General features: G+C 70.9%; 50 protein-coding genes (1 of these 50 only partly in view). 32 read left to right on the forward strand and 18 right to left on the reverse strand.

Annotated features, from left to right (window positions below):
* Positions 1 to 236 precede the first annotated feature (236 nt).
* From OKJ99_RS25465 to OKJ99_RS25490, 6 genes are read left to right on the forward strand one after another with little or no spacing between them, the layout of a single operon-like run.
* Positions 237 to 1,832, forward strand: a complete 1,596-nt coding sequence (locus OKJ99_RS25465; RefSeq protein WP_326019839.1) for a peptide ABC transporter substrate-binding protein — start codon at positions 237 to 239, stop codon at positions 1,830 to 1,832.
* A gap of 28 nt (positions 1,833 to 1,860) precedes the next feature.
* The gene (locus OKJ99_RS25470; RefSeq protein ID WP_326019840.1) at positions 1,861 to 2,787 is read left to right on the forward strand and encodes an ABC transporter permease; all 927 of its coding nucleotides are present in this window, start codon (positions 1,861 to 1,863) and stop codon (positions 2,785 to 2,787) included.
* Positions 2,780 to 3,673, forward strand: coding sequence for an ABC transporter permease (locus tag OKJ99_RS25475; protein WP_326019842.1), 894 nt, complete (start codon positions 2,780 to 2,782; stop codon positions 3,671 to 3,673). Before OKJ99_RS25470 ends, OKJ99_RS25475 begins: the two co-directional genes overlap by 8 nt.
* Positions 3,674 to 3,681: 8 nt before the next feature.
* Positions 3,682 to 4,725, forward strand: coding sequence for an ABC transporter ATP-binding protein (locus OKJ99_RS25480; protein WP_326019844.1), 1,044 nt, complete (start codon positions 3,682 to 3,684; stop codon positions 4,723 to 4,725).
* Positions 4,722 to 5,765, forward strand: a complete 1,044-nt coding sequence (locus tag OKJ99_RS25485; protein ID WP_326019846.1) for an ABC transporter ATP-binding protein — start codon at positions 4,722 to 4,724, stop codon at positions 5,763 to 5,765. Before OKJ99_RS25480 ends, OKJ99_RS25485 begins: the two co-directional genes overlap by 4 nt.
* The gene (locus OKJ99_RS25490) at positions 5,755 to 5,940 is read left to right on the forward strand and encodes a hypothetical protein (RefSeq protein WP_326019847.1); all 186 of its coding nucleotides are present in this window, start codon (positions 5,755 to 5,757) and stop codon (positions 5,938 to 5,940) included. The genes OKJ99_RS25485 and OKJ99_RS25490 overlap by 11 nt, the downstream gene beginning before the upstream one ends.
* Positions 5,941 to 5,946: 6 nt before the next feature.
* Here OKJ99_RS25490 and OKJ99_RS25495 read toward each other — a convergent pair whose 3' ends face one another.
* Positions 5,947 to 6,243: a ribosomal protein L7/L12 gene (locus OKJ99_RS25495; protein WP_326019848.1), complete on the reverse strand. Its 297-nt coding sequence runs from the start codon at positions 6,241 to 6,243 to the stop codon at positions 5,947 to 5,949.
* Positions 6,244 to 6,358: 115 nt separating this feature from the next.
* Here OKJ99_RS25495 and OKJ99_RS25500 point away from each other — a divergent pair, with 115 nt between their 5' ends.
* Complete coding sequence (locus OKJ99_RS25500; RefSeq protein WP_326019849.1) at positions 6,359 to 7,549, forward strand: cytochrome P450 family protein; 1,191 nt, start codon at positions 6,359 to 6,361, stop codon at positions 7,547 to 7,549.
* A 141-nt stretch (positions 7,550 to 7,690) separates the two neighbouring features.
* Positions 7,691 to 8,458, forward strand: coding sequence for a hypothetical protein (locus OKJ99_RS25505; RefSeq protein ID WP_326019851.1), 768 nt, complete (start codon positions 7,691 to 7,693; stop codon positions 8,456 to 8,458).
* Between the two features lie 119 nt (positions 8,459 to 8,577).
* Here OKJ99_RS25505 and OKJ99_RS25510 read toward each other — a convergent pair whose 3' ends face one another.
* A complete protein-coding gene (locus OKJ99_RS25510) occupies positions 8,578 to 9,534 on the reverse strand; it encodes a phosphotransferase family protein (RefSeq protein ID WP_326019917.1) in 957 nt (318 codons plus the stop codon).
* A 176-nt stretch (positions 9,535 to 9,710) separates the two neighbouring features.
* Between OKJ99_RS25510 and OKJ99_RS25515 the strand changes: the two genes are divergently transcribed.
* The 5 genes from OKJ99_RS25515 (at position 9,711) to OKJ99_RS25535 (ending at position 16,079) form a co-directional block, all read left to right on the forward strand.
* On the forward strand, positions 9,711 to 10,718 hold the full coding sequence (locus tag OKJ99_RS25515; RefSeq protein WP_326019854.1) for a LacI family DNA-binding transcriptional regulator: 1,008 nt from the start codon (positions 9,711 to 9,713) through the stop codon (positions 10,716 to 10,718).
* Positions 10,719 to 10,824: 106 nt separating this feature from the next.
* A complete protein-coding gene (locus tag OKJ99_RS25520) occupies positions 10,825 to 12,189 on the forward strand; it encodes an ABC transporter substrate-binding protein (protein WP_326019855.1) in 1,365 nt (454 codons plus the stop codon).
* Between the two features lie 2 nt (positions 12,190 to 12,191).
* Positions 12,192 to 13,139 carry a carbohydrate ABC transporter permease gene (locus tag OKJ99_RS25525; RefSeq protein WP_326019856.1) on the forward strand — a complete coding sequence of 316 codons (948 nt, stop codon included), beginning with the start codon at positions 12,192 to 12,194 and terminating at the stop codon, positions 13,137 to 13,139.
* Positions 13,136 to 13,963 carry a carbohydrate ABC transporter permease gene (locus tag OKJ99_RS25530; protein WP_326019858.1) on the forward strand — a complete coding sequence of 276 codons (828 nt, stop codon included), beginning with the start codon at positions 13,136 to 13,138 and terminating at the stop codon, positions 13,961 to 13,963. Before OKJ99_RS25525 ends, OKJ99_RS25530 begins: the two co-directional genes overlap by 4 nt.
* A gap of 43 nt (positions 13,964 to 14,006) precedes the next feature.
* Entirely contained in the window at positions 14,007 to 16,079 is a 2,073-nt protein-coding gene (locus OKJ99_RS25535) for a beta-galactosidase (RefSeq protein ID WP_326019859.1), read from the forward strand.
* 52 nt (positions 16,080 to 16,131) lie between these two features.
* Here OKJ99_RS25535 and OKJ99_RS25540 read toward each other — a convergent pair whose 3' ends face one another.
* Positions 16,132 to 16,407 carry an amidohydrolase family protein gene (locus OKJ99_RS25540; protein WP_326019861.1) on the reverse strand — a complete coding sequence of 92 codons (276 nt, stop codon included), beginning with the start codon at positions 16,405 to 16,407 and terminating at the stop codon, positions 16,132 to 16,134.
* A gap of 47 nt (positions 16,408 to 16,454) precedes the next feature.
* Here OKJ99_RS25540 and OKJ99_RS25545 point away from each other — a divergent pair, with 47 nt between their 5' ends.
* On the forward strand, positions 16,455 to 16,832 hold the full coding sequence (locus OKJ99_RS25545) for a LysR family transcriptional regulator substrate-binding protein (protein WP_326019862.1): 378 nt from the start codon (positions 16,455 to 16,457) through the stop codon (positions 16,830 to 16,832).
* A 61-nt stretch (positions 16,833 to 16,893) separates the two neighbouring features.
* Here OKJ99_RS25545 and OKJ99_RS25550 read toward each other — a convergent pair whose 3' ends face one another.
* Positions 16,894 to 19,209, reverse strand: a complete 2,316-nt coding sequence (locus tag OKJ99_RS25550; RefSeq protein WP_326019864.1) for a GH92 family glycosyl hydrolase — start codon at positions 19,207 to 19,209, stop codon at positions 16,894 to 16,896.
* 10 nt (positions 19,210 to 19,219) lie between these two features.
* Between OKJ99_RS25550 and OKJ99_RS25555 the strand changes: the two genes are divergently transcribed.
* Positions 19,220 to 19,441 (forward strand): hypothetical protein, encoded by a 222-nt coding sequence (locus tag OKJ99_RS25555; RefSeq protein ID WP_326019865.1) that lies wholly within the window; start codon positions 19,220 to 19,222, stop codon positions 19,439 to 19,441.
* Here OKJ99_RS25555 and OKJ99_RS25560 read toward each other — a convergent pair.
* Positions 19,438 to 20,016: a TetR/AcrR family transcriptional regulator gene (locus OKJ99_RS25560; protein ID WP_326019867.1), complete on the reverse strand. Its 579-nt coding sequence runs from the start codon at positions 20,014 to 20,016 to the stop codon at positions 19,438 to 19,440. The genes OKJ99_RS25555 and OKJ99_RS25560 overlap by 4 nt on opposite strands.
* Before the next feature lie 108 nt (positions 20,017 to 20,124).
* On the opposite strand from OKJ99_RS25560, the gene OKJ99_RS25565 reads away from it, so the two are divergent.
* Complete coding sequence (locus tag OKJ99_RS25565) at positions 20,125 to 21,024, forward strand: SCO6745 family protein (RefSeq protein ID WP_326019868.1); 900 nt, start codon at positions 20,125 to 20,127, stop codon at positions 21,022 to 21,024.
* A 96-nt stretch (positions 21,025 to 21,120) separates the two neighbouring features.
* Here OKJ99_RS25565 and OKJ99_RS25570 read toward each other — a convergent pair whose 3' ends face one another.
* The 3 genes from OKJ99_RS25570 to OKJ99_RS25580 all read right to left on the reverse strand — a co-directional run bounded on the left by OKJ99_RS25570 (position 21,121) and on the right by OKJ99_RS25580 (position 23,181).
* Entirely contained in the window at positions 21,121 to 21,789 is a 669-nt protein-coding gene (locus OKJ99_RS25570; protein ID WP_326019870.1) for a hydantoinase/oxoprolinase N-terminal domain-containing protein, read from the reverse strand.
* A 109-nt stretch (positions 21,790 to 21,898) separates the two neighbouring features.
* Entirely contained in the window at positions 21,899 to 22,381 is a 483-nt protein-coding gene (locus OKJ99_RS25575; protein ID WP_326019871.1) for a YybH family protein, read from the reverse strand.
* 83 nt (positions 22,382 to 22,464) lie between these two features.
* Positions 22,465 to 23,181, reverse strand: a complete 717-nt coding sequence (locus OKJ99_RS25580; protein ID WP_326019873.1) for a class I SAM-dependent methyltransferase — start codon at positions 23,179 to 23,181, stop codon at positions 22,465 to 22,467.
* 222 nt (positions 23,182 to 23,403) lie between these two features.
* Between OKJ99_RS25580 and OKJ99_RS25585 the strand changes: the two genes are divergently transcribed.
* From OKJ99_RS25585 to OKJ99_RS25595, 3 genes are all read left to right on the forward strand, one after another.
* On the forward strand, positions 23,404 to 24,909 hold the full coding sequence (locus OKJ99_RS25585) for a flavin-containing monooxygenase (protein ID WP_326019874.1): 1,506 nt from the start codon (positions 23,404 to 23,406) through the stop codon (positions 24,907 to 24,909).
* Between the two features lie 40 nt (positions 24,910 to 24,949).
* On the forward strand, positions 24,950 to 25,918 hold the full coding sequence (locus OKJ99_RS25590) for an AurF N-oxygenase family protein (protein WP_326019876.1): 969 nt from the start codon (positions 24,950 to 24,952) through the stop codon (positions 25,916 to 25,918).
* A 99-nt stretch (positions 25,919 to 26,017) separates the two neighbouring features.
* Complete coding sequence (locus tag OKJ99_RS25595) at positions 26,018 to 27,625, forward strand: FAD-dependent oxidoreductase (protein WP_326019877.1); 1,608 nt, start codon at positions 26,018 to 26,020, stop codon at positions 27,623 to 27,625.
* A 39-nt stretch (positions 27,626 to 27,664) separates the two neighbouring features.
* Here the strand turns inward: OKJ99_RS25595 and OKJ99_RS25600 are convergent, their stop codons facing one another.
* Positions 27,665 to 28,354 carry a TetR/AcrR family transcriptional regulator gene (locus OKJ99_RS25600; protein ID WP_326019878.1) on the reverse strand — a complete coding sequence of 230 codons (690 nt, stop codon included), beginning with the start codon at positions 28,352 to 28,354 and terminating at the stop codon, positions 27,665 to 27,667.
* 197 nt (positions 28,355 to 28,551) lie between these two features.
* Entirely contained in the window at positions 28,552 to 30,894 is a 2,343-nt protein-coding gene (locus OKJ99_RS25605) for an ATP-binding protein (protein ID WP_326019879.1), read from the reverse strand.
* 320 nt (positions 30,895 to 31,214) lie between these two features.
* Between OKJ99_RS25605 and OKJ99_RS25610 the strand changes: the two genes are divergently transcribed.
* The gene (locus tag OKJ99_RS25610; protein WP_326019880.1) at positions 31,215 to 31,652 is read left to right on the forward strand and encodes an SsgA family sporulation/cell division regulator; all 438 of its coding nucleotides are present in this window, start codon (positions 31,215 to 31,217) and stop codon (positions 31,650 to 31,652) included.
* Positions 31,653 to 31,726: 74 nt separating this feature from the next.
* Positions 31,727 to 32,407 (forward strand): AroM family protein, encoded by a 681-nt coding sequence (locus tag OKJ99_RS25615; protein WP_326019881.1) that lies wholly within the window; start codon positions 31,727 to 31,729, stop codon positions 32,405 to 32,407.
* A gap of 39 nt (positions 32,408 to 32,446) precedes the next feature.
* Here OKJ99_RS25615 and OKJ99_RS25620 read toward each other — a convergent pair whose 3' ends face one another.
* Positions 32,447 to 33,223, reverse strand: coding sequence for an IclR family transcriptional regulator (locus tag OKJ99_RS25620; RefSeq protein WP_326019882.1), 777 nt, complete (start codon positions 33,221 to 33,223; stop codon positions 32,447 to 32,449).
* A gap of 273 nt (positions 33,224 to 33,496) precedes the next feature.
* On the opposite strand from OKJ99_RS25620, the gene OKJ99_RS25625 reads away from it, so the two are divergent.
* The 4 genes from OKJ99_RS25625 (at position 33,497) to OKJ99_RS25640 (ending at position 38,211) form a co-directional block, all read left to right on the forward strand.
* Positions 33,497 to 35,164 carry an OPT/YSL family transporter gene (locus tag OKJ99_RS25625; protein ID WP_326019883.1) on the forward strand — a complete coding sequence of 556 codons (1,668 nt, stop codon included), beginning with the start codon at positions 33,497 to 33,499 and terminating at the stop codon, positions 35,162 to 35,164.
* A 95-nt stretch (positions 35,165 to 35,259) separates the two neighbouring features.
* On the forward strand, positions 35,260 to 36,324 hold the full coding sequence (locus OKJ99_RS25630; protein ID WP_326019884.1) for an S-methyl thiohydantoin desulfurase domain-containing protein: 1,065 nt from the start codon (positions 35,260 to 35,262) through the stop codon (positions 36,322 to 36,324).
* On the forward strand, positions 36,317 to 37,795 hold the full coding sequence (locus OKJ99_RS25635; RefSeq protein ID WP_326019885.1) for a M20/M25/M40 family metallo-hydrolase: 1,479 nt from the start codon (positions 36,317 to 36,319) through the stop codon (positions 37,793 to 37,795). Before OKJ99_RS25630 ends, OKJ99_RS25635 begins: the two co-directional genes overlap by 8 nt.
* A gap of 38 nt (positions 37,796 to 37,833) precedes the next feature.
* On the forward strand, positions 37,834 to 38,211 hold the full coding sequence (locus tag OKJ99_RS25640; protein ID WP_326019886.1) for a hypothetical protein: 378 nt from the start codon (positions 37,834 to 37,836) through the stop codon (positions 38,209 to 38,211).
* On the opposite strand, the gene OKJ99_RS25645 is transcribed toward OKJ99_RS25640, so the two are convergent.
* From OKJ99_RS25645 to OKJ99_RS25665, 5 genes are all read right to left on the reverse strand, one after another.
* On the reverse strand, positions 38,181 to 40,136 hold the full coding sequence (locus OKJ99_RS25645) for a DUF2264 domain-containing protein (RefSeq protein WP_326019887.1): 1,956 nt from the start codon (positions 40,134 to 40,136) through the stop codon (positions 38,181 to 38,183). The two genes, OKJ99_RS25640 and OKJ99_RS25645, sit on opposite strands and share 31 nt — an antisense overlap.
* 96 nt (positions 40,137 to 40,232) lie before the next feature.
* Positions 40,233 to 42,626, reverse strand: coding sequence for a polysaccharide lyase 8 family protein (locus OKJ99_RS25650; protein ID WP_326019888.1), 2,394 nt, complete (start codon positions 42,624 to 42,626; stop codon positions 40,233 to 40,235).
* Positions 42,627 to 42,647: 21 nt separating this feature from the next.
* Positions 42,648 to 44,024 carry a M60 family metallopeptidase gene (locus OKJ99_RS25655; protein WP_326019889.1) on the reverse strand — a complete coding sequence of 459 codons (1,377 nt, stop codon included), beginning with the start codon at positions 44,022 to 44,024 and terminating at the stop codon, positions 42,648 to 42,650.
* Between the two features lie 201 nt (positions 44,025 to 44,225).
* Complete coding sequence (locus OKJ99_RS25660; protein ID WP_326019890.1) at positions 44,226 to 45,356, reverse strand: LacI family DNA-binding transcriptional regulator; 1,131 nt, start codon at positions 45,354 to 45,356, stop codon at positions 44,226 to 44,228.
* Between the two features lie 80 nt (positions 45,357 to 45,436).
* A complete protein-coding gene (locus tag OKJ99_RS25665) occupies positions 45,437 to 46,513 on the reverse strand; it encodes a hydroxyacid dehydrogenase (protein ID WP_326019891.1) in 1,077 nt (358 codons plus the stop codon).
* 257 nt (positions 46,514 to 46,770) lie between these two features.
* On the opposite strand from OKJ99_RS25665, the gene OKJ99_RS25670 reads away from it, so the two are divergent.
* From OKJ99_RS25670 to OKJ99_RS25700, 7 genes are all read left to right on the forward strand, one after another.
* Positions 46,771 to 47,730: an ABC transporter permease gene (locus OKJ99_RS25670; RefSeq protein ID WP_326019892.1), complete on the forward strand. Its 960-nt coding sequence runs from the start codon at positions 46,771 to 46,773 to the stop codon at positions 47,728 to 47,730.
* A 94-nt stretch (positions 47,731 to 47,824) separates the two neighbouring features.
* Entirely contained in the window at positions 47,825 to 48,685 is an 861-nt protein-coding gene (locus OKJ99_RS25675) for a carbohydrate ABC transporter permease (protein WP_326019918.1), read from the forward strand.
* A 74-nt stretch (positions 48,686 to 48,759) separates the two neighbouring features.
* Entirely contained in the window at positions 48,760 to 50,445 is a 1,686-nt protein-coding gene (locus tag OKJ99_RS25680) for a type 2 periplasmic-binding domain-containing protein (RefSeq protein WP_326019893.1), read from the forward strand.
* Positions 50,442 to 51,881, forward strand: a complete 1,440-nt coding sequence (locus tag OKJ99_RS25685; protein WP_326019894.1) for a M1 family metallopeptidase — start codon at positions 50,442 to 50,444, stop codon at positions 51,879 to 51,881. The genes OKJ99_RS25680 and OKJ99_RS25685 overlap by 4 nt, the downstream gene beginning before the upstream one ends.
* 31 nt (positions 51,882 to 51,912) lie before the next feature.
* On the forward strand, positions 51,913 to 54,129 hold the full coding sequence (locus tag OKJ99_RS25690; protein WP_326019895.1) for a galactose-binding domain-containing protein: 2,217 nt from the start codon (positions 51,913 to 51,915) through the stop codon (positions 54,127 to 54,129).
* 36 nt (positions 54,130 to 54,165) lie between these two features.
* The gene (locus OKJ99_RS25695; protein ID WP_326019896.1) at positions 54,166 to 54,591 is read left to right on the forward strand and encodes a pyrophosphohydrolase domain-containing protein; all 426 of its coding nucleotides are present in this window, start codon (positions 54,166 to 54,168) and stop codon (positions 54,589 to 54,591) included.
* A complete protein-coding gene (locus OKJ99_RS25700) occupies positions 54,588 to 56,003 on the forward strand; it encodes a sulfatase-like hydrolase/transferase (RefSeq protein WP_326019897.1) in 1,416 nt (471 codons plus the stop codon). The genes OKJ99_RS25695 and OKJ99_RS25700 overlap by 4 nt, the downstream gene beginning before the upstream one ends.
* Before the next feature lie 42 nt (positions 56,004 to 56,045).
* Here OKJ99_RS25700 and thpR read toward each other — a convergent pair whose 3' ends face one another.
* The gene (thpR, locus tag OKJ99_RS25705) at positions 56,046 to 56,651 is read right to left on the reverse strand and encodes an RNA 2',3'-cyclic phosphodiesterase (protein ID WP_326019898.1); all 606 of its coding nucleotides are present in this window, start codon (positions 56,649 to 56,651) and stop codon (positions 56,046 to 56,048) included.
* Positions 56,652 to 56,726: 75 nt separating this feature from the next.
* Positions 56,727 to 57,201, reverse strand: the final stretch of a protein-coding gene (rph, locus tag OKJ99_RS25710) for a rifamycin-inactivating phosphotransferase (protein ID WP_326019899.1). 2,177 nt of this gene lie beyond the right edge of the window; 475 of the gene's 2,652 nt are visible here — the last part of the coding sequence; the start codon falls outside the window, past its right edge; its stop codon occupies positions 56,727 to 56,729.

A 57,201-nucleotide genomic window follows, 5' to 3' on the forward strand; every position in this document is an offset into this window, starting at 1 on the left:
GCCGCTGACGACCGCCGTCTTCTCGTCGATACGCACCGGCTCCCGGCCCTCGCGCACGTTCTGGATCGCCGCGTGCGCGGACGCGGCCGAACTGCCGTTACTCGCCGACCGGTTGGCTTCCCCCGGCTCGCGCGCCGGCTGATTCCCCACCGGTCCCCGCCGACGAGCACCACCCGCGGTCCACGCACCCCCGAGACACCCAAGTCCACACACCCCGAGACACCAAGGAGAAGCGCATGCGTCGATCTCGTCATGCGGCCCACGCCGTCACCGCCCTCGCGGTCGTGCTGGCGGCCAGTGCCTGCTCGTCCGGGAGCGGCTCCGACGACGGCGCCTCGGGCGGCAAGAAGTCCGTCGTCGTGGCGTCGAAGAACGAGATACCCGCCATCAACCCGGCCAAGGACAACAGCTCCACCAGCATCCAGCTCGCCTGGGCCATGTGGGCTCCGCTCACCGACCTCGACCAGAAGACCGGCAAGCTGAAGTACGTGGTCGCCGACTCGGTCACCTCCAAGGACGCCAGGACCTGGACCATCAAGCTCAAGCCGGGCTGGACGTTCACCAACGGCGAGAAGCTGACCGCCAAGGCGTTCGTGGACACCTGGAACTACACGGCCTACGCCCCCCACGGCTACAAGAACAACGGCTTCTTCAGCCGCATCAAGGGCTACGACAACCTCAACCCAGCGAGCGGCAAACCCAAGAAGACAACGATGTCGGGCCTGAAGGTGATCAACGACCTCACCTTCCGGGTCACGCTCGACAAGGCCTTCTCCCCGTACCCGACGACGCTGATGTACTACGGCTCCGTCGCACTCGCCCCCGAAGTGCTCAAGGACCCCGACAGCTACGACCACAAGCCGATCGGCTACGGGCCCTACAAGCTCAAGTCCCCGTGGAAGGCCGGGCAGCCGGTCGTCATGGTCCGCAACAAGAAGTACCCCCTCAAGGGCCCGGAAGCGGACCAGCTCACCTACCGGTTCTTCTCCAACCCGGAGACCGCCTACAACGAGTTCCTCGCGGGCAACGTGGACTACACCATCGTCCCCGACACCAAGGGCGACACCTACAAGAAGGACGCCCCCGGCAAGGGTGCCGTGTCCAAGGCCGCGGTCAACATGACCTACCTCGTCCCGCCGGTCAACTCCGCCCCGTACAAGGACCCGAAGGTGCGCCGCGCTCTGTCGCTCGCCCTGGACCGCAAGGCGCTCACCAAGCTGCGCGCGGGTTCCTTTCCCGCCACCTCGTTCACCGCGCCCTCGCTGCCCGGGTACCGCGAACACACCTGTGGCGCCTGCACGTTGGACATCGCCAAGGCCAAGCAGCTGCTGAAGCAGGCGGGCGGCTTCCCGGGCACGCTGAAGATGTACTACAACAGCGACGACCCCGGGCAGCGAGTCTTCGCCGAGGCGCTGGGCAACATGTGGCGGCAGAGCCTCGGCATCAAGGTCGCCTACGTCGGCAAGCCCGCCATCGACCTCAGCGCCCTGTTCAGCAAGGGCAAGGTCGACGGCATGTACCTGGGCGGCTGGGGCCACGACTACCCGTCCATCGAGGACTGGCTCACCCCCATCGTCGGCAGCCACGGCGACGTGAACGGAGCCCGCTACAGCAACCCCGCCCTCGACAAGCTGATCGACGAGGGCAACGCGCTCGCCGACCCGGCCGCCGCCATCAAGAAGTACCAGGCCGCCGAGGACCTCGAGGCCGAACAGATGCCCATGATCCCGCTGTACCACAAGCCGGACGCCTATCTGCACGCCCCCGGGGTCGAGCCGCTCGACTCCCCGTACGCCGGACTCAATCCGGTCTGGTCGACCGTCTCCCGCTGAACTCCCCGACACCACAAGGAGATACACGATGTTCAGGTACGCGCTCCGGCGCCTGATCATCATGGTGCCGATCGGGATCATCGTGACGTTCATCGTCTACGCGATGGTGTTCGCCCTGCCCGGCGACCCCATACAGGCACTGTCCGGCGGCAAGCCGCTCGCCCCCTCGGTGATCGCGGCCAAGCGCGCCTACTACCACCTCGACGATCCGCTGTTCTCCCAGTACCTGCACTTCATGGGGAACCTGCTGCAGGGCAACCTGGGCCAGACCTTCGACGGCCAGGACATCGGCGAACAGCTCGCCCTGCGCTGGCCGGTCACCCTCCAGCTCGGACTGACCGCCCTCGCCATCCAGACCGTCTTCGGCCTGCTGTTCGGCATCTACGCCGGCTGGCGGCGCGACGGCCTCGTCGACCGGGCACTGCTCGGCGCCACCCTCGCGGTGCTCGCCGTGCCCGGCCTCGTCGTTATGTTCTTCGCCCAGTCCGTGTTCAGCGTCCAGCTCGGCTGGTTCCCGGTCTCCGGCAGCGCCGACGGCTGGCCCACCAGCTATCTGCTGCCCGCCACCGTCCTCGGCGTCCTCGGCTTCGCCGGGCTCGCCCGCATCACCCGCACCAGCCTCGCGGAGGTGGCGGGCGCCGACTTCGTGCGCACCGGCCGCGCGAAGGGACTGTCCCCGCAGCGGATCCTGTGGCGGCACGTGCTGCGCAACGCCCTGCTCCCCGTGATCACGTACATCGGGCTCGACCTGGCCGGCACGCTCGGCGGCGCGATCATCACCGAAGGCATCTACAACCTCAACGGCATCGGCCAGTTCATGTTTCGCTCGATCGGAATGAAGGAGGGCGGAGTCGTCGTCACTCTCTCCACTGTCCTGCTCATCGGCTACATGGTCGTCAACCTCATCGTCGACCTGCTCTACGGCCTCCTCGACCCGCGGGTGCGTCATGTCTAGCCCCGCCCTGGTCGTGGCGACCGAGACCGAGCCGACCGCCGAGGACGCCCCCGCGGGCGCCGCGGCCCTGCGCGAACTGCTGCGCAAGCCGCGGTTCGTCCTGTCCGGTGTGGTGATCCTCGTCATCGTCGCGATGGCGGCCTTCCCACGCCTGTTCACCTCCGCCGATCCCACCGCCTGCAACCTGCGGTACAGCAAGATCGGCCCGTCCGCGGCACACTGGTTCGGCTACGACATCCAGGGCTGCGACTACTTCGCCAACGTCATCTACGGCGCCCGCCCCTCGGTCCTGGTCAGCGTCTCCGTCAGCCTCGTCGGCTTCGTGGTGGCCTGCACCCTCGGCATGCTCGCCGGATACTTCCCCGGGTTCGTCGACGGCCTGGTCTCCCGCACCGCCGATGTCCTGTTCGCACTGCCCGGCATCGTCGCGATGATCGTCATCCTGCAGGCGTTCTCGGCCCGCTCGGTGTGGACGATCGCGTTCGTCATCGTGCTGCTCGGCTGGCCCGCCGGGATGCGCCTGATGCGCTCCACAGTGCTGTCCGTGCGCAGCCGCGAGTACGTGCTCGCCGCCCGGGTGCTCGGGGCGACCGCCCCGCACATCCTGCGCAAACACATCTTCCCGAACTCCGTCGCGCCACTGCTCTCCCTCACCACACTCTCGGTCGGTGTCGCCGTCGGCACCGAGGCCGCGCTGACGTTCCTGGGCATCGGACTGCAGCCGCCGACCATCTCCTGGGGTCTGCAGATCGCCATCGCCGCGTCCTACCGCGACGACATCCATCTGTTCGTCTTCCCCGCGCTGTTCCTGACCCTGACGGTGATGTCCTTCATGATGATGGGTGACACCGTGCGGGACGCGCTCGACCCGAAGCTGCGGAAGTGAGCACGGACATGACCGCCACCGATACCGTCGAACACACCGCCCCGCTGCTCGAAGTCACCGACCTCACCGTCGAGTTCGACACGCAGGGCGGCACCCTGCGCGCCGTCGACGAGGTCTCCTGGGCCCTGCACCGCGGCAAGACCCTCGTCGTCCTCGGCGAGTCCGGCTCCGGCAAGAGCGTCTCCACCCAGGCCATCACCGGCATCCTGGACACCCCACCAGGACGTGTCCGCGCGGGCAGCGCCCTCTTCGACGGCCAGGACCTGATCGCGATCCCCGAGAAGCAGCGCCGCCGGATCATCGGCAGCCGCATCTCGCTCGTCTTCCAGGACGCCCTGTCCGCCCTCAACCCCGTGCACACCGTCGGCCGCCAGATCGCCGAGCTGTACCAGGTGCACCGCGGCATGTCCCGCAAGGACGCCATGCGCAGGGCCGCCGACATGCTCGACCGGGTCGGCATCCCCACCGCCCGCGCACGGGTGCGCGACTACCCCCACGAGTTCTCCGGCGGCATGCGCCAGCGCGTCATGATCGCCATGGCACTCGCGCTCGGCCCCGAGGTGCTCATCGCCGACGAACCGACCACCGCGCTCGACGTCACCGTCCAGGCCCAGATCCTCGAACTCCTGGAGGAGATCCAGCAGGACAGCGACATGGGCGTCGTCCTCATCACCCACGACCTGGGCGTCGCCGCCGAGATCGCCGACGACCTCGTCATCATGTACGCGGGCCGGGTCATCGAATCGGGCCCCACCCCGCTCGTCCTCGGCGACCCGGCCCACCCCTACACCCAGGGTCTGCTGCGCTCGATGCCGTCGAGCGAAATGAAGGGCCTCGAACTGCCCGCCATCCCCGGCACCCCGCCCAACATGCTGCGCCTGCCGACCGGCTGTCCCTTCAGGCCGCGCTGCCCCAAGGCGATCGATCTGTGCGCCACCGAGCGCCCCGCGCTGCGCGCCCTGTCGAGCGGCGGCCCCCGCAAGACCGCCTGCCACCTCGCGGACACCCTCGACACCACCGAGACCCCCTCACTGGCCGGAGGCGCCTCATGAGCGACGTACTCCTCCAGGCGACCGGCCTGGCGAAGCACTACGACACCGCGCCCCGGCTGCGGCCCGGACGCGCCAAGTCCCTGGTCCGCGCCGTCGACGGAGTCGACCTCGAACTGCGCAAGGGCGAATCCCTCGGCATCGTCGGCGAGTCCGGCTGCGGCAAGTCGACCCTGCTGCGGCTGCTGTGCGCGCTGGAACGGCCCACCGCGGGCAGCCTCACCTTCGACGGCCAGGACGTCGGCCGGCTGCGCGGCGCCGCACTGCGCCGCTGGCGCCGCCGCGTCCAGGTGGTGTTCCAGGACCCGTACGCCTCGCTCAACCCGCGCATGCGCGTACGCGACATCATCGGGGAGGGGTACGACATCCATCCCGATGCCATCCCGAAGCAGGGGCGCCGCCGCCGGGTCGAGGAACTCCTCGAACTGGTGGGCCTGGAGCCCGCACACGCCGACCGCTTCCCGCACCAGTTCTCCGGCGGCCAGCGCCAGCGCATCGGCATCGCCCGGGGCATCGCCCTCGGCCCCGACGTCCTCCTGTGCGACGAACCCGTCTCGGCCCTCGACCTGTCCGTACAGGCCCAGGTGGTGAACCTGCTGCTGCGCCTGCAACGGGAGTTGGGCCTCAGCCTGGTCTTCGTCTCCCACGACCTCGGCGTCGTACGCCATGTCTCCGACCGGATCGCGGTCATGTACCTGGGCAAGGTGGCCGAGTACGCGGACGCCTCCCGCCTCTACGAACGTCCCGGCCACCCCTACACCCAGGCCCTGCTGTCCGCCGAGCCGTCCCTCGACCGGATCCGCAATCCCGACGCTCCGCGCCGCCGCCGCATCGTCCTCGCAGGTGACCCGCCTTCTCCGGTGAACCCGCCTTCGGGGTGCCGGTTCCACACACGGTGTCCGGTGGTGCGGGACGTGTGCCGACAGGTGGAGCCGGAACTGGCGCAAGTGGACGGCCGATTGACGGCATGTCATTTCGCGGGGGAGCTGCTCGGGGCGGACGACGGGGTGGTGAACGCGTCCGGCGCCGGGCGTGAGGGGTGACGCATCGTCCGCGCCGCCGGCCCCCGGCTCCTCCGAACCGCGCCTGCTCCCCACTGGTGACGGCCCCCTCTCCATCGCCCTGTCCGCGAACGGCCGTACCGCCCACGTCCTGGACAAGTCGGCCACCGGGCCAGGCGGCGAGGACCATGTCACCCGGATCGACGTGGCCCGCTGACCTGGGTCAGCTCATGTCGGACTCGATGCGGTCGACCGCGTCCTTGGCCTCCTTGAGGCCCACGCCGGTCGCCTCGCGGTAGGCCTTGATGGCCGGGATCTTCTTGCCGTCCCGCAACAGGCCCCGTACGCCGTCGAGTCCAGGGACGAGTGTGTCGGTCTCGATGCCCAGGTGCTCGGCCACGAGGTCCAGCTTCCGCTCGATGCGGGCGGACCTGCGGTCGGCGCGGTCGACCTTGCGCTCGATGGTGCCGACCGCGATGAGTACACCGACGAGGAGGAGGAGTATTGCTGCGATGTCCATGGGCGGTGATCCTAAGCGATGTGGGTGTCGTGTACGGGCCGCCTGCCGGTCGTCGCCCACCGCGTCGAGCGTGTCGCCGAGGACGGCCGGCCGCACACCAATGGAGCCTGAGACCATGACCGATCCGACCCAGGACCCCCGCTTCCTCCGGGACCCCTACCCGGCCTATGCGGCCATGCGGGCCACCTGTCCGGTCCAGCCCGTACCGGCGGCAGGTCCCGGCGGCCGCACCAACTACGTGGTCACCGGCTACGCGGAAGCCAGGGAAGCCCTCCACGACCCCCGGCTCTCGAAGGACACGGCCGTCTTCTTCGCGGGCAAGGGATCGCGTCGGCGCCTGCACCCCGCGGTCGCCCACACCATGCTCGCCAGCGACCCACCCCAGCACACCCGGCTTCGTAAACTGGTGACGAAGGCGTTCACGACCGGGGCCGTCGCCCGGCTGCGACCGTTCATCGCCCGCGTCACCGAGGACTTGCTGGATCAGTGGCACGTCGGTGAGCCCTTCGACTTCGTGGCCGGCCTGGCGGTGCCGCTCCCGGTCGTCGTGATCTGCGAACTGCTCGGAGTCCCGCCGGCCGACCGGCCCGACGTCCAGCGCTGGTCCGCGGAGCTGTTCGCGGCGGGGGAGCCCGATGTCATCGACGCGGCCTCGCACGCGATGGCGGAGTACATGACGGACCTGATCGCCGCCAAGCGCGGCGATACCGGCGGCTCCCTCCTGGACCAGCTCATCGCCGCTCGCGACGGAGAAGACCGGCTGAGTGAACCTGAACTCGTGTCCCTGGCCGTCCTGTTGCTCGTGGCCGGACACGAAACCACGACCCACGCCCTCGGCAACGCACTCCTGGCGTTGCTGCGGCATCCGGCCCAACTGGACCGCCTGCGGCGCGACCCGAACGACATCCCCGATGCCCTGGACGAACTCCTGCGCTTCGACTCCGCGGTGAGCACGTCCACCTTCCGGTTCACCACGGAGGACGTCACGCTCGGCGGTACCGAGATCCCCGCAGGCGTCCCGGTGTTGGTCGCCCTCGGAGCGGCCAACCGGGACCCGTTGCGGTTCCCGGTGCCGGACGAGCTGGATCTGGACCGGGATGCCGCCGCACACCTCGCCTTCGGCCACGGCATCCACCGCTGTGTCGGAGCACCCCTGGCCAAGGCGGAGATGGAGATCGTGCTGCGAGCCGTTTCGGCGCGCTTCCCGGCGCTCCATCTGGCGGTGCCGGCAGACGAGTTGGTGTGGCGAAGGACCCGTCTTGTGCGGGGTCTATCGTCGCTTCCCGTCGTGGCTGCGGAGACGTAGCTCGGCGCCATCGATGAGCCGCACCGTCGATGTGTCCGCGCCACCGAATAAGAGGTCGTGCGGTTCTGCCCACTCCAGTAAGGTCGGGATCTTCAGGCGGCGGAGGTCGCTCTGGAGTCCTTGAAGGTACGGGTCACCGTCATGCATCCAGCCGACCACCCTGCTCGCCGCAGACTCGACGCCGCTCTGTCCGATCTCGCCACGGTCTTCCACGGGATGACCGCACGTCCGGACGAGGCCAACTGTGAGTGTCACTGGGGGAGCGCGGAGGAGCTGTCCCTCCTCAAGACGCCCGACGTGGAGCTGGACCCGGACCTCCTGCGCCGCACCTGGCAGGCCATCGACTGGACGGATCACGGGGCGGTGCTGCGCCGCGTCCTGCCGCAGTTCGCTGCTGCCTTGGTGGCCGGTCGCGTCGATCCGCTGTTCGGGCTGGAGGAGGCAGGGGATTCCTTCGCCCGTGGCCGCTGGCAGCGGTGGCCCGATGAGCAGGCCGGTGCGGTACGCGAATTTCTGCACGCCTGGTGGGCGCAGAGCCTCACGGACCCGACCGCGGCCGTCCCGGCGCACCAGGTGATGGCCATGTGCGCCGAGGCGTCCGGCACGGTCGCGCCCTGGCTCGCCGACTGGGAGCAGCAGCCGGGCCACCTCAGTGACCAGCGGCTCGTGGAGGCAGCGGAGGAGTGGGAGTACGAGCTCCTCGGCGACCAACTCCCTTGGTTCGTCAACTGGTACGAGAACGACGAGGAGCAGATGAGCGCCGAACTGGCGGCCTGGCTCCACGGCCACGCCGCGCCGCGGCTCCGAGCCTCTGGTGCCTCGCCGGAACTGCAACGTCGGATAGGGCTGCTCGCCCTCACCGGCGAGGAGCGCTGGACGCATCCGCACTGGCCGGGGCATCGCTACTGACGTTCGGCGGTGCGTGGCGGACGGCGGGCTGGCCTCTTACGGGCGGGCCCGCCATGGCCCGACCACGACCGAACACCCATCAGTCCGGTGACAACGGAACGCCCACCAGCCCGGTGACCTCAGGCCCGTGACATCAACTCAGTGACATACGCATCCAACCGCCCCTCCACCACCCGCGTCGTCAGCTCCGTCCTCCCCGCCTCCCGCCACGGCCGCGCCACCACGTGCACCTCTTCCGAGAACGCGAGCGCGTCCCGCACCCGCCAGTACAGCCGCGCGCCCGCGTCGTCGGCGAGTGCCCCGCCGGCGTCCTCGTACGCGTCGGCGAACCGCTGGCCCCACTCCGGTCCGTGCAGCAACGCGAGGTTGGTGCAGCAGTGCGCCACGTCGAGGTCCGTCGGGCCCCAGGAGGCCCCGGCCCAGTCGACGACGCCGGTGATCCGGGTCGGCGGAGCGTCGAACAGTACGTTGCCGGGGTGGAGGTCCCGGTGCAGGAAGCGCCCTTCGTAGGGCGGCGCGGGCGCACGGATGATGTCGATCGCCGCGGCCCACGCGGCGGAGTCGGCTCCCTCGGGAACCACGATGGTGTCGGCGGTGCTCAACGCCTCGTATTTCGGGGGCTGTTCATCGGGATGCACCGCATGAATGGCCACGAGCTGACGCGCCATCAGCCGGACCCGCGTCTCCAGCCTTTCGTCGCCGAGGAACGTACGACCCGGCAGATGTGTCATCAGGAGCGAGGGATACTCGCAGTGCGCCGCGGTCGGGTCGGCAGCGATCAGCCCAGGAGCCGTTACGTCGCTCGCCCCCGCGAGCAAGGCCAGCGCGCCGGCCTCCCTGTCCAGCGCGTCCTCGGCGCGATCCACGAAGAACGGATCCACGTAACTGCGCAGCACCAGCTCACGGGTGCCTCCGCCCCGCACGGCGACGGTCAGCCTCCGCATCTCGGCGGTGACACCACCGTGCAACGCCTCGACGCGAGCGACCCGTTCCCCGGCCTCAAGGAACCGCTCCACCCACGCAGACGTCGACGGCCGGACGGTGGCCGATTCATCGGCTGTCTCATCGTGATCGATCACCGGGCCAGCGCATCATCCGGGCGGCGGGACGCACAAGTGGATTTCGCACGGGGCGCGTCGAGGGCTCGTCCGGCCCGTCGAACGTCGTGCGAAAGGTATTGACGCCGGTTTCGGCCGTATGAACTATGGCCTGACTACGTAGTCATGCCCACAGGTCAACCACCGGAGGGCGCATGCCGACGACCATGACCGACGTGGCCCGTGCCGCCGGTGTCTCGCAGAAGACGGTGTCCCGCGTCGTCAACGGTGAGCAGTACGTGAGCGCGGAGATCCGCGAGCGCGTGCACCGGGCCATCCGCGACCTCGACTTCCGTCCCAACAACACGGCCCGCGCGCTGCTCCGGGGAAAGCACCGCCGCATCGGTGTGATCTCGCTCGGCAGCGCACACTACGGACCCACGACCCTCCTCATGGCGCTGGAACGGGCCATGCAGCGGGTCGGCTACGCGTTCGCCCTGGCCGGTACCCGCGACGGCCGGGACCGGAGCCTCGCCGCTGCTGTCGCCTCGTTGCTGGCCGAGGGGGTCGACGGCATCGTGCTGTCGGAGCCCGTGGACGACGGTTCGCCACTCCGGTTCCGCTGCGACGTGCCGATGGTGAGCCTGGGCGAACCCGTCGAACTGTCCGGCGCCGCGAGCGCCGTGGTCAGCGCCGACGGTGTGGCCGACGCCCGAGCCGCCACGGAGCACCTGCTCACCCTCGGGCATCGAACCGTCCGGCACATCCCCGGCCCCGACAACTGGTTCAGCGCCCGCGACCGCGAGCGGGGCTGGCGTGCGGCGCTGGCGGCGGCCGGCGTCGTGGCGCCACCGCTCGCCGCCGCGGGGGACTGGACCCCGGCCTCCGGCTACCGTGCGGCCCGACGCCTGGCCCGCGACCCCGATGTCACCGCCGTCTTCGCCGCCAACGACGAGATGGCACTCGGCGCCCTGCGTGCCTTCACCGAGGCCGGGCGCCGCGTACCGCAGGACGTCAGTGTCGTCGGTTTCGACGACACTCCCGCGGCCGCGTACCTCACCCCGCCGCTGACCACCGTCCGCCAGGACTTCGAGACCGTCGCGACCCGCGCCGTCGAGGTCCTGACAGCCATGATCGAGGGCAAGCCCCACCCGGCTGAACATCCCGAACTGGCCAGTGAGTTGGTGGTACGAGAATCCACCGCACCACGACCTCGCACCTGACCACATAGCCGTACCGGCAGGCCGGAACACCCACCGGTCAGCCCCGCCCTGCCCACATGCATCTCCACGGCCCCGGCCCCACTCCGCACCACGTGAGGAGTCACGTGTGTTCACCCCGAGCCGCCACCTCCACCCCTCGCCCACCCGACCCCCGTCCCGCCGCGCCCTGCTCCGCGGCGCCGCCGGGCTCGGTGCCACCGCCGCCCTCACCGCCTGCGGGCAGGGTGCCACCACGCCGCGTACATCCGGCGACGTCACCCTCGCCCTGTGGACCCACGACCAGAACTACGAGGACTTCTTCACCCGCTCGATCCCGGCCGCCAACCGGCTCACCGACTTCGCGTACCACCTGAGCACCACGCGGGCGGGCGCGCCCGACCTTGTCACCAAGCTGCTCGCCCAGGCCGTCGCCGAGCGTGGCGTGCCGGACATGGTCGGCTTCGAGATGAGCGCCTTTCCGCGGATGCTGCGCGGTGACATCGCCGAGCGGCTGCTGCGCGACCTCGGCGAGGACGTGGCGAGGACGCCGGGCCTGAAGGAGGATCTGCTGCCCGCGCGCACCGCCCCGTTCAGCAAGGACGGCAAGCTCTACGGACTGGACTCCGACACCCCGCTGATCGTGCACTACTACCGCAGGGACCTCTTCGAGAAGTACGGGCTGCCGGCCGGGGCCGACACCTGGGAGGAGTTCGCCCGGATCGGCGAACGAGCCCACCGCGAACACGGTGTCGCGCTCAACGCCGTCGTCACCGGGCCCGACGTCAACCAGGTCGTCCAGTCCTTCCAAATGCTGTTCAACCAGCGCGGCGGCGGCCTCTTCGACAAGGACCAGCGACTCACCCTCGACTCGCACGAGGCAGTGGAGGCACTGGAGTTCATCTGCCGCGGTCTGCGCGCCGGCTTCATCACCCCTGTCTCCGACTACTTCGGCGGCCCGATGCAGGCCGCGCTCAAGCAGGGCAAGGTGATCGGCGTCCTCATGGCGACCTGGTTCAAGATCTACGGACTGATGCCCAACGTGCCCGAACAGAAAGGGAGATGGGGCATGGCGGCCCCGCCCCGGTTCGCCGCGGGCGGCCACGCCACCGCCACCACGGGAGGCACCGGATTCGGCGTGCTGCGGGGCAAGCCCAACACCCTCGCCGCCGCCGAGTTCCTGCGCAGCACCTACCTCACCCACGAGGCGCAGGTCAGACGCTTCCACGACCTCGGCTATCTGCCCACCCGCGCCTCCGTCTACCGGGACAAGGCCCTGCTGCGCACCACGGACGCGTACCTCGGCGGGCAGCGCCCGTTCGATGTCTACACCGCGCTCCTCGACGACGTACCCCGTGTGTACGTCAGCCCCGATCAGTCGATCCTCAACGACGTGCTCGCCGGCTGCCTGCTCGGCGCCTACCGAGGTGATCTCACTCCCCGTGCCGCCATCCGCAAGGCGGCAGCGGACTTCCGCGACCAGGCGGGGAGGTAGCCATGACATCGACATCGACATCGACATCGCTGCGCGCCCGCCCGGCGCGCTCGGGTGCCACCGCCCCGGTCGACACCAGGGCCCGCCGCGCGGCCCTGCACCCGTACCTGTTCATCGCCCCCTTCTACGTGCTCTACGTGCTGTTCATGCTGGTGCCCATCGCGGTGGCGCTCTGGCTCAGCCTGTGCGAGTGGGTCGGGCTCGGCGCCCCGCACTGGGTGGGCCCGCGCAACTACGCACACCTGCTGACGGACGCGAGCTTCCACCGGGCGCTCGGCAACACCGGGATCTACGTCCTGGTCAGTCTGCTGGTCATCGTGCCCGCCGCGCTCTTCGTCGCCCAGGCCATCAACGCCCGCGGGGTACGCGCCCGCGACCTGTGGCGGACCGCGTACTTCGTGCCGATCGTGGTGTCACCGATCGTCGTCGCCCTGATCTTCGGGCTGATCTTCGACCGGCAGTTCGGCCTGCTCAATTCGGTACTGCGGGCCCTGTTCGGCACCGGCTCCGTGGACTGGCTGGGCGATCCGACGCTGTCGAAGGTCGCCATCTCCCTTGTCATGGTGTGGCGTTGGACCGGCTACCTCACCATCTTCTTCCTCGCCGGACTGCAGAACGTGCCGCGCGAGCTGTACGAGGCCGCATCCATCGACGGCGCCGGGCCGGTGCGCACCTTCTTCACGGTCACCCTGCCCGCGCTGAAACCGGTGGCCGCGTTCGTCGCGGTGACCTCCTTCATCGGGGCCGCGCAGATCTTCGACGAGCCGTATCTGCTCACCGGCGGCGGACCGGCCGAAGCGACCTTGTCCGTCGCCATGTTCATCTACCGGGCGGCCTTCGAGCGCCAGCAGTTCGGCTACGCGGCCGCCGCAGGAGTCGTGCTGTTCGTCGTCGTCTTCACCCTCAGCCGGCTCTTCAACCGACTGCTCGGCATCGGGAGGACCCAGTGAACGTCACGATGCTGCGCCGCCCGCTCCTGTACACCACCCTCGGCGTGCTGCTGCTCGCCTTCACGGCGCCGCTGCTGTGGGCACTCAGCGGCTCCCTCAAACGGCGTGGCGACATCTTCGGCTACCCGCCCAAGCTCGTCCCGTCGCCCGCGACCCTCGCCAACTTCCGTTCGCTGCTGGCCGAGCAGCCCTTCGGCCGCTGGTTCCTGATGAGCGCCGTGGTCGCGCTGCTCGCCACTGTGGTGTCGGTGTTCGTGTGCGCCCTGGCCGGATACGGCTTCGCCAAGTTCCGCTTTGCCGGGAAACGGTTCCTGTTCGGCGTGATGTTCAGTTCCCTGTCGATCCCGTTCGCGGTGATCCTCGTGCCGCTGTTCGTGATCCTCGTGAAGTCCGGGCTCGGCAGTCCGTGGTTCGCGCTGATCGTCCCGTGGGTGGCGCCCGCCTTCGGAATCTTCATGATGCAGCAGTACATCGTGCAGAGCGTCCCGGACGAGATCCTGGAGGCCGCCCGCATCGACGGCGCGAGCGAGTTCGGGATCTTCCGGCGCGTGGTGCTGCCACTGCTGCGACCCTCGCTCGGAGCCCTCGGCGTCTGGCAGTTCCTGCAGAGCTACAACAGTTTCCTGTGGCCGCTCGTCCTGGTCTCCGACAGCTCCCAGTACACCCTCCCGCTCGGCCTGCAGACCCTTTTCCGCGCCGAGAACCGGCAGTACGACCTCGTCCTCGCCGGATCCGTGCTCGCGGTGTTCCCCGCCGTCCTCGTCTTCGTCCTCCTGCGCAAGCAACTCCTGGAGGGCCTGTCCACGGGCGCGGTCAAGGGCTGACGGCGCCACCTGTCCGCATCCTCAACTCCCTTATAGGAGAAGCATGTTCGACCTCCCGGACCGCGTCCTGTTCGGTGCCGCCTACTACCACGAGTACCAGCCGCACGACCGGCTCAAGGACGACCTCGACCAGATGGCCGAGGCCCGTTTCACCGTCATCCGGGTCGGCGAGTCCGTCTGGTCGACCTGGGAGCCCGACAACGGCCGCTTCGATCTCGACTGGCTGCGGCCCGTCCTCGACGGCGCGCACGAGCGCGGCATCTCCGTCGTCCTCGGCACCCCGACGTACGCCGTGCCGCCGTGGCTCGCCCGCCTCTACCCGGAGATCGCGGGGGAGCGCAGGACGGGGCAGCGGATCGGCTGGGGTGCCCGCCAGGAGGTCGACTTCACCCACCCCGCGTTCCGCTTCCACGCCGAGCGCGTCATCCGAAAGATCATCGGACGCTACGCCTCCCACCCGGCCGTCACCGGCTTCCAGGTCGACAACGAACCGGGAAACGAACTCCTGCACAACCACGGCGTCTTCCAACAGTTCACCGACCGGCTGCGCGCCCAGTACGGCGACGTGGAGACGCTGAACCGGGAGTGGGGCCTGGTGTACTGGTCGCACCGGCTCGCCACCTGGGCCGATCTGTGGACCCCCGACAACAACGCCCAGCCCCAGTACGACCTGGCCTGGCGCCGCTTCCAGGCCGACCTCACCACCGAATTCATCGGCTGGCAGGCCGACATCGTGCGCGAGTACGCGCGGCCCGACCAGTTCGTCACCACCTGCATCTCCTACGAACGCCCCGGCGTCGAGGACGATCAACTGACGCGTGGCCTCGACGTCACCGCGGGCAACCCCTACTACGCGATGCAGGACGGCCTCACCCACCCAGAAGTGTCGCAGTCCGCGCAGAACTGGACCACTTCTGGCACCTGGGCCCTGTACCGCAGCGCGGACCGGATGTACTCCTCGCGACAGGAACCCTTCCTCGTCACCGAGACCAACGCGCAGGCCATCGGCGGGAGTCACCACAACCAGCCCGCGTACGACGGCCAGTACCGGCAGGCCGCCTGGGCGCTGATCTCACGTGGCGCCTCGATGATCGAGTACTGGCACTGGCACACGCTGCACTTCGGCACCGAGACCTACTGGGGCGGCGTCCTGCCCCACAACGGCCGCCCAGGCCGCGTCTACCGAGAACTCGCCGCACTGGGGGCCGAGTTGGAGACGGCGGGCGACCTGGTGGCGGGGCTCACCCCGGACGCCGACGTCGCCTTCCTCTACGCGGGCCCCAGCAAGTGGGCGCTGCGGGCCCAGCCCCCGCTGGCCCGCGCGGACGGGGGAGCGGACCCGAACGCGTACCAGACCATCTTCGACGCCTTCTACCGCGGCGCCTTCGACGCGGGCCTCCAGGCGCGAGTGCTGCACCCGGGCCAACTCCCGGCCGCGGCCGCCGACCTGCCACCGGTGCTCGTCGCCCCCGCCTACTACGCGGCCGACGAGGCCACCCTCGACCTCCTCACCACCTACGCCGAGCAGGGCGGCCACCTGATCATCGGCCCGCGCACCGCGTACGCCGACCACGAGGCCCGCGCGCGCACGGACAACCAGCCCGCGCGCCTCGCCGAGGCCGCCGGGGTGACCTACGACGAGTTCAGCAATCTGACGACACCGCTCACGGTCCACGGCACGGAGGCCTTCCCGCTGCCGACGGAGGCGCGTGCGCTGCACTGGGCGGACGGCCTGACCTCGACGGGCGCACAGCCCCTGGCCTCCTACGAGCACCCGCACTTCGGCCGCTGGCCGGCCGTCACCACCCACCCGTGCGGGGACGGTCGCATCACCTACGTGGGCACGGTGCCGGACCCGGTGCTGGGGCGCTCCCTGTTCCGCTGGTCCGTGCCGCAGACGGACTGGGAACCGGAGGCCCCCAGCGTCACCGCCACGTCGGCCACCTCCCGTGACGGCCGCCGGGTCCGCTTCCTGCACAACTGGTCATGGGAGCCGCGGTCGTTCACGGTGCCGGAGACCGCGCGCGATGTCCTGACGGGCGCCGTCCACGAACCCGGGGATGACATCGCGCTGGGCCCCTGGGACGTCCGCGTTCTTGAGGAAACGCCTCGCTGAGGGCCAACTCGCCGGGTCCGGCCGGACCCGGCGACGCCACCGGACGTGGCGGTCACCCCGCCGCGAGCCGCCCCTCCCCATACGCGACCTCCCCGCCGACCACCGTCGCCACGACCCCCACATCCCGGATGCGCTCGGGAGCGACCCCCAGCAGGTCGTCGTCGAGGACCGTGAAGTCGGCGAGCATGCCGCGGCGCAGGGTCCCCTTGATGTGCTCCTCGTGCACGGCGTGGGCCGAGCCCACCGTGTAGGCGTGCAGGGCCTGTTCGGCGGTGACCGCCTCGTGCGGGGCGATGGGGGCGCCGGAGGCGGTGCGCCGGTTGACCATGTCGTGGATGCTCAGGATGGGCGAGGCCGCGACGACCGGCGCGTCCGTTGCGCGACGCCGTGCAGGTCGCCACCGGTCACCCGTGGCACGGCCGCACGAACGTTCCGCTGGCCGACCTCGCCACCGAACCGCTCATCCTCATGACCCGCTCCAACGCCGCCCGCCTGGTCGTCGACGAGGCGTTCACCCGGGCCGGCGTCGTCCCCGCCGCGGTCACCGAGACCGGCTCCTCGGTGTTCGACCACCCTCGATTCGACCTGACAGCACTCGTCGTGAACGCACTGGAGGACGCACTCACCGTCCCCCTGTACGCCGGCTGGGACCGTTCGCACTACGCCTGCGAAGCGATCCGTTCCTACGTGGAGGGGCTACGGGCGTACTGCGAGGAGCGGCTTGAGGTGTTTCCGGGGATGGTGACGCCGTAGCGCGCACCGACGCGCGAGCGGGGCGCGGCCCTCGGCGATCGAGGAACCGCGCCCCGCCACCTCACTTCCCGGCCACCGAAGGCGGCGCCGCGTTCGCGCCCCAACTCGTCGGCTTGTCCGAGAGCTTGATGCCGATCGTGCCCGCGCCGAGCAGGTCCTTGTGGGAGAGCCAGCTCTGGCGCAGCGGGGTGCCCTTGCCCGTGGTCACGGACGAGACGTACTGCAGCTTCGACGCGTCCGCGCCCGGTGCCTCGATACTGATCCCGCGGCCGTGTGCCGGGCGGATCTCGACCTTGTCGAACATCGGGGCCGACAGGACGTACTTGGCCGAGCCGGGCTGGACCTCGAAGACACCGGCCATGGCGAAGACGAGCAGCGACGACGTGGCGCCGAGGTCGTCGTTGCCGGGCATGCCGTACGGGTCGTCGGTGAAGAGCGTCCGCATGGCCCGCAGCACCGAGGAGGTCTTCCATGGGGTGTCGGTCCACGCGTACATCCACGGAGCGTGGAAGTCGGGCTCGTTGTTCGGGTTGAACGCGAAGTTGTTGTGGTAGTCGTACGCGCCGGTCACCCAGGAGTCCTTGGCGGCCTTCGCCGGGTCGCTGAGCACGGTCGGCATGTCGAAGAACTTGTCGAGCCGCTGCTCGGCGGCCTTCTTGCCGCCCATCAGGCCGTAGAGGGCCTGCGGGTCCTGCTGCGCGAGCCACTGGTACTGCCAGGCCGTGCCCTCGTGGAAGGCGCCGGACTGGGTCGGGTCGCTGTCACCTGCGACGCTGCCGTCCGCGTTCTTCGTCACGGGGAACCCGGTGAAGCCCTGCGAAGTGACCTTGGAGTCCCACAGCTTGGCGAAGTTTCCGCAGCGCGAGGCGAGCGTCGCGGCCTTGTCCTTGTGACCGAGTCCTTCGGCCATCGTGGACAGCGCGCAGTCGCCGAGCGCGTACTCGAGCGTGGCCGAGCCGGCCTGGCGGCTGTCGCCGTACTTGTAACCGGGCAGGTCCTGGTAACCGACGAAGCCGTTCTTGACGTACGTCGGGTTGCCGTCGCGGCCACGGAAGGTCGACTGGTCGGCCGGCACCTCGTTGACGTTCTTCCAGAGCGCGTCGAAGAGCTCGCGCGAGGTGTGGTCGTCGAGCAGACCGCGGTTGTAGAGGTCGACGATGAACGGGGTGACGGGGTCGCCGCTCATCACGTTCGTCTCACTGTTGCCGAGGCCCCAGCGCGGCAGCCAGCCACCGTCCTTGTAGACACGCAGCAGGGACTTTGCCATGTCCGCGGCCTTGTCCGGGTGCAGCAGTGCGACCAGTTGGTTCTGCGAGCGGTAGGTGTCCCACAGCGAGAACATCTGGTAGTACGGGGAATCCCCGCGATGCACCTTGTCGTCGAATCCTCGGTAGCGGTTGTCGACGTCGGAGCCGATCGACGGGTGCAGCAGCGAGCGGTACAGGGCGCTGTAGTACGTGCGCTGGTCGGCCTTGGAACCACCGGCGACGCGCATCCGGTTCAGCTCGCCCTTCCAGGCGTCGTGCGCGCCGGAGCGGGCCCGGTCGAACGAACTCGGCTGCTCGGCACCGCGGTTGAGGCGCGCACCGTCGACCGAGGTGTACGAGAGTCCCACCGAGGAGCCGACCTTGTCGCCCTTGGCCGGGTCGAACGACAGCCAGGCGCCCGCGCGCTTGTCGCCCCGCGAGGCCTCACGCTGGTTCGGGGTGAGGGTGCCGTCGCTCCACGTGCCGAACTTCGAGAACGTCCGGTCGAACTTGGCGCTGAAGTAGACCCGGTAGCGCTCCTTGCCGGTCTCCCCGCAGAAGTTGCCGCCCTGCACCCACCCTTCGACGGTGTTGTCGCCGACGACCTTGATGTCTCCGGCGTAGGTGCTGCCGTTGCTCTCCCCGGCCTCGATGAGGACGTTCTCCGCGCCCGAACCGCTGGGGAAGGTGTACCGGTGCTGACCGGTCCGCTTCGTCGCCGACAGCTCGGCCTTGATGCCGTTGTCGAACTTCACGCCGTAGTAGCCCGGCGACCGGGTCTCGTTGTCATGGCTGAACTTCGCGCCGTACTGCGCCGGATCGGACGAGGTCACCGCGCCCGTGGTCGGCATGAACCGGATATTGCCCATCGTCTGGCAGCCGACCCCCGAGAGGTGTGTGTGGCTGAAGCCGAGGATGGTGTCCTGCGCGTAGTCGTACGAGGCGTACTTGTTCAGCTGCGTGTCGGGGCTCAGCTGGACCATGCCGAAGGGCGTGGTCGCGCCGGGGAACGTGGTCCCGTCACCGTTGTTGCCGATCGAGGTGTCGACCAGGCTGGTCGGGTCGGCGGCGAAGCCGGGCCCCGCTTCCTTGGCACTCGCGACGCCGGGCGTGAGGGACGCGGCGGCCACGGTGGTGACGATGAACGCGGCGGTGACGGTGCGTATCAGCGACCTGAAAGCTCTCGGCGGTGTGAGGGATCTCGGCGCGTTCGGTGAGTTCGGTGATGGCGACGCTCTCATCGCGATCCTCTCCTTAGACAACGTTGTCGGTGCGGTTCCTGTCGATCTTTGTCTTGGGGGAGGGGATTCGTCAATGGATGAGGGTGCAGGGGCTGTTGAGGTGGGCGGGGGGAGGTCCTAGCTCTGGCTGTCGGAGAACAGCAGCTTGGTCAGCGACCGGAACACGTCCTCCGGGTCCCGCCCGTCCACCGGGTCGCGCAGGTTCTCGCTCAGCAGGAGCGTGGTGAAGCCGTGGGCGAGTGACCAGGCGGCGATGCCCGCGAGTCGGGCGTCGTCGCCTCGACCGCTCTCCGGTACCGCGGCGACGCCGGAGCGCAGTTCGGCTCCCGCACGGGCGCGGGCGGCGAGCAGGGTGGGGTCGTCGGTGCGCAGCAGGTCCGGTTGGAACATGACCTGGAAGTGCGCGGGGTGCTGGATGCCGAACCGGAGGTAGCGCACCCCGCGTTCGCGCAGCTCCGCCGCCTCGGCCAGGGCGTCCGCCAGCAGTGCGAAGCCCTCCGCGGCGATCGCGGTGAGCAGGCCCGTGCGGTCCTTGAAGTGGTGGGCGGGGGCCGCGTGCGAGACGCCGGCGCGACGGGCGAGGTCGCGCAGGCTCAGGGCGCCAGGCCCCTCGGCGGCGATGACGTCCAGGGCCGCCGCCAGGATGGCGCGGCGCAGGTCCCCGTGATGGTACGAGCTGCTCTTGGCGGTGGGCATGGTCAGCAGGCTACGCCGAATCTAGGCATTGACAAGTTTGGGCGCGGCGAGGAATCTAGTCACTGTCAAGTTCGACTGTGCGGGTCACTGGGGACTGGGGAGAGCGTTATGTCGGCACAGAGCGTGGATCGGATCGATCTCGGCCGTGTACGTCAGCTGTGGCACCTGCTGGAGCCGCTGCACGCGGTGGCCTACTTCGCCCCGGAATCCTTCGAGGAGTCGGGCCGGCTCGGCATCGAACCCGGCCGCTGGCCCACCTACTTCGCCTGGCGGGCCGCGCCGCTCGGGCCGGTCGGGAGCGAGCAGGTGACGTCCGCGTTCTACAGCTTCAGCCCGGAGACGGTCGGGCAGCACATCCCCTCCGTGTGGGACGTCGCGGCCCCCGGGGACGTTCTGGCCGCCCGCCTTCGCGCCGTCGACCGGGCCTACCGTTCGCTCTTCGGTGACGGTGACAGTGACGGTGACGGTGTCGAAAGCCCGGAGCTCGCCGAGGCCGCCGCCCTGGCCCGCCGCGTCGCGGAGGCCGCCGTGCACGCGGGCCGGCCACTGGCCGCCGCCAACGCCGCGCAGCCCTGGCCCGCCGCGCCGCACCTGGTGCTCTGGCAGGCCGCGACGATCCTGCGCGAGCACCGCGGGGACGGCCACCTCGCGGCGCTGATGGTCGCGGGACTCGACCCGGTGGAGTCGCTGGTGTCGTTCGCGGCGATCGGGGCGGCGCCCGAGGAGACCTTCGCCAGCCGCGGCTGGAGTGAGAAGGAATGGTCCGCCGCGCGTGAACGGCTCGTCGAGCGCGGCCTGTTGGAGACGGACGGTACGGCGACCGAGGCGGGACGTGCCCTGCGCGCCACGGTCGAGCGTCACACGGACGAGCTGGCGGCAGCGCCCTGGCAGGCGTTGGGCGCGTCCGACCTGGACCGGTTCGGCGACCTGCTGGGGGAGTACTGGGTCGCGGTCCTCGGGTCGGGTCTGCTGCCGGGCACGAACACGTTGGGGATCGGGAAGGTGTGACGGGGTGGAACGAGCCGCCTGCCGTGACAAGGAGAGCGCCGGTCGTCGACAAGGAGGGCGCCGGTCGTCCCGGAGCGGCCGGCCGCGGGGGTGTTGTCAGCCGTCGCCCTCGGCATGATCCCCGGCGGCCTCGCCTGGGGCCCGGTGTCCGAATCGGGCGGCGGGTCGCTCGTACTCCCGCCACTCACGGGCCACTTGGTGGGAGAGGACGACCATCACGTCGTCGCCCAGCTCCTCCGAGAGGATCTCCCCGGCGCGCAGTTCGTGTGCCGGGTCGACGTAGCTGAACAGGAACGACACCGCGACGGCCGCGAAGCCCTCGGCGCGGGCCCGCCGGGCGGCGGCGCGTACGGCCTCCTCGTCGAGCGGTTCGAGCTCGGTGCCGCGCGAGTCGAGGCGGCCGCCCGCCTCCGCGGTGTCCGCGGCGTCGACCAGTGGGGTCGGCTTGCGGTAGTGGAGGTCGAACATGCGGTCGCGGTTGCCCCGGGCGATGCGGTACACGTCCCGCATCCCGGCCGAGGCGAGCAGCAGGACGCGGGCGCCCTTGCGTTCGAGCAGGGCGTTGAGGCCCTGTGTGGTGCCGTGCACGAAGAACGAGATGTCACCCGGTTCGTCGACGGCCCTGCCCAGCGAGGCGAACACGCCCTCGGCCAGGTCTCCCGGCGTCGTCGGTGCCTTCGCTGCGAGATAGGTGCCGCGCGTCTCGTCGTACGCGACGACGTCGGTGAAGGTGCCACCGATGTCCATGGCCACCCGGTACGTCATGCCGCCTCCCGGCTTGTGTCAAGGGATGAGCGGACGCTATCGGCGGGCGTCGGCGGCGACGTGTGCGCGCTGCACGGATTCGACGGCGGCACCGTGCGCGGCGCACGGTTCAGTCGGTTTCGGGCACGCCGCCGCTCTGCTCGACGTCCTCGTGCAGATGCACGATCAGCCAGCGGCCGTCGGCGCCCCGGCGCAGCAGTGCCGTGTTGCGGCTGAGCTCCGGACGCAGGGGAGTGCCGTCGGGGGCGGGGGCGAACGTGACCCGCAGCCAGTGGCGCAGCAGGGCCGTGTCCCCGAAGACATCGACGGCCGGGGCGTACGGGAACAGCCCGGTCTCCTGGGGGCCCTCGCCCGCCGCGGGGCGTGCCGCGCGCAGGCGGTCGAGGTCGGCCTGCCCCTCCACCAGCGGCCCGCCGGCGGAGTCCCAGATGGTGGCCGACGGGTCGAGGCAGGAGTCGATGAGCGACCGGTCCCCGGCGGCGTACGCCTCGTACATGCCGGTGATCAGGGACCAGACGGCGGCCGTGTCGGCGGGGGAGGCGCCCGGTCGGGCGAGGGCCGGGAGGGCGGGCGGCGAGGGGGTGGTGGGCATGCGGGGGCTCCGACCGTGCTGAGGGACCAAGTGCACCGAGTGGTGCCGGCGAGGGGCCACGGTAACGGTCGGGGCCGTCCGGTTCACCCGTGGGCCGTTTCCGCCACCGCCACGCGTCCCGACCGCAAGGAGCTCCGCCCCCGCGTCGGGCTGCCGAGGGAGTGGGCGACGGTGAGCAGGTCGTCGTCCGACGCCACCGACCAGCCGTGTTCCGCGAGCAGCGCGGCCAGTTGTCGCTGCTTCCACAGTGAGCGCCACGGCTCACCCCTCGTGACGGAATTCCCGAGCACGCGTGTCAGCAGTCGCCCAACGGTCGCCTTCGCCGACGGGGACTGGTAGTTCACGACGAGGGTGCTGCCGGGGGCCGTCCGGGCGGCGAGCGTGGCCAGCGTGGTGCGCACCTCGTCGCGTGTGAGGTAGGGGACGACGCCCTCCCACAGCCAGGTCGTCGGTGCGGACGGGTCGTGTCCGGCGGCGTCCAGCGCGGCGCCGAGATCGTCGACGGCGAAGTCGACGGGCGTGAACCGTACGGAGCGGGCCGCGGGCGGCAGCTCCGCCGTGGCCGCGGCCTCGGTGAGCCGGGCGCGCTTGTCCTGCTGGGACGCGGGGTGGTCGACCTCCCACACATCCGTGTGCGCGAGCCCGGTCAGGCGCCAGGCGCGGGTGTCCAGGCCGGCGCCGAGGATCACGGGCACCCGCTCCGCGTCCCGCAGCAGCCGCACCGCCACCGGATCCGCGAACCGGCCCGCGGCGACCTTTCGGAGCGGTTCAGGGCGCGATGACGTGCAGCCTGTCGCCAACTGATGCGCCGGGCCCGGGTGTTAGGTCACGCCACGCGAGTCGCCCTGTGTGACCCACGTCACGTTACCAACGGTATCTGAAACAGAGTGTCGCAGGTAAATTGCGGGTACCGCGCAGATGAGAACCACGTGTCTGAGTAACCGCCAACGCCCCGAGCGGCGTTGAACCCTCCGTCCCTGTCTCTCTCAGGGGCTCACGAGCGAGAGCGAGGACCCTCCGCGATGGAGCAGCCGCACGTCGACGTCCTGGTCATCGGTGCCGGAATATCCGGCATCAGCGCCGCGCGCCATGTCCTGCGCGACAACCCCAGCGCCTCGCTCGTCGTACTCGAGCGCCGCGCCCGCGTGGGCGGCACCTGGGACCTCTTCCGGTACCCCGGCATCCGGTCCGACTCCGACATGCCCACCTTCGGCTTCGGATTCCGGCCCTGGACCGACGCGCGCATCCTCGCCGATGGCGCACAGATCCGCCAGTACGTGGAGGACGCCGCCACCGACGGCGGCATCCTGGAGCGCACCCGCTTCGGCCGCCGCGCCATCAGCGCCGACTTCTCGCACGCGACCGGTCGCTGGACCGTCGAGGTCGAGGACGAGGGCACCGGCGAGCGCGAGTCGTACAGTGCCGGCTACCTCGTCGGCGCGACCGGCTACTACGACTACGACAAGCCCTACCGCCCCGAATTCCCGGGCGAGGCCGACTACCAGGGCACCCTCGTGCACCCCCAGCAGTGGCCGGAGGACCTCGACCACACCGGCAAGCGCGTGGTCGTCATCGGGTCGGGCGCCACCGCCATCACCCTGCTGCCCGCGATGGCCGACAAGGCCGCGAGCATCACCATGCTGCAGCGCTCGCCCACGTACGTCCTGGCGCTGCCGAAGGTCGACCCGCTCACCTCCGTCATGAAGAAGCTGCGCGCCCCCGCCCGGCTCACGCACAAGGTGGTCCGGACCCGCAACATCGCGCTGCAGCGCGGGAGTTACGCCTTCTGCCGCAAGTACCCCCGCCTCGCCCGCAAGGCGCTACTCGGGCTCGTACGGGCCCAGGCGGGCAAGGGCGTCGACATGCGCCACTTCAGCCCGAACTACAAGCCCTGGGACCAGCGTCTGTGCGTCGTTCCCGGCGGCGACCTGTTCAAGGTGCTCAAGCGCGGCAAGGCGGCCATCGCCACCGACCACATCGACACGTTCACCGCCGACGGCATCCGCCTGAAGTCCGGCGAGGAGCTCAAGGCCGACATCGTCGTCACCGCGACCGGTCTGAGCGTCCAACTCATGGGCGGCATGGACGTGACCGTCGACGGCAGCCCGGTGGACGTCACGAACCGCGTGCTCTACAAGGCCGTCCTGCTGGAGGGCGTGCCCAACATGTCGCTCGTCATCGGCTACACCAACGCCTCCTGGACCCTGAAGGCGGACCTGGCGGCCGACTACACCGCCCGCCTGCTGGCGCACATGCGCCGCAACGGACACGACATCGCCACCCCGGTGGCCTCCGACGGCGACCGTTCCGAGTTCTCCGTCATGGGCGAGGCGCTGACCTCCGGCTACATCGCCCGCGCCGACAAGGTCATGCCGCGCCAGGGCACCCGCGACCCGTGGCGGCTGTGGAACAACTACTACCGCGACCGCGCCATGCTCCAGAACGCCCCCATCGACGACAGCCCGCTGCGCTTCGAGAAGGCGGGCCTGCCGGCCGCCGAGGCACAGGAGCCGACCCGCGCCGCCTGACAGCCGGCCCAGCCCCTACCACCGACAATCGAGGACGAAGATGACCCCGAACCTGTCCAGGAAGGTCTACGACGAGCGCCTGCGGACCTTGTCCGAGGGCTCCGTCAACGTCAACTTCAACGCCTTCACCGACATCAAGTGGGACGACCCCGAGTTCACCGTGGACACGAGCGACACCCGCTGGGTGCTCACCTCCGCGGACGCCCTGGGCGCCCACCCCTGGTACCAGGAACAGCCGCTGGAGACGCGGATCCGGATCGGGATCTGGCGCTGGGCGGTCATCGCCAAGGTGGGCATGCAGTTCGAGAACCTGCTCATGCGCGGGGCACTGGACTACATCTACCAACTGGGCAACCAGAACCTGGAGTTCAGGTACCTCACCCACGAGATCACCGAAGAGACCCACCACACCCAGATGTTCCAGGAGCTGGTCAACCGCACCGGCGTGGACACCCCGGGCGGCAAGCGCTGGTTCCGCCAACTCAGCCGGGTCCTGCCGCTGTTCGGCTCCCTGTACCCCGAGGCGTTCTTCACCGGCATCCTCGCCGGTGAGGAGCCCATCGACCACCTACAGAAGGGGGCCCTGCGCAGCGGGGAGCCGGTGCACCCGCTGCCGCAGCGGATCATGCAGATCCACATCGCCGAGGAGGCCCGGCACATCTCCTTCGCGCACGAGTTCCTGCGGCTGCGCGTCCCGCGCTACGGCAAGGCCCGCCGCGGCGCCCTGTCCGTCCTCTTCCCGCTGATCATGCGGATCCTGTGCGACGTCATCATGATCCCCGACAAGAAGTCCGCCGGTCTCGTCGGCATCCCGGACTGGGTGATCAAGGAAGTCTTCTGGAAGTCCGAGCCCGGCCAGAAGATGCTCCAGGAGCTCTTCTCCGACGTGCGGATGCTCGCCCAGGACATCGGCCTGATGAACAAGGTCTCCCGCCCGCTGTGGAGGGCCCTGCGCATCGACGGCCGCCCCGCACGCTTCCGCGGCGAGCCCGCCCCGCTCGCGGACTGACCACCGTCAGTGCCGACCGACCGCTATTGAGCGCCGACTGACCACCCGTCAGTCCCCGCACCGCTCTTCCCTGAACGCCCGAACGGAGACCAGCCCGCCGTGCCGTACGCCGTCACCCGATCCTGCTGCGCCGACGCCTCCTGCGTGCTGGCCTGTCCGGTCAACTGCATCCACCCCGCCCCGGGCGAGCCCGGCTTCGCCACCGCCGAGATGCTGTACGTCGATCCGCGCACCTGCGTGGACTGCGGCGCCTGTACGTCGGCCTGTCCGGTCGACGCGCTCAAGCCGCACACCGCCCTCAGCGAGGCCGAGTTGCCGTTCCTGGAGCTGAACGCCTCCTACTACAAGCAGAATCCGCACGACGACCGCGCCCCCATGTACGTCGTGCCCAAGCAACGGGGCCTGCCGGAAGGCGAGTTGTCCGTCGCCGTCGTCGGCGCGGGGCCCGCCGGACTCTTCGCCGCCGACGAGCTGCTGCGCCACCCGGGCGTCCGCGTCACCGTCCACGACCGGCTCCCCACCCCGTACGGTCTCGCGCGGGCAGGCGTCGCACCCGACCACCAGGACACCAAGCAGGTCACCGAGCTGTTCCGGACCATCGAGTCGCAGCCCGGCTTCAGCTACCGCCTCGGCGTCGAGGTCGGCGCCGACCTCAGCCACGCCGACCTGCTGCGCGAGCACCACGCGGTGATCTACGCCGTCGGCGCGGCGACCGACAAACGCCTCGGCATCGAGGGCGAGGACCTGCCCGGCAGCGTCTCCGCCACCGACTTCGTCGCCTGGTACAACGGCCACCCCGACCGCGCCCACGACGAGCACCCCCTCGACACCGAACGCGCCGTGGTCATCGGCAACGGCAACGTCGCCCTCGACGTCGCCCGCATCCTCACCGCGGACCCCGACACCCTGGCCCGTACCGACATCTCCGACCCCGCGCTCGACGCGCTGCGCGCGAGCAAGGTCCGCGAGGTCGTCCTCCTCGGCCGCCGCGGGCCCGCGCAGGCCGCGTTCACCGTGCCCGAACTCCTCGCGCTCGCCGCCCTCAAGGACGTGGACGTGCACATCGAGGGCTGGCCCGAGGGACTGGCCCCCGACACCAACGAGAAGACCCGGCTGCTGGCAGAACTGGCCGCCCGCACACCCGTCGAGGGCCGCCGCCGCATCGTGCTGCGCTTCCTCGCGGGACCGGCCCGCCTCGTCGGCGAGGACCGCGTACAAGCCCTGGAACTCACCCCGAACACCCTGCACACCGACGAGGACGGCACCGAACGGGCCCGGCCCACCGGCGCCACCGAGACCCTGGAGACCGGCCTCGTGCTGCGCTCCGTCGGCTACCGCGCCCGGCCCGTCCCCGGCCTGCCCTTCGACGAGGACAGCGCGACCGTCCCGCACGAGGCCGGCCGGGTCGAGCCCGGTGTCTACGTCGCGGGCTGGATCAAGCGCGGCCCGACCGGGTTCATCGGCACGAACAAGACCTGCGCCCACGAAACGGTCGAGTCCCTCCTCGACGACTTCGCCGCGGGCCGCCTCCCGCAGCCGGAGCCCGGCTTCACGGCGGCGCCCGACGCCCTGGGCCTGGAGGCCTGGCAGGCGATCGACCGTGCGGAGCGGGCGGCGGGCGAGGCCCAGGGCCGCCCCCGCGTCAAGCTCACGGACACCGAGGCCCTGCGGCGGGCCGCGCGGGCCACGCCGGTCGCGACCGGCTGACGAACAGCGCTGCCGGTCGCGACACGGCCGGCAGCACGCTCAGGCCCCTTCCACATCCGCCACTCGCTGCTGCGGTGTCAGCTCCACGCCGAAGTCCCGCAGCGCCGCCTCCAGCACCGCCCAGACCGAGCGGCACAGCATGGCGCGCAATTCGTCCTCGGACAGCTCGCGTTCGGGATCGCGCATCCACTGGTTGACCGCGGTGTCCACGAACCCCACGATGCCGACCGCCACCGAACGGATCGGCGCGCCCTTCACCCCAAGAGCCGCCAGTACGTCACTGAACCGCTCGCTCAGCATCAGCGCGATGGCCGTCTTGGTGTCCGCCACCAGTGAGCCGTCACCCATCGCGTGCTCGGCGACGCCCATGTAGGCGTACAGGCGTGGATGTTGGGCCACCCAGTCCAGATGCGCGCCCACCACACGGTGCACGGACTCCTCGACGGTGCCTTCGAAGCTGAGCGTGGGCTCCATCCGCTTCACGAACGACTCCACGACCCGCCGACGGATCAACTCGTCGAAGGAAGCGCGGTCCTTGAAGTGCCGGTAGAGCACGGAGCGCGGCAGACCCACGCGCTCCGCCAGGCGCTGCATCCGAAAGTGCGAGCCCTCCTCCTCGATGAGCGCGACAGCCGCGTCCACCAACTCGACCTGACGCTGTGCCTTGTGCCCGTCCCAGCGGGTGGAGCGTCCATCAATCTGCGGCTCACCGCCGGTTCTCTCCGCCATCTCCCCAGGATATCGGCCCGATCCGAACACATAACCACGTCGTTGCCGGTCGGCGTACGTACCAGGTGGACGCGCGCTTTTCGCCCCGTACGGCGCGCTTGCGCCACTCCGACCGTACTGTGTGGAAACGTTCCTTCTGCAAGATGGTCGCCGCCGGGGACCTTCCGCCCCCTCCTGGGCCCCGGCGGCGCTTGCGCTCACTCCCCGGTGCCCGCCGTCGCGAGTTTCACCGCGATGCGGCTGCGGGAGCTGATGCCGAGTTTGGACAGGACGCGTTCCATGTGGGCGTCGACCGTCCGGCGGGAGATGAAGAGGCGCTCGGCGATCTCCCGGTTCGACAGGCCGTCGGCCGCCAGGCGTGCCACCTCGTGTTCGCGGCGGGTCAGTGACTCCCCGGAACCCGCCCTGCGCTGGCCCGGCAACTCCGCCGCTTCCAGCACGAGTTCGTCCACCCCGGTGAGCGCCGCATCGAACAGGGCCTCGCGCGGTGCGGTGGCGCCCAGCTGCCACAGCTGCTCGTAGACGTCCCCGCCAAGGTCCGCACGCGTCGCCTCCGCCGCCATCCGGTGGTTCTCCACGGAGACCGGCGCCCCGCTCAGCAGCTCGCCGCCGGTCGACTGCCACAGCGCGTCCGAACCGCCGAACAGCCAGGCGGCCCGCCGGTGACGGCCGTCGCGGGCCGCGGCCCACGCCATGATCTCCACCGCGTAGCCGCAGCCGATCACGTCACCGAGGGCGGCCTTGAGCGGCAGCGCCTCCTTGAGAGCCGCCTCGCTCGCCCCCGGGTCCCCCTTCGAGTAGTGGCTGAGCCCCACGATGGTGTGCACGAAACCGCGCAGCCAGCACTCCTTGGACCCGGCGCCGAGCCGGGCGAGCCCTTGGCCGCTGCGCTCCAGGGCGAGGTCGTCCTGCCCGGACAGGTGGTACTGGTATCCGGCCTGGACGTCCAGGCAGACAAGACCGACGAGATCGCCGAGCGCCGCGAGCCGTTCATGGGCGGTCACCGCGGCCCGCTCGGCGCGATCGAAGTCGCAGGCGAACGTGTGCGCACAGTGCAGGTACAGCCAGCCGCGGGCCCGGATCAGGGACTCCCCGAGCCGGTCGGCGATCGCGATGCCCTCCTCGATGTCCGGCACGGCGCCGGCCGGGTCACCCTGGAACGTCTTGATGTAGCCGCCGACGATCAGCGCCCAGGCCCGCTCCGGCGTCGCCCCGGGAAAGGCCGCCGCGGCCTTCTGCTGCCAGTACCGTCCCTCCGTGAGCAGCCCTGTGATCTGCCAGTAGCCCCAGAGCGCCCCGGCGAGCCCGGCCCCCTTCTGCTCCCGGTCACCGTGCCCGAGCGCGTACTCCAACGCCAGCCGGATGTCGGGGTGTTCGCGGCGCAGCGCCTGGCAGCGCGGCAACTGGTCGTCGTCGATGAAGTGCCGGTCGAACTCGTCCGCCGCCTTCACGTATCGCACCAGATGCCGGTCGCGCGCCGCGGTCTCCTCGCCGGAGGCGGCCAGCTTCTCCGCCCCGTACTCGCGCAGGGTGTCGAGCAGTCGGTAGCGGGTCGCGCCCGCCGCGCCGGTGCCGGGCCCGACCTCGTCCACCCGCTGCACCACCGACTTGTCGACGAGGTCGATGAGTACCTCCAGCACCTCGTCCGATCCCAACTCGCCGAACCCGCACACCTCTTCGGCGGCCGCGAGGTCGAAGACGTCACCGAAGACGGAGAGCCGCCCCCACAGCCGCTGCTCGCGGGCGTCGCACAGGTCGTAGCTCCAGTCGATGGTCGTACGCAGCGTCTGGTGGCGCGGCAGCGAGGTGCGACGGCCGCCGGTGAGGAGCCGGAAGCGGTTCTCCAGGCGGTCGATGAGCTGGTTCAGCGGCACGGCGCGCAGCCGGACGGTGGCCAGCTCGATGGCGAGCGGCATGCCGTCCAGGCGGCGGCACAGCCGCACCACCGCTTCCCGGCTGGCGTCGGTGACCTCGAAGCCGGGGACGACCGCCGCGGCCCGCTGCTCGAAGAGGGAGACCGCCTCGCCGCCGGCGTCCGACACACCGAGCGGCGACAGCGGGAAGGTGTGTTCCCCCGGCACGTCCAGCGGCTGGCGGCTGGTGGCCAGGACGCGTACCCCGTCCGTCTCGCGCAGCAGGACGTCCACGAGTTCGGCGCAGGCGTCGACCAGGTGCTCGCAGGTGTCCAGGACGATGAGCGCGGGCTTCTCCCGCAAGTGGTCGAGGACCACGTCCAGTTGGGGCCGTCCCGACTGCTCGGGCAGGTCGAGGCAGGCGGCGAGGGTGTGCGGCAGCAGTCCGGGGTCGCGCAGCGGGGACAGTTCCACCAGGCGCACCGGTACATCGGCCCCGGTGGTGCGGCCCGCGAGCGCGCGGAGCGCGAGCCGGGTCTTGCCGACACCGCCGGGACCCACCACGGTGACGCAGCGCTGCGTGTCCAACGCCGCCGCCAGCTGGGTCAATTCAGGGGCCCGGCCGATGAAACCGGTGAGTTCACGGGGGAGTTCGCCGGGACGGCGCCGCACAATGCCGAACGTCATGCTGCGGATTGTCCCTCGCGTGCTCTGGGGCACGGCGGGTTGCGCGAAGATCCGTACGAATCGGTGAAGCGCGGCGTAAGATCCGCTTTCCGTTGCCCCCAGGTGGTGGCGAACCCGGCCGCACACGGTGTCTGAGGACACCCATCGCGCTGGCGTGCGAACAGTCGAACAGGTTGCGTGGGAACGATGTCCATTCGCGACTATGCCAACGGCACTTCTGACCCCGCATCTAGGTTTGTTCGAGCGCCGTTCCAGGACATGTCGTGCCATTGCACCTGTCGATCGAGCGCGGTTCGTCTACGGGGAAGGGGATGGTCGAAGTGGGTCCTGACAACGGGAGTGAGCGGCGGCTCGAAGCGGCGGTGCGGGGGTTCGGCGTCGAGGCGGACGGCGGTGCGGGCGAGTCGTGCGACGTCATGCTTCGCTACAGCGCGGACGACCCGCTGGTCGTCTCGTTGACCGTGTCGTGGGCCGGACGCCGTGCCGAACACTGGGTGCTGTCACGGGACTTGCTGTCCTGTGGCCTGTCCGGCGGGGCGGGCGCAGGTGACGTGACGGTGTGTCCCGTCGTCGACCCCGAGGGCCCGCCCGGTGTGCTGCTGCGGGCCCGCGACGCGCGGCGTGCGCTCCACATCCGCATCGGCCATCAGGCTCTGCTGCTCTACCTGGCGCGCAGCCACGCGCTGGTGCCGTTCGGCAGCGAGGTCCACCCCTCCCGGATCGACAAGGGGATCGAGGGGCTGCTCGCCCCTCGGTGACGGCATCGGCCGCCGTGTGTCTATCTTTCTGGAAGCCAGTCTCATATTCTTGAACTCGAAGGATTCCAGAACTCATGCGAAACGTCGGCTTTCTGACCATCGGCCAGGCGCCACGCCCCGACCTCAGCGCGGGGATCGAGGCGGCGCTGCCCGCCACCACGCGCGTGCGGCACGTCGGCGTGCTCGACGGGCCCGACCCCGCGCGGGCCGCGGAGCGCCTCGCCGCCGCTCCCGGTCGACCCACCCTGATCACCCGCCTCGCGACCGGAGCCACGGTCACCCTCGACGAGGCCGCCGTGGGGGAGGCCCTGCAGCACCGCGTCGACGTACTTGAGGAGGAGGGTGTCGACACCGTGGTGCTGCTGTGCACCGGCGAGTTCCCCGCACTGCGGGCCCGGCGTGCCCTGCTCGTCGAGCCGGATGTCCTGCTGACGACGTACGTCCGTGGTGTGTTGAGCGGTGTGCCGATGGGCGTGATCGTGCCGCTGCCCGAGCAGGTGGCCGCGGCGCGCGACAAGTGGCGGGGTGTCGAACCCGCGCCGGAGTTCGCCACGGCGTCGCCCTACGCCACGGACGAGACCGAACTGCTCGACGCGGCACGGGGGTTGGTGGACCGGGGCGCGGGGGCCCTCGTCCTGGACTGCATGGGATACGCGGACCGGCACCGCGAGGCGCTGCGCGCGGGCGGCGTCCGCGTGCCGGTCCTCACGTCGAGCGGGATCACCGGAGCCATGACGGGACCGCTCCTCGCGTAGGTAGGACGGTGCGGAGGGGAGCGCGAGGGCAGGCCCCGGTCAGCCCTCGTCGGCGACGAAGCGCAGCCAGTACGGGTCGCCGATGCGCTTGCCGACGCGGGCGGCCGCCTCCCGTACCGCCCTGCCGAAGCGTTCGGTCGTCTCGTCGCGCAGCTCCGGGGCCGGCAGGGCGATGCCGATGCCGAAGACCTGCCCCGTGTCGTTGTCGAGCACGGCGGCCGAGATGCCGCCCACGTTCGGTACCCACTCGCCCCGCGAGACGTCCCAGCCGTCGACCCGGATCCGGGCGAGCGTGGCGACCAGATCCTTACGGGTCCGCGGGGCCGTCCCCGTTGCCTGTTCGAGGCGGGCGTCGACGAGCCGCATGACCTGCGCGTCGTCCAGGCGGGCCAGCAGCGCCCGGCCCATCGAGCTGGCGTACGCGGGAGCCCGGGTGCCCGCCGGTGTGTACGCCTGGAGGGCGCCGACCGTGCCGATGCGCATGTGCAGGACCAACGACTCTGCCCCGTCGAGCACGTCCACGTATCCTGTGTAGCCGGTGTCGGCGACGAGGCGGGCAGCCTCCTCCTCCAGCAGGGAGACGGTGCCGCGCGAGGCCCGGAAGTGGTACGAGGCCTCCATGATCAGGCCGCCGGGGCGGTAGGCGCGGGTCAGCGGGTCACGGTCGAGGAAGCCGTACTCGGCCATCATGCTCAGCGTCCGCGACACCGAGCTCTTGGGCAGCCCGAGCTCCGCCGCGACATCGGTCACGGTGACATCGCGCTGCAGGTGCGCCATCAGACGCAGCACGTCCCGTGCGTTGGCGAGTGTGCTCACCGGCTCCTGTGCCTCCCCCGGTCGGTTTCCGGGTCCGATCGTATGCGCTCGCCCGGCGCCGCCCGCACCGCCCCGTCGCCGGGCCCGGGTGCGGCTCACATCGTGAGAACTCCTCGAAGGGGCTTGACGGCATGCCCAACGGCTATGAATGATCCAGGTCCAGATATTCGGAACAGGTTCCAGATTATGGAACTCCGCAATTCAGTACTCCGCAACTCCGCAACTCCGCAACTCCGCTAGGTCGCCGACCGGCGCCGACCATCAGGAGCATCCATGAGCACCAACGCCGACACCGCGCGGCCGCCCACGGCCGAAGCCGGGGACCCGCACGACACGGGCGGCGTCCCGCGCCGCCATCCCCGCGCCCTCGCCCCCGGCAACCTGGTCCTGACCGTGGTGCTCAGCGTGTTCGGCGCGATCGTGGGCGTGCAGCTGCTCGCCACCCTCGGCGTCACCCCGAGCACGTCGCTGATCGGCGCGCTGGCCGCCATGACGCTGGCCCGCGTCCCGCTGGTCGTCTTCCGCGGCTTCCGTTCGGTGCACGCCCAGAACCTGGCGCAGACGAGCATCTCCTCGGCCACCTTCGGCGCGGCCAACAGCCTGTTCCTGCCGATCGGCATCCCGTTCCTGTTCGGCCTGGACAACATGATCGTGCCGATGCTGATCGGCGTCTCGGTCGCGATGCTGGTCGACGCCTGGCTGCTGTACCGGATGTACGACACCCCGGCCTTCCCCGCGAGCAACCCGTGGGCTCCGGGGCTCGCCGCAGCCGAGGCCATCAAGGCGGGCGACGAGGGCGGCCGGCGCGCCGGGGTGCTCGGGCTCGGCCTGGTCACCGGCCTCGCGGGCGCCGTGTTCGCGTTGCCGATGTCCGCGTTCGGTGTCGCCCTGATCGGCGGACTCGCCTCGATGGCCGCGTTCGGCACGGGCCTGCTGATCATCAGCTACGCCGAGCCGCTCCTCGGCCTCGACCTGAACGCCATGTACCTGCCGCACGGCATGATGATCGGCGCCGGTCTGGTCGCCCTCGTCCAGGTCGGCCGCACGGTCCTCAAGGCGCGCAAGGCGACCCCTGTGACCACCCCCGCGTCCACCACCGCGTCCGCGTCCGCCGCCGCCCCCGACGACGGCGCCCGGCGCCTCGGCAAGTCGCTGCGCCTCGGCCTCGGCGCCTACCTCGCCATCGCGATCCTGCTCTCGCTCGGCACCGGCATCTTCACGCACATGAGCGTCGGCATGCTGATCGCCTTCGTCCTCTACGCCACCGTGGCCGCGTTCCTGCACGAACTGCTCGTCGGCATCGCCTCCATGCACTCCGGCTGGTTCCCCGCCTTCGCGATCGCCCTGATCACGCTGCTGCTCGGCATCCTCGTCGGCTTCCCGCCCGAGGCCCTCGTCGTCCTGGCCGGCTTCACCGCGGCCACCGGGCCGGCCTTCGCCGACATGGGCTACGACCTCAAGGCCGGCTTCATGCTGCGCGGCGAGGGCGCCGACCCGGCCTTCGAACTGGAGGGCCGCCGCCAGCAGCTGATCGCCGCGATGGTCGGCTTCGGCATCGCGATCGTCGTCGTGGCCGTCACGTACCAGATGTTCTTCGACAAGGGGCAGACCGCCCCGATCGACGCCGCGTACGTCGCCGCCATCAAGGCCGGGCCGTCCGTGGAGACGGCCAAGCAGCTGGCCCTGTGGGCGATCCCCGGCGCGATCATCCAGCTCATCGGCGGCTCGAAGCGCCAGCTCGGCATCATGCTCGCCACCGGTCTGCTGATCACGACGCCCATGGCCGGCTGGATGGTCGCCGCGGGCCTCGCCGTCCGCGTCCTAGCGCCGCGCTTCCTGGGCCCCAAGGCCAAGGAGAACCTCGAGATCTTCGCCGGCGGAGCGATCGCGGGCGACGCGCTCTATTCGTTCGGCAACGGCGTGTGGACGGCGACGAAGTAACCCTCCGCACCGCCACGCCCTGCACCGCTCGTACCACCTGCACCACTCGTACTACCCGTACCACCCGTACACCGAGAACGACCCAGGAGACCCCTGTGAAGCGACAGTTGACGCACGACGACCTCAAGGCAGCCGTCTACGGAGGAGCCGTGCTCGGCGGCGGAGGCGGCGGATTCGTCGAGCGGGGCCTGCGCACCGCCGAACTGGCCCTGCAGGTGGGCACGCCCGAGCTGTGGAGCGCCGACGAGTTCGCCGACGACGCCCTGACCGCGACCGTCGCCCTGGTCGGCGCCCCCGCCGCGCCCGACCCGCAGGTGCTGCCCACCCACCTGCTGCGCGCCCTCGAACTGCTGCGCCGCGACCTCCCGCAGCCGCTCGTCGCGATCCACACCAACGAGAACGGCGCCGAGACCACCATCAACGGCTGGTTCCACTCCGCGATGACCGGCCTGCCCGTCATCGACCTCGCCTGCAACGGCCGCGCCCACCCCTCCAGCCAGATGGGCGCGATGGGCCTGCACGCGCGCGAGGGCTACCGCTCCTACCAGGGCTACGCGGGCGGCAAGCCGCACACCTACGTAGAGGGCGCCGTCAGCGGCACCCTGGATGCCACCTCGAACGTGGTCCGCCGCGCCTCCGTCGAGGCGGGCGGCTGGGTGGGCGTGGCCCGCAACCCGGTCGAGGTCGGCTACGCGACGCGCAACGGCGCCCCCGGAGCCATCGGCTTCGCCATCGAGCTCGGCCGCCGCTTCCTGGCGGAGGGACCGGCGGGCGCGGCCGCACACCTCGGCGGCGAGATCGCGGTGACCGGCACCGTCCGCGAGTACCGCTGCGTACAGCGCGAGGGCCTGGACATCGGCGTCGCGGTCCTGGACGACGCGGCGGGCACGGAGCTGCACTTCGTCAACGAGTACATGACCTTCGAGTCGGGCGGCGAGCGCAAGGCCGCCTTCCCCGACCTCATCACGACCTTCGACGCGGCCGGGCAGCCGCTCGCCTCGGCCGACGTCGAGGTCGGCAAGGGGGTCTCCGTCCTGGTGGCCCCGGCGGCGAACCTGCTGCTCTCCTCCACGATGCACACCCCCGAGCTGTACGCGCCGATCGAGGACCTGCTCGGCTTCCCGTTCGCCCCGGCGGCGAAGGTGCTCGCCGATGCCTGAGCAGGTACGCGCCGCGGACCCCGCCCTCGTACGGGACTTCTGCGCGACGCGCTGGGACGAGGAGGTGCTCCCGCTGGTCCGGGACCACATCCGGATCCCGGCGGTCAGCCCGGCGTACGCCCCGCAGTGGGAGGCCCACGGATTCCTGGACCGGGCCGTGGAGGCCGCGGCGGCGTGGCTGCGCTCCGTGGCGGACCTGCCGGGCCTGCGGGTCGAGGTCCTGCGCGCGCCGGGCCGTACGCCGCTCGTCTTCTTCGAGATCCCGGGACACGGCTCGACTGCTGAGGAAACGGTCCTCTTCTACGGTCACCTCGACAAGCAGCCCGAGGGCGACGGCTGGGCCGAAGGCCTGTCCGCGTGGGAACCGGTCTTCGACGGCACCCGGCTGTTCGGCCGCGGCGGCGCCGACGACGGCTACGCCCTGCCCGCGGCCCTGACCGCCGTGCGGGCCCTCGCCGCACAGGGCGCCGCCCGCCCGCGCTGCGTCGGCGTCTTCGAGGCGGGCGAGGAGTCGGGCAGCCCCGACCTCGACCACTGGTTCGCCGAACTGGCCCCGCGCATCGGCGAGATCGGGCTCGTGGTGTGCCTGGACTCAGGCGCCGGCGACTACGAACGGCTGTGGCTGGTGACGTCGTTGCGCGGCCACTGCGGCGGCACCCTCGACGTACGCGTCCTCGACGACGGCGCGCACTCCGGGGACGCGGGCGGCGTCGTGCCCTCGACGTTCCGCATCCTGCGCCACCTGCTGGACCGCCTGGAGGACAGCGGGACGGGCGAACTGCGGGTGGAGGAGCTGCACTGCGAGGTGCCGGACGAGCGCCGCGGCCAGGTCGCCGAGGCGGCGGCCCTCCTCGGCGACCAGGTCTGGCAGCGCTTCGACTGGCACGAGGACGAGACCGGCCACCGCACAGGACCCGTCACGCACGACCCCGAGGAGCTGCTGCTCGCCCGCGCCTGGCGCCCGAGCCTGGCGGTCACCGGCGCGGACGGGCTGCCCCCGGTCGCGTCGGCCGGCAACGTGCTGCGCCCGCACACCAGGGTCAAACTCTCGTTCCGGCTGCCCCCGTTGGTGGACAGCGCGAAGGCACTCGCCGAGGTGGCACGCCTTCTGGAGGATGCGCCCCCGCACGGCGCGTCCGTCCGCTTCACGCCCGACCGGGTCCTGGCCGACGGCTGGCACGCCCCGCCCGAGCACCCCTGGCTCCGCGAGGCGCTGTCCGCCGCGAGCCGCGCCTGCTTCGACGGAGCGGACGCGGCCCGCATCGGCCAGGGCGGCACGATCCCGCTGATGGGCCAACTGAGCCGGCAGTTCCCCGAGGCCCAGTTCCTGGCCTGCGGAGTCCTCGGCCCGGGCGCGAACGCCCACGGCCCGAACGAGTCGTTGCACGTGCCGTACGGTCAACGGCTGACGGCGTGCCTGGCGTTGGCGGTCAACGCGTTCGCGCTGCGGCCGGGCGGCACCGCGGACTGAGGACCGGGCGCGAGCGGTTCGACGCGTATCGTCAGGCCATGGACACCACCGTTTCACCGCGCGTCCTGGTCATCGGGCTCGATCCGCGTCGAGTGCCGGGGCCGTGGGACCCCGGACCGGTGGTCGAGGCCATCGAGGTGGGGCTGGCCAAGTTCGCCGAACACGGCGTGGGCGTGGAGACCTGCCTGATCGGCCTCGACGGAAGCGACGACGTGGAAGCCGTCGTCGGGAGTGCGCTGCGCGCCCATCCTTGGGAGTGCGTCACCCTCGGCGGCGGCCTGCGCCACTCCGACGGTCAGGCCGAACTGCTGGAGCAGGTCGTCAACCTGGTCCGTCGATACGCGCCCGCCGCGGCCATCGCGTTCAACAGCGCCCCGGACACCACCTATGAGGCCGCCGCTCGCTGGATCGAGTGAGGTGACACCGTCACCACCTCGCCGTCCGGAAACGTGACCGTGACCCGTTCCCGCGAGTCCACCGTGCACGCGATCGCCTCCCGCAGCGCCTGAGGGTGCACCGCGTCGCGGGTGAGGGCCACCAGCGTCACGTGAACGGTGGTACCGCCGGGGTGGGGCAGGGAGCGCAGATACGGGGTCGCCGAGTGGGGGCCGAAGGCGTTCGCCTCCACCTCACGCGCGGTCCCGGCCCGCGTGTCCCAACCGTGCAGGGCGACCACCGCGCTCGTCAGACCCGATTCCGTGCGCGCCAGCGACCAGCCCGGCCCCTGGTCGGCGTGCGGCCGCGTGGTGTCGGCGACCGCGTGCCCGCCCTCACGGACGGTGACGCCCGCCGGGGCCTCCACCCGGTGCACCCGCAGCTCCCACGGGCCGTGCAGCACGCTCGTCGACTCGATCGGGAACTCTGCGTCACTGTCGGGGAGTTGGGCATGGTGACGGGACGACGCGCGGTGTCCCTCGCAGGTGAGGGGGTGGATGCGGCGGCGGCGCGAAGGCGTGCCGTCCGGGGCGAGCAGGGCGACGTGGTTGTCGACGGTCCGGGACCAGGCGTGCGGGGCGGACTCGGGGGCGGTCGCGGTGGAGTACGCGAGCTTGGCGTAGTGCGGGTCGTCGTCGGCCGGGCCGTCGAGCGGGTTGTGATCGCTGCCGTGGTTGATCAGACGGACGATGCCGTCGTGCGGCGTGCCGTGCAGCAGCCAGCCCGGTGCGGGAAGGGCGGTGTACTGCGTCTCCCGCTCGACGGGCAGGGGGAGTTCGCGGTCGGTCCACACCGGATGCTCGGCGGGCAGGAGGAGCCCCAGGAACCCCTTGCTCGACCAGTACGGTGAGGCCGGTCCCGAGTACGGCTGGGTGGTCGGCAGGTGTGTGTCGTACCAGCCCAAGGGCTGGAGCCCCCGCTCGTCCGGTACGCCGCGCTCGGCGAAGTGCCGCGCCGTGCCCGATGCCAGCCGGCGCGTCAGGCCCGGTGCCAGGGGCGTGCAGTCGGCCAGCGCACCCAGCCAGACCGGAGCCGTCGCCGCCATGCGGTACGTCAGGGAGCGCCCCTGGTGCACGGGAGCGCCGTCCGCGCCGAAGAACTGAGGGTACGTCTCCAGGAACAGCGAGAGCCGTTCCCGGTAGGCCTTCGCGCGGCCGCCGTCGCAGTCCGGTCCCGCGATCCTCGCCCACAGCAGCGGGTACAGGTGCAGGGCCCAGCCGACGTAGTAGTCGAAGTTGCGGCCGTCGCCGTCGCTGTACCAGCCGTCGCCGACGTACCAGTCCTCGATCCGGTCGAGTCCGCCGTCGATGTCGCTCTGGCTGTACGGGGCGCCTACCGAGGCCAGGAACTGCTCCGCCACCACCTGGAACAGGCGCCAGTTGTTGTCCCATGTGCGGGCGCCCACGAACCCGGAGAACCAGTCGACCACCCGTTCCTGGACCCGGCTGTCGAGCCGGTCCCAGATCCAGGGGCGGGTCTCGTGCAGGCCGATCGCGATCGAGGCGGCCTCCACCATCTGCTGGGAGCAGTCCGTGAGTTCGGGCCAGGCCTCCGCGTGGTCACGGTCCGTGCCCGTTGTCAGACCCTGCGTATACCTTTCGATCAGGTGGGAGACGGCCGGGGTCTCGGTCCCGTCGTTCCCTGTCCCCGTCGTGTCCGTGCCCGCGCCCGCGATCCGGAAGGAGGCCAGCAGAAATGTCCGAGCGAACCCTTCGAGCCCGTCCAGCACCACCCCGGACCAGCTGCCCCGCCCGGGAAGCCGGTACTGCGCGAAGCCCGGCGTGGCGTAGGGCAGCAGCGCCGCCAACTGCTGGTCGGCGAGGGCCTCCCAGTGGGCCCGGGTCCACCCCGTCAGCGGGGAGCGGACGCGGTCGGTCGGGGGCAGGGAGAGGTACGGGGCGGGCATGGCGGCTCGACGGCTCCTCGGTCGGGGCGGGCGGGGCGGTGGGCTGGTCTACGGGTTGCCTTACGGACTGCTTGGCGGGGTGCTTCGTGGGCTGCTCTACGCGAGCTCTGCGGTATGCGTATGGCCGCGCGAGCCCCCGACGCGCACCGTGAGCACGGGGCGACGGCCCGGCGTGACCGAGACCGTGTCGTCGGCGCGGACCACGTGGCGTACGGGGAAGGGGAGTTCGACGGACAGGGTGGTCCCGGTGCGGCCGGGGTCGGACACGGCGACGGTGATGCCGTCGTCCCGGCGGCGGACGAGCACGGTGCCCGGGCCGTCGGCGTGCAGCCCGTCGGTGGATCCCGCCGCCCAGAAGTGCGCGGCGAGCAGCCCGAGCCGGGGCGACTCGACGGCTTGGACGGTCGCGCTGTTCGTGAGGACGCGCACCGGGGTGGAGCGGGACCAGGCGGCGGTGGCGGCGGCCGTCGCGCCCGGCAGCAGGACGTAGGTGTAGGAAGCGGATGCGGGGGAGGGGCCGTGATCGAACCAGAGGGTGGCGTAGCGCCGGGTGACCGGGGTGGTGGAACCGCCGGTGTCCGCACCGGTGTTGAGGGAGCGCCAGGCTCCGGTGCGTTCCTCGCGCAGTGCGCGCAGGGGGCCGCCGGCCGGGAAGACGTAGCCTCCCGTGCCTTCCAGATGTGCCCAGCGCGCGTCGGTGAGCCGCGCCGACCAGCCCGGATCGCCGGGCTGCGGGCGGTCGTCGACGGTGAGCAGGGGAGCGCCGTCGGCGTGCAGGTTCCGGTTCTCCACGACGGTCTCGACGGCGCGGCCGTCGCTCGCGGTGATGCCGGAACCCAGCGCGACGACCGCGTTGTCGAGGAAGAACCACGCCTTCTTGGCGCGCAGCGTCGACCCGTCGGCGATCAGCTCCATCGCCGCCGCCCCGTACCGGGAGGCGAGCACCGCGCCGCCCGCGACCGCGTTCTTCGGGCGGAAGGTGTCGGTTCCGGGGGCGGTTCCGAGGTCGGCCCGTGTGCGGGTGTCGACGGTGGTTCCCGGCAGCCGGTAGGGGTTCACCGTCGGCCAGAAGCCGTCCCCGAAGGCGTCGAGGTCGTCGCCGTCGTACAGGTACGTCATGCCGTCGCCGGTGTACCAGCCGTGCAGGTTCTCGCCGTTGCCCGCCTCGTACGCCGCGATGCGCTTGGAGGACAGCGACAGGGCGCACGACCAGCCGGGCCGCCGGTGCACCACACGGTCCATGTCGGCGAACACGTGGTGGCCGGTGAGCCGCTCCGCGGGGCGCACCGCCGTATCCGCGAGGAGGGCCTTGGCGCGGGCCAGCGCGGGGACGCCGACGAGCCGCAGGTACGGGGTGTCCCGGTTGCGCAGGATCCAGCCCTTGACGGTCGAGCGCCAGCGATCGGCGTACGACTGCGGTGCGCCGTCGGCCAGTTGGAGGATGTACGAGGCGGTGGCCGCCCCGTCCGTGTGGTCGCGGGCGCGTTCGCGCGAGATGGCTCGGCCGCGCAGCGCGTCCATCATCACGCCGTCGAAGAGCACCGGTACGAAGGAGCGCTCGACCGCCTCGTACAGCACCTTCACCGCCGGGTCGGTGACGGACCACTGCGAGTCGGCGAGCAGCGCGATCAGCTGTCCCGCGCTGCCGAGCAGGACGCCACCGTAGGTGCCGGTGTAGGCGACCGAGGAGTGCTGGACGAACGAGCCGTCCTCGTAGAAGCCGTCGCCCGAGGTGACGTACTGGAACAGGCTGTTCTTGCCGTTGTCGCGCACGTCCGAGAGACCGTCGCGGGCCAGCGCGACGACATCAGGGGCGCCGGCGAGCAGGCCGCGCAGCGCGACGATGACGGCCTTGTCCGCGCGGTTGGCGCCCGTCTCCGCCAGCGTGGGGGAGTTGGTGCGCCGGTCCGCGTCGGGGACGAACTTGGCGACCGTCTTGAGGTACGCGGCGCGATCGTCGGCGGGAAGGTGCGCGCGCAGCAGCACACAGGTGTCGAGCAGCGCGCGCGGTGCGCCGATCTCCCAGAACCACCAGTTGCCCGACTCGGAGCGCGCGTCGTTGTAGCCGGAGGTGTGCAGGAAACGCAGCGCGTCGAGGAGCGCGTCGCGCACGGTCGAGTCGTCGGTGAGCGAGGTTCCGGGTGTCGCCCAGGCCGTGGCGAGGGTGCGCAGCCGGGTGTAGCTCTGGCCGAACATGCCGGGGTCGGAGGCCGGGGCCAGGTCGGACCACAGGGCCGTGCGTCCCGCGGAGCGGTCGAGCTTCTGCCACCAGTCGGCGGCCTGCTTGTCCAGGGCGGCCAGCGCGGCGGCGACATCGGGGTCGTCCGGGTCGACCTCACCGCCGGTGAGCTGCTCGGCGGCGCGCGCGAGCAGCGGCTCGTAGGGGTCCTCGGCCGCGGCGGCGTCCATGGTGCCGGGGCCGAGGGGAAGCGTCGTCGCCACGGCGCCCGCGCCCATGAGGGTGAGGGTGCGGCGTCTGCTCAGCTGCATGGTCGGTGTTCGCCCTTCGGTTCAGTCGGTCAGCGTGGCCGGGTCGACGGACGGCTTCGGCAGCCCGAGCGCGGCGAGTTCCGCGCGCCCCTGGGCATCGATCGGGAACGCCCAGGTGGTGAGGAAGAAGTCGGTGAGGTCGCGCTCCGCGACGCGGCTCGCGCAGGTGGCGAGGGCCCGGTAGCGCTTGGCGGAGTCCGAGGCGTCCGACTGCGGGTTCTCCTCGCGCACCAGCCGGTGCAGCCGCGGCCAGAACGAGTCGCCGAACGCCAGCTCCAGCTGCCGCAGCGGCACCAGCTTCTCGTACGCCCCGAAGGACTTCTCGTACGTGAGCTCGTCCGTGCCGAACTTGGCGCGGGCCGACTCGAAGGGGTTGAGCCCCGTCGCGGGGTCGACGGTGAGCAGGTTGGAGGGCTGCCCCAGGGCCCGCTGCACGGCCAGGGAGTAGATGTTCACGGTGACCTCGGTCATCGCGGCGGGCTTGTACGCGAACTGCTGATGCAGATGGCCGAGTTCGTGGTACAGACCCCAGCCGCGGGTGCGCAGCCCCTGCACCGTCGTGGCCCGGTCGAGGTAGGCGCGCGGGAATCCGTTGTAGCCGTGCGTGGCGTACGCGCCGACGCCGGACGGCACCACCGACACCTCGGTGAAGTGGTAGCCGCCGGCCTTGGGCCTGTGCACGGGCTTGGAGCTGTCGAGGCCGCTGATCGCCGACTCCGCGTCGATGATCTGCTCAAGGAGGCGCAGCAGCTCCGCGTGGCTCTCGTCGCGGTAGAGGAGGGCGCCGTCGCGGGTCAGCGTCACGATGGCGCGCGGGCCGTGCAGCTCCACGACCGGCACCTCGGGCATGGTGTCCAACTGGTGCTGGAAATCGGCCTCTTCGGTGCTTCCGAGCGTGAAGACCGGCATGGGGACGCTGCCGCTCTTGAACGCGACCGTGGCTCGCTCCCCGTTGCCCTCCAGGGAGAAGTAGACGGGGCCACCGTGCGGGTCGGTGACCGTGTTGGCGCCCGCCTTGAGCGGGTAGCGGCGCGGGGCGGTCAGGGTGGCGTAGTAGTCCCACCGGCCGATCCAGGCGGTGGGCAGTACGCCGTCGTGGGGCTGCACGTCCAGGCGCAGTGGGGTTCCCGCGGTGACGTGGCGGCCCGTCGGCTGGAACTCGGAGGCGCGCAGGGCCTGCCCGAGGCGGAGCCGTTCGGCCTCGGCGGACGGGCGGGCGGTCAGGCGCACGGTCGGGGAGGCGGCGGCCTGCGCGGAGCCCGCGCCTAGGGTGAGCGCGAGGCCGCCGGCGGCTCCGGCGCCGGCCAGCGCGGTGAGCACCGTGCGCCGTCCGGGCCGGGGGCGCGCGTCGGGGCGACCGGTGGCGGCGTGGTCGTGGGACGTGTCGGCAGGGCGCATGCAGGGACTCCCCAGGGGACGAAGGACGCCGGAAGGACGAGTGGGACGTGGTGCGTGCGAACTGGGCGCCAGCATGTAAGCGTTTGCTGCCAGGTGGCAAGGTGCTGGAGCGATTTTCTGCTCGTTACTACGCCAAGCAGTCCTGAATCAAGCAGGATTGCGCAGACGGGTGCGGCGCAGCGGGACTGTGAGGGTCGGGACTCAGACCTGCCGACTGCTGCCGCGGCCGTGCGGCGCCGCTGCCGGAGGTCCCACGGAGTCGCGGACCACGATGTGCGTGCCCAGGCGCAGCGCGCCCGTCGTGGGGGCCCGCCAGTCGTCCTCGTCCCCGCCGTTCAGGGCGACCCGCACGGCCTGCCGGCCCATCTCCTCCAGCGGGATGCGGACCGTCGTCAGGCGCGGCCGCAGTTCCTGGGCGACCGGAATGTCGTCGTAGCCGACCAGCGACACGTCCTGCGGCACGCGGAGCCCGGCCTCCTCCAGCGCCTGCGCGGCCCCCGCGGCGACGATGTCATTGGCCGCGAAGACGGCCGTGAACTCCGGTCCGTCCCGCAGCAGTTCCCGCATGCGCCGGTATCCGAAGGACCGGCCGAAGGCGCCCGGCTGCTCCAGCTCGGGGACGCGCTCGATGCCGCGCAGTTCGAGCGCGCGCCGGTGTCCGGCGAGCCGGTCGCGCGCCGTCGACAGGGCGGGCGGGCCGCCCAGGTAGAGGATCCGCCGGTGCCCCCGGGTGATCAGATGGTCGGTGATGGCGAACGCGCCGCCTTCGTTGTCGTACTCCACGTCCACCGTGGGCACGCCCGCGCCGAGCGAGGGACGCCCGCACAGCACGAGCTTGGCGCCGTCCGCGGCCAACTCGTGTGCCCTGCGCGAGAGTTCCGCGCGGTAGTCGGGGTCGTCGACGCTTCCGCCGACCAGCACCACCGCGTCCGCGCGCCGCTCGTGCATCAGCTCGATGAAGGCCAGCTCGCGCTGCGGATCGCCCTGCGTGCAGCACACCAGGCACAGCCGGTCGCCCGCGGTCGCCTCGCGTTCGACGCCGCGCGCGATGTACGCGTAGAACGGGTCGATCAGTTCGCTCACGATGATGCCGACCGTGCGTCCCGAACTGCCGGCGAGGGCGCGGGCGTGGGCGTTGGCCACGTACCCCAGTTCGCGCGCCGCCGCCTCCACGCGCTCGCGGGTGGCGGCGGCGACCGGGTAGTTGCGGTTCATCACGCGGGAGACGGTGGCCGTGGAGACACCGGCGTGCTTGGCGACGTCGACCACCGTCGCGCGGCGCTGCTCCCGGTGCCCGGAGCCGCCTGGCGCCGTCGATCGTTGCCGGGCCATCCGGCCCACCCCCTGGTGATCCTGCCGTGCCGTTCCTGCTCCGCCCGCCCCAGAGCCTATGCCGTGCGGGGTGGACCCGGTCACGCGATGTGCTCCAATTCGTCGAGGCGGACGGGGTGGTTGAGCGGGGCGCCGTGCGCGTACCGGACGAGTTCGTCGACGGCCAGCGCGCCGAGCCGCCCCACCTCGTTGCCCTGGGCGCCCGCCATGTGCGGCGTGATGAGGACGTTGGGCAGGTCCCACAGCGGGTGGTCGGCGGGCAGCGGCTCCGGGTCCGTCACATCGAGCACGGCGTCGATCCGGCCGCTGACCACGTGCTCCACCAGGGCCTCGGTGTCCACGAGGGGGCCGCGCGCGGTGTTGACCAGCAGGGTGCCGGGCCGCAGCAGGGCCAGGCGGCGGGCGTCGAGCAGCTGCCGGGTCTCGTCGGTGTCGGGCGCGTGCAGGGTGACCACGTCGCTCGCGGTGAGCAGGGTGTCCAGGTCGGTGCGGGTGACGCCGAGCAGGACGGCCTCGGTGTCCTCGATGTACGGGTCGTACAGGAGGACATCGACGTCGAGCGAGCGCAGCAGCCGCACCACCCGGCGGCCCACGTGCGAGGCGCCGACGACCCCGACGGTGAGGCCGCGGGTGCCGAGCCAGTGGTGCCGGTCCAGGTCGGCGTCGGTGCGGTGGGTGCGCCGAGTGCGGAAGAGATGGGCGAGCGGGAAGGCCCGCTTGGCGCCCATGATGATCGCCGCGAGGGTGAACTCGGCGACCGGCACGGCGTTGGCGGCGGCGGCCGACGACACCGCGATGCCGCGCTCGTAGGCCTCCCGTCCCAGGAAGGGCTTGACGGTGCCGGCGGCGTGGATCACCGCGCGCAGCCGGGGCGCCGCGTCGAGCACGGAGGTGTCGATGGGCGGGCAGCCCCAGCCGGTGAGCAGCACCTCGCACTCGGCGAGCGCGGCGCGCGCCTGCGGGCTGGTGAACTCCCGCAGGACGTGCGGCGGCCGGATGTCGGCCGCGTCCTCGAGCCGGACCCGTACGGCGGGCGGGAAGACCTCGTCGACGACCGAGGAGTGCATCGCCAGAACCGTACGGGGCCGCCGCGGGGGCGGTGTGGTGCCGGAGGCCGCGGCCTCGGCCCCGGTCGACACCTCGTCAGTGGTACGCACCCTGCCTCCGGACAGTAAACGTGTTCTATCAGGTGACCGAACGCTAAGGACATGGCCGCACGACCGTCAACCCAAAGAGCGCGTCTGATCCGCGAGTTGGCAGGTCAGGCGCACAAATCCCGTTCAGGGGCGTCCGATTGAGAGGGGTGTATCCGTGCAGGGCTTGCCCGTATCTCTTGACGGTAGGGTTAAACGCTTACTAACTTGCCGCCGCAGTAACGCAGTTCTTGCGTCACCCGGCCGAACAGGACCGCCCCATGACTGCTACCGCGCCACCCTCAGCCGTACCCCGCCCCATCCGCAGCACCCTGTGGCAGCGCGTCAAGCGCGACAAGGTGATGCTGCTGCTCTGCCTGCCCGGCTTCCTGTACTTCGTGGTGTTCCACTACGTGCCGCTGCTCGGCTACATGGTGGCCTTCCAGGACTACCAGCCCTACCTGGGCTACATGCACAGCGCCTGGACCGGCCTCGCCAACTTCGCGAGCGCCTTCGCCGACCCCGACTTCTGGTCGGCGACCGGCAACACGCTGGAGATCGCCCTCGTCCAACTGGTCCTGTTCTTCCCCGTGCCGATCGGGCTCGCGCTGCTGCTCAGCAGCATCGTCAGCGACAAGCTGCGGCGCTTCGTGCAGAGCGTCGTCTACCTGCCGCACTTCATCGGCTGGGTCATCATCGTCTCCATCTTCCAGCAGATCCTCGGTGGCGCCGGGGCGGTCCCGGACCTGCTCGAAGCGGTCGGCCTGCCGCACTACGACATGATGACCGACCCGAACGCGTTCCCCTGGCTGCTCGCGCTGCAGGTCATGTGGAAGGACGCCGGCTGGGGCACCATCATCATCCTCGCCGCGCTGCTCAATATCGACCGCGGCCGGTACGAGGCGGCCGCCATGGACGGCGCCGCGCGTTGGCGCCGGTTCTGGCACGTGACCCTGCCCGGTCTCGCCCCGGTCCTGGTGCTGCTGCTGATCCTCAACCTCGGCAACATCCTCACGGTCGGCTTCGAGCAGATCCTGCTGCAGCGCGACGCCGTCGGCCCCGGCGCGGGCGAAGTCCTCGATACATACGTCTACTTCCACGGAATCAAGGACAACCAGTGGGGCACCGCGGCCGCCGTCGGCCTGGTGAAGGCGGTCATCGGCACGGCCCTGGTCATCGGCGCCAACAAGTTCGCCCACCGGCTCGGACACGAAGGGGTATACAGGGGTGCTGACCGCTGAGACGACCGCCGTGCGGACAGGCCGCAAGGCCGCACCCGCCACACAGAACGCCGGGCACGGCGAACTCCGCCCGTCGGGCGTCCGCCCGCCGTGGATGGAGCGACCCACCCGGGCCGGCCTCTTCCTCAAGGGGCTCGCCCTGGTCGTCGTCGTGGCCCTCGTCGCGTACCCGCTGCTCGGTGTGATCGGGACGAGCTTCGCCTCGCAGACCGACATCATCCACGCCAACGGCCTCGTCCTGTGGCCCGACCACCCCAACCTCGACGCCTACCGCACGGCCTTCACCGGGGGCCGGGTCACCCGCGCCCTGTTCGTCAGCATCGCGGTCACCGTCGCGGGTACCGCGTGCAGTCTGCTCGCCACCATCGGCATGGCGTACGGCCTGTCGCGGCGCGGCATCGTCGGCGGCCGCTTCCTGCTGATGACGGCCCTGTTCACGATGCTGTTCAACGCGGGCGTCATCCCCAACTTCCTGCTGGTCAAGGAGCTCGGCCTCTACAACACCTTCGCCGCCCTGGTCCTGCCCACCATGGTCAGCGCCTTCAACCTCGTGGTGATGCGGGCGTTCTTCATGAACCTGCCGGAGGAGCTGTACGACGCCGCGAAGGTCGACGGCGCGGGCGACTTCCGCACCCTGATCCAGGTCGTGTTGCCGCTGTCGAAGGCGGTCATCGCCGTCGTCGGCCTCTTCTACGCGGTCGCCTACTGGAACGCGTACTTCAACGCCCTGCTCTACCTCGGCGACAACGACAAGTGGCCGCTGCCCATGGTGCTGCGCACCTTCATCCTCCAGGGACAGAACCTCGACACGGCCGCGGCCGGTGAGGCGATAGCCCCGCAGCAGGCCGTGCAGATGGCCGTGCTCGTGATCGCGGTCGTGCCGATCCTGCTCGTCTACCCGTTCCTCCAGCGCTACTTCACCAAGGGCGTCCTCACCGGCGCCGTCAAGGGCTGAGACGCCCCAGGGCCCGCACACCGGCCGCCACCCCCCGACTTCCCGTGTGCCCCTTCACGTTGAGGAGACTTCGCATGCCCGGCACCACGACCCTTAACCGCCGCACCATGCTCCGCTGGGGTGTGGGCGCCGGGCTCGGCGTCGCCGCCGCGCCCCTGCTCGCCGCGTGCGGCGACGGCGGCACGGCCGCCAAGGCGGAGGCCAAGAGCGCCAAGCTGCTGCCTGCCACCGCCATCCGCAACATCGGCATCGAGGCCGACCTGCCCGGCACCGCCGCGGGCGTGCCCGCCGCCTTCCTGAAGTACCCCACCGAGATGGCCCGCGCCACCAAGGGCACCCCGCTCAAGGGGGCCAAGAAGATCACCGCGGTCACCGAGACCTTCGCCCCGCTGCCCCCGGAGCGCGGCAAGAACGTCGCCTGGCGGGAAATCGAGAAGCTGCTGGGCACCAAGGTCGACTTCACGGCCGTGCCGGCCGACGACTACCCGGCGAAGTTCTCCACCATGGTCGCCGGTGACCAACTCCCCGACATCTTCATGTACCCGGAGACCGGCGGCGTCGACAACAAGGCGGCCTTCCTCGCCTCCACCTGCGCGGACCTCACCCCGTACCTCGCCGGCGACAAGGTCAAGAAGTACCCCAACCTGGCGGCGATCCCCGAATACGCCTGGCAGGAGGCCATCTTCGGCGGCAAGCTCTACGGTGTCCCGATCGCCCGCTCCGGCAGCGGCGGTGCCGGGTTCTACCGCGCGGACCTGTTCAAGCAGGCGGGCGTGGACAGCCTCGACGACATCGACAGCCTGGAGCGGCTCGTCGAACTGGCCAAGGAGCTGACCGACACCAAGAAGAAGCAGTACTTCTTCACCGGTGGCAGCATGAACCTGCTCGCCATGTCGGCCGGTGCCCAGTACTTCTGGACGCACGACACCAAGTCCGGTGAGTGGACGTACCAGTTGGAGGACGAGGCCTACCGGCACGCCATCGAGACGGCAGCCAAGCTGTACAAGGCGGGCTGCTTCTACCCCGGCACGGTACAGATGTCGGGCGCCCAGAAGGCCCAGTACACCGACCTGTTCAAGAACGGGAAGGCCGCGTACGTGTACGACGGCATGCCCTCCTACCTCACCACCGGCACCGGGTACGTCGATGCGATGAGCGCCATCGACGAGTCCTTCGACGTCCGCCCGATGGTGCCCGTCGGCAAGGACGCGGTCGCCTGGAGCGACAACCCCGTGCTGGAGAACTGCCACATCACCAAGGCGGGCCGGGGCCGGGTCGAGGAGATCCTGCGGCTCGCCGACTTCGCCGCATCCCCCTTCGGCTCGCTCGAATACACCCTCATGAACTACGGCGTCGAGGGCACCGACCACAAGCGCGACAAGCACGGCACGCCCGTCCTCACCAAGCAGGGCACCCAGGACGTCACCGTGCCCTGGACCAAGTTGGCCTCGGCCGCGCCCGCGTTCTTCAGCGCGACACACCCCGAAGCGGCCCGCTACGCCCACGAGGCGTACACCAAGATCATTCCGATGCTGGCCGAGGACCCGACGCGCGGCTACACCTCGCCCACCTGGGACTCCAAGGGCGTCGGCAGCCTGTACACGATCCACCTCGACGGCGTGAAGGACCTCGTCACGGGGCGCAAGCCGCTCTCGTCCTACGACGCCCTCGTCAGGAAGTGGCGCAAGGCGGGCGGCGACACGTGCCGCGCCGAGTTCAAGCAGGCCGCCGAGCAGGGCGGGAAGAAGGGGGCCAAGTGAGCACCAGCAGACGTACGTTGCTCACCGCCGCCACCGGTGCGGCGGTCACCGTCCCCCTGTTCGGCGCCCCTGCACACGCCGCGGGCTTCGACCCCCGGCCCGGCTCCGACGGTGTCGGCGACCCGCTGTTCCCGACCCTCGGAAACGGCGGCTACCAGGTCGACCACTACGACCTCACCTTCGACTTCACCCCGGCCACCTACGACTTCACGGCCTCGGTGACCCTGCACGCCCGCGCCACCCACGACCTGTCGGCCTTCAACCTCGACACGGACGGACACACCATCGACTCCGTCACGGTCGAAGGACGCCAGGCGCGCACCGCCCTCACCCTCGGCCAGTCCGGCCAGGAACTGACCGTCACCCCGCAGGCCCCGCTCCACAAGGGCGCCCCGTTCACGACCACCGTCCGCTACCACGGCAACGGCAAGGCACTACGCGCCGGGCTCACCGGCTGGCGCTTCGGGACGGACGGTGGATTCGCCTCGGCGGTGCAGTCCTCGCGCGCGGACACCTTCCTGCCGTGCAACGACACCCCGTCCGACAAGGCCACCTGGGCCTTCCACATCACCGCGCCCAAGGGCTATGTCGCCGCGGCCAACGGTGAGTTGACGGGAAAGGACCGGAGCGGCGACGGCTCCACCGTGTGGCACTTCGCGCTGCGCGAGCGGATGCCCACCGAGCTGCTCGGCATCGCCGTCGTCAAGGGCACGTACCTGTACGGCAGTTCGCACACCGGCCTGCCGCTGCGGCACATCGTCCCGCAGGGCCGCGAGGACTTCTACGCGCCGATCGTCGCCCGCACCCCGGACCACCTGGCGTGGCTGGAGGCGAAGTTCGGCCCGTACCCGTTCTCCGTCTACGGCGTCCACATCTACGACGGGTACACCGACGCCCTGGAGAACACCACGCTCACCCTGATGGGCACCAACTGGTTCAAGGACGACGCGGCCGGCCACCCCACGTACGAGAACACCATGGTCCACGAGCTGACCCACCAGTGGTTCGGCGACAGTGTCACCCCGCACGACTGGCAGCAGGCCTGGCTCAACGAGGGGCCCGCGGTGTACTACGCGGCCCTCTACAGCGAGGAGCGGGGCTGGTCGCGGATGGCTGACAAGATGCAGGCCACGTACGAGAAGCTGGACGCGATCCGCGCGAGCGACGGCCCTCCGGGGCTGCCCAAGGCGCTCGGCGGCACCAATATCTACGACGGTGGGGCGCTGGTGCTTTACGCGCTGCGGCTCCATGTGGGGCAGAAGAAGTTCGACCGGGTGATGGGGTTGTGGCCGCGGCGCTTCAAGGACCGGACCGTCACCAGCGAGGACTTCATACGGCACGCCGTGGAGGTGACGGGGGAGCGAGGGGTCGATCGGTTCCTGCGGGACTGGTTGTTCGGGGTGAGGAATCCGCCGCTGACCGAGGTTGCCGATTAAGCCCCTCACATCAACGAGAGGAAGACACCGCATGAGATCGGCCATCCGCGCCACCGTCACGGCGTTACTGTCCGCCGCGGCGATGGGGCTCACCCTCCTGCCCGCACCCCGCGCGACCGCAGCCGACACGGCGGTCCTGCGTGCGGCGCCCCACGGCTCCGGCTCCGCCTGCACGCTCGATCACCCGTGTTCGCTGGAAGGCGCACGCGACGCCGCACGCACCCTCAGCGGCGACGACGTCCGCGTCGAACTCGCGGACGGCACCTACACGTTGAGCCGCCCGCTCGACCTCGGCGCCAAGGACTCCGGTGTCACCTGGGCCGCCGCCCCCGGCGCCCACCCCGTCCTCTCCGGAGGCCGCGCGATCACCGGCTGGTCCACCAACGACGACGGGACCTGGACCGCGCGGGTCCCGGAAGGTGTCACCCCGCGTCAGCTCTTCGTCGACGGCGTACGGGCCACCCGCGCGCGTGGCGACTCCTGTGCCGCCTCCGTGTGCGACGCCACCAAGACAGGTATGACCGGCGCCGAACGCACCGGCATCGACCAGTGGGCGCGGCCCACCGACGCCGAGGCCGTCATCCGGGTGCGCTGGCGCAACTACCACTGCCGGATCGCCTCCGTCAGCGGCGACCTCATGACGTTCGCCAAGCCCTGCTGGACCAACTCCTCCTCCGGCACCGGCCGCACGGGACCCGCCTGGGACACCACCACCGTCGACTCCAGCCGCTACGCGAAGGTGTCCTACTTCGAGAACGCCCGCGAACTCCTCGACAAGCCGGGCGAGTTCGTGTGGGACTCGTCCGCGCGCACCGTCACGTACCTGCCCCGAAAGGGCGAGAACCCGCGCCGCTCCCAGGCGATCACCCCCGCCACCGAAGGGCTCGTGAACCTCGACGGTGCCCACGACGTCCGCGTCACCGGCATTGGCTTCGCGTACGCCGCCTACCGGCAGCCCAGCACCGACGAGGGCTACGCGGGCACCCAGGCCGGACTGACACTCACCGGAGCCACAGGCCCCGTCGACCACGCCGGCCGCCACTACACGAAGCCCGCCGCCGCGCTCACCGTCCGCGGGGGCCGCGACGTGGTCGTCGACGACGCCTCCTTCACCCGGCTCGGCGGCGCGGGTGTGATCTTCGAGCGGGGCACCCAGGACTCCACCCTCACCCGCTCCCGGTTCACCGACCTGTCCTCCGGCGCCGCCTACATCGGTGACACCGAACCCAGGCCGACCGCCGAACTCACCGGCGCCCGCAACACGGTGTCGTACAACACCGTCCGACACACCGGCGTGGAGTACACGGACGCCGTAGGGATCTGGACGGGCTACGAGGCGGGCACCGTCATCGACCACAACACTCTTGAGGACCTGCCCTACTCCGGCATCTCCGTCGGCTGGGGCTGGAACCAGCCCGAGGTCCAGAAGTCCGTCCTGCGCGACAACCGCATCACGAACAACCGCATCACCAATGCCATGCGGGTCGAGTACGACCAGCACGACGGCGGCGCCATCTACACCCAGGGCGCCCAGCCCGGCACCGTGATCTCCGGGAACTACCTCAACCGCAGCGCGTACGGGAACACCGAGCGCGACGGCAACGGCATCTACCTCGACGAGCAGTCCAGCCACATCACCGTCACCCGCAACGTCCTGACCCGGCTCGGCTACAAGTGGGTCTCCAACTGGGCCGACTACGGCATCGACAACCACGCCACCGGTAACTGGACGGACACCGACGCCCCTGCCCTCGCAGGCACCGGCTCTACCATGACCGACAACCACGCCAAGCTTGACCGGCTGCCCGCCGAGGCGCTGAAGGTGGCCGGTTCGGCCGGCGCGAACCCGCACGGCACGGTCGAACAGCTCCGCCGCGACCTCGCCCGCACCGGCACCGCCACCCAGTCCTCCACGGACGGCACCGCCACCGCGGCACGCGCGATCGACGGTGACACCTCCACCGACACCCGCACACAGTCCGAGCCGGGCGCCTGGTGGCAGGTCGACCTCGGCGCCGTCCGGCACGTCGGCCAGGTCGAGGTCTGGAACGACGCGTCGACGTCGACAGCCGACTTCGACGTACAGCTCGCCACGTCGGCCGACTTCTCCGACGCCACCACCGCACACATCACGGGCAAGGCCCTGCACCCCACCCTCCTCGACACCAACGACGAGGCGCGCTATGTCCGCATCAAGCTGAAGGGGACCGGCCGGGTGGGGCTGAGCCACGTGCTGGTGCATCCCTGACGGGGGCGCGACCCCAACAGCGCTTAGGGTCAACCCATGGATCACGAACCCATGCGACGCGTCGCCGAGTTCCGCGAGACGTTCGACGGTTCGGCCGAGGCCGAACGTCCCGAACTGGCGGAACACCGGCGGACGTTGCTCACCGAAGAAGCCCGCGAAGCCGCCGAGGCCCTCACCGACCTCGCGAACGCCCTGCGGGCCGGCGACGATCCGGGCACCGCGTACCGGGCGTTGGCCAAGGAGCTGGCCGATGTCCTCTACGTCACGTACGGAGCCGCCGACGCGCTGGGGATCGACCTGCCGGCCGTCTTCACCGAGGTCCACCGGTCCAACATGAGCAAGCTCGACGCGGACGGCCGGGTCCTGCGCCGGGACGACGGCAAGGTGCTCAAGGGGCCCGGCTACCGGCCGCCGGTCCTGGACGACGTCGTCGAGTGGCCGCCGACCGGGTCCCCGGCATGACCGGACGAACGCCCGCCGGCCCACTGAACTTCGTCGTCGTCCTCACCGACGACCAGGGCCGCTGGGCCATGCCGCACCGCATGCCCGAGCTGCACATGCCGCACCTCGCGCGCCTCCAGGAAGACGCCGTGGAACTGGACCAGTTCTACTGCGCATCACCGGTCTGCTCCCCGGCCCGCGCGTCCCTGATGACGGGGCGGATGCCCTCGGCACACGGCGTACACGACTGGCTCGTCGGCGAACGCCACCCGGACGCCGAACCCGACCACTACCTGAACGGCCAACCCACCACACCAGAGGTCCTCGCCGACGCCGGCTACGCGTGCATGATGAGCGGCAAGTGGCATGTCGGCCACTCCCAGTGGCCCGCCCCCGGATTCACCGACTGGTACGCGCACCGCTACGGCGGAGGCCCCTACTACGACGCCCCCGTGTGGTCACCCGACGGCACACCCACCGCCCAAGAGGGCTACCTCACCCACGCCATCACCGACAACGCCGTCCGCTTCCTCCGCGAGCGGGACCGCGACCGCCCCTTCTACCTCCAGGTCAACTACACGGCCCCGCACGACCCGTGGATCGACAGCCACCCGGCGCGGTACCTCGACCGCTACGCCGACTGCGACTTCCCCTCCGTGCCCCGCGAACCACGCCACCCCTGGACGAACCCCCGGCGACGCGCCTTCCAGGCCGCGTTCGACGACCCGGTGCCACACCTCGCCGGCTACTGCGCCTCGCTCACCGCGGTCGACGACGGCCTGGCCGACCTGCGGGCCGAGCTGGAGGCCCAAGGCGTATGGGAATCCACGGTGTTGCTGTTCACCGCCGACAACGGGTTCTCCTGCGGACACCACGGCCTGTGGGGCAAGGGCAACGGCACCTTCCCCCTGAACTTCTGGGACAACTCCGTGCGCGTCCCCGCCGTCGCGCGCGTTCCTGGCGGCATGCGCGGCGTGAGCGACCGCCTGATCAGCGCGGCGTCCTGGCACGCCACCGTGTGCGAACTCGCCGGAGTCCGGGCGCCGGACGACCAGTGGGGAGTCAGCGAGTCGTTCGCCGACCTGCTGCGCGGACGCCCGGCGCCGCGGCCGGAGACGGTCGTCGTCCTCGCGGAGTACGGCCAGGGCCGGATGATCACCGACGGCCGCTGGAAACTCGTCGTACGCTCCGAGGGCCCCGGAGAGCTCTACGACCACACCGACGACCCGGACGAGCGCACCAACCTCTTCGACACACCCACCGCCCGCGGCACCCAACAGGACCTCACGGCCGCGCTGCACGACTGGTTCGCCCACCACGAACGCGCGGGCATGTCCGCCTACCACCACCGGGTCACCGGCCACGGTCAGGTCCATCCGCTGTCCCGGGGCCGCGACGACGAGGCCACGTACGTACAGGACGACGCCCCTTGAACCCGAGCAGGCCCCACTGAACCCGAGTCGGCCCCTCCGGACTCAGATCTTCGGCGGCTCCCCGGACCCGCCCGCGAGCTCCCACGCCGCGACGTCCTCGTAGCGCCTCGGCGTGGAGGCGTTCCCGGGGATGCTGGCGACCAGATGGAGGCGCAGTGAGCGCCAGCGGCGGCCGGTGAAGGCGTCGAGGGCGGCGGCCGCCTCCGGGACGGACGTCGTGTCGTGACGGCGGGCGCGGGCCAGCGTGAGGTGAGGACGCAACGGACGCTCCGGGAAGGCGACCCCGCACGCTCCGACCTGCTTCCGGACCGCTCCGGACAGCAGGTGCAGGCCGTCCAGGTCACCCTCCAGGCCGCTCCACAAGACACGGTCGTCGAAGTGGCCGCCGCCGCGCAGCGCCAGCTCGGGGGAGGGGTGGGTGGCCGCGAGGTCGCCGAGCGGCTGCCGGAGCCGCTGGATCGCCGCCATCGGCTGCTCGCCGAGGAACGCCAGCGTGATGTGCCAGTCCTCGATGCGATTCTGCCGCAGGCGGGGATGGGCCGCGTAGACCGGGCGCAGCGCGTGGGCCAGTTCCTCCTTCGCGTCGTCGGGCGGGGCGAGGGCGATGAACGCGCGCAGGGTGGCGGCGGGCTCGGGCGGTTCGGTCACGTGTGCCTTCGTGTGTGTCTCGGTCGGTGGGTGGAAGGGGCCGGGCGGGGTGAGGGCCCTGGTGGAAGGGCCCGGTCACTCCAGGATCTCGACGTACCCGTCCGCCCCGTGCACTCGGATCCGCTGGCCGTCCCGGATCAGCCGCGTGGCCCCGTCCACGCCGACGACCGCCGGCAGACCGTACTCGCGGGCGATCACCGCGCCGTGCGTCATCAGCCCGCCCACCTCCGTGACCAGGCCCGCGACGGCCACGAAGAGCGGCGACCAACTGGGGTCCGTGTAGGCCGTGACCAGGATGTCGCCCGCCTCCAGATCGGCCTCCGCCATGTCGAGGACGACGCGGGCCCGCCCCTCGATGGTCCCGGCGGACACCGGCAGGCCGATCAGCGCGCCGTCCGGCACGTCCTCGCGCCGGTACGTTCCGCTGACGGCCTCACCGTCCGAGGTGAGTACGCGCGGGGGCTTGAGCGACTGGTACGTACGGAAGTCGTCCCTGCGCTGCTCGATGAGCCGGCCGTCCGCCCGGTTCGCGCGCACGACCTCGTGGAGT

The sequence above is a fragment of the Streptomyces endophyticus genome, from assembly GCF_035798155.1.
GTDB classification, from domain to species: domain Bacteria; phylum Actinomycetota; class Actinomycetes; order Streptomycetales; family Streptomycetaceae; genus Streptomyces; species Streptomyces endophyticus.

Excerpts from the sequence above, each read along its gene's own strand:
- OKJ99_RS25465 (WP_326019839.1), top strand. The coding sequence starts at position 237 with ATGCGTCGATCTCGTCATGCGGCCCACGCCGTCACCGCCCTCGCGGTC.
- OKJ99_RS25470 (WP_326019840.1), top strand. The coding sequence starts at position 1,861 with ATGTTCAGGTACGCGCTCCGGCGCCTGATCATCATGGTGCCGATCGGG.
- OKJ99_RS25475 (WP_326019842.1), top strand. The coding sequence starts at position 2,780 with ATGTCTAGCCCCGCCCTGGTCGTGGCGACCGAGACCGAGCCGACCGCC.
- OKJ99_RS25480 (WP_326019844.1), top strand. The coding sequence starts at position 3,682 with ATGACCGCCACCGATACCGTCGAACACACCGCCCCGCTGCTCGAAGTC.
- OKJ99_RS25485 (WP_326019846.1), top strand. The coding sequence starts at position 4,722 with ATGAGCGACGTACTCCTCCAGGCGACCGGCCTGGCGAAGCACTACGAC.
- OKJ99_RS25495 (WP_326019848.1), bottom strand. The coding sequence starts at position 6,243 with ATGGACATCGCAGCAATACTCCTCCTCCTCGTCGGTGTACTCATCGCG.
- OKJ99_RS25500 (WP_326019849.1), top strand. The coding sequence starts at position 6,359 with ATGACCGATCCGACCCAGGACCCCCGCTTCCTCCGGGACCCCTACCCG.
- OKJ99_RS25505 (WP_326019851.1), top strand. The coding sequence starts at position 7,691 with ATGCATCCAGCCGACCACCCTGCTCGCCGCAGACTCGACGCCGCTCTG.
- OKJ99_RS25515 (WP_326019854.1), top strand. The coding sequence starts at position 9,711 with ATGCCGACGACCATGACCGACGTGGCCCGTGCCGCCGGTGTCTCGCAG.
- OKJ99_RS25525 (WP_326019856.1), top strand. The coding sequence starts at position 12,192 with ATGACATCGACATCGACATCGACATCGCTGCGCGCCCGCCCGGCGCGC.
- OKJ99_RS25535 (WP_326019859.1), top strand. The coding sequence starts at position 14,007 with ATGTTCGACCTCCCGGACCGCGTCCTGTTCGGTGCCGCCTACTACCAC.
- OKJ99_RS25540 (WP_326019861.1), bottom strand. The coding sequence starts at position 16,407 with ATGGTCAACCGGCGCACCGCCTCCGGCGCCCCCATCGCCCCGCACGAG.
- OKJ99_RS25555 (WP_326019865.1), top strand. The coding sequence starts at position 19,220 with ATGAACGCGGCGGTGACGGTGCGTATCAGCGACCTGAAAGCTCTCGGC.
- OKJ99_RS25560 (WP_326019867.1), bottom strand. The coding sequence starts at position 20,016 with ATGCCCACCGCCAAGAGCAGCTCGTACCATCACGGGGACCTGCGCCGC.
- OKJ99_RS25565 (WP_326019868.1), top strand. The coding sequence starts at position 20,125 with ATGTCGGCACAGAGCGTGGATCGGATCGATCTCGGCCGTGTACGTCAG.
- OKJ99_RS25570 (WP_326019870.1), bottom strand. The coding sequence starts at position 21,789 with ATGACGTACCGGGTGGCCATGGACATCGGTGGCACCTTCACCGACGTC.
- OKJ99_RS25575 (WP_326019871.1), bottom strand. The coding sequence starts at position 22,381 with ATGCCCACCACCCCCTCGCCGCCCGCCCTCCCGGCCCTCGCCCGACCG.
- OKJ99_RS25585 (WP_326019874.1), top strand. The coding sequence starts at position 23,404 with ATGGAGCAGCCGCACGTCGACGTCCTGGTCATCGGTGCCGGAATATCC.
- OKJ99_RS25590 (WP_326019876.1), top strand. The coding sequence starts at position 24,950 with ATGACCCCGAACCTGTCCAGGAAGGTCTACGACGAGCGCCTGCGGACC.
- OKJ99_RS25600 (WP_326019878.1), bottom strand. The coding sequence starts at position 28,354 with ATGGCGGAGAGAACCGGCGGTGAGCCGCAGATTGATGGACGCTCCACC.
- OKJ99_RS25605 (WP_326019879.1), bottom strand. The coding sequence starts at position 30,894 with ATGACGTTCGGCATTGTGCGGCGCCGTCCCGGCGAACTCCCCCGTGAA.
- OKJ99_RS25615 (WP_326019881.1), top strand. The coding sequence starts at position 31,727 with ATGCGAAACGTCGGCTTTCTGACCATCGGCCAGGCGCCACGCCCCGAC.
- OKJ99_RS25625 (WP_326019883.1), top strand. The coding sequence starts at position 33,497 with ATGAGCACCAACGCCGACACCGCGCGGCCGCCCACGGCCGAAGCCGGG.
- OKJ99_RS25635 (WP_326019885.1), top strand. The coding sequence starts at position 36,317 with ATGCCTGAGCAGGTACGCGCCGCGGACCCCGCCCTCGTACGGGACTTC.
- OKJ99_RS25640 (WP_326019886.1), top strand. The coding sequence starts at position 37,834 with ATGGACACCACCGTTTCACCGCGCGTCCTGGTCATCGGGCTCGATCCG.
- OKJ99_RS25645 (WP_326019887.1), bottom strand. The coding sequence starts at position 40,136 with ATGCCCGCCCCGTACCTCTCCCTGCCCCCGACCGACCGCGTCCGCTCC.
- OKJ99_RS25650 (WP_326019888.1), bottom strand. The coding sequence starts at position 42,626 with ATGCAGCTGAGCAGACGCCGCACCCTCACCCTCATGGGCGCGGGCGCC.
- OKJ99_RS25655 (WP_326019889.1), bottom strand. The coding sequence starts at position 44,024 with ATGCGCCCTGCCGACACGTCCCACGACCACGCCGCCACCGGTCGCCCC.
- OKJ99_RS25660 (WP_326019890.1), bottom strand. The coding sequence starts at position 45,356 with ATGGCCCGGCAACGATCGACGGCGCCAGGCGGCTCCGGGCACCGGGAG.
- OKJ99_RS25670 (WP_326019892.1), top strand. The coding sequence starts at position 46,771 with ATGACTGCTACCGCGCCACCCTCAGCCGTACCCCGCCCCATCCGCAGC.
- OKJ99_RS25675 (WP_326019918.1), top strand. The coding sequence starts at position 47,825 with ATGGAGCGACCCACCCGGGCCGGCCTCTTCCTCAAGGGGCTCGCCCTG.
- OKJ99_RS25680 (WP_326019893.1), top strand. The coding sequence starts at position 48,760 with ATGCCCGGCACCACGACCCTTAACCGCCGCACCATGCTCCGCTGGGGT.
- OKJ99_RS25690 (WP_326019895.1), top strand. The coding sequence starts at position 51,913 with ATGAGATCGGCCATCCGCGCCACCGTCACGGCGTTACTGTCCGCCGCG.
- OKJ99_RS25695 (WP_326019896.1), top strand. The coding sequence starts at position 54,166 with ATGGATCACGAACCCATGCGACGCGTCGCCGAGTTCCGCGAGACGTTC.
- OKJ99_RS25700 (WP_326019897.1), top strand. The coding sequence starts at position 54,588 with ATGACCGGACGAACGCCCGCCGGCCCACTGAACTTCGTCGTCGTCCTC.